Annotated in this window: 51 protein-coding genes, 1 other RNA gene and 1 riboswitch (1 of these 53 cut by a window edge); of the genes, 25 read left to right on the forward strand and 27 right to left on the reverse strand. The window is 34.0% G+C overall.

Going from position 1 to position 51,491, the window contains the following annotated elements:
- An RNA gene (rnpB, locus tag A9G43_RS08015) (RNase P RNA component class A) lies at positions 1 to 268 on the forward strand; it begins 115 nt to the left of the window's first position.
- Position 269: 1 nt separating this feature from the next.
- On the opposite strand, the gene A9G43_RS08020 is transcribed toward rnpB, so the two are convergent.
- The 6 genes from A9G43_RS08020 to A9G43_RS08045 form a co-directional block, all read right to left on the reverse strand.
- Positions 270 to 965, reverse strand: a complete 696-nt coding sequence (locus A9G43_RS08020; RefSeq protein ID WP_065608119.1) for a DedA family protein — start codon at positions 963 to 965, stop codon at positions 270 to 272.
- Between the two features lie 28 nt (positions 966 to 993).
- Positions 994 to 2,451, reverse strand: coding sequence for a metalloprotease TldD (gene tldD, locus A9G43_RS08025; RefSeq protein ID WP_065608121.1), 1,458 nt, complete (start codon positions 2,449 to 2,451; stop codon positions 994 to 996).
- 138 nt (positions 2,452 to 2,589) lie between these two features.
- The gene (gene rng, locus A9G43_RS08030; RefSeq protein ID WP_065608123.1) at positions 2,590 to 4,065 is read right to left on the reverse strand and encodes a ribonuclease G; all 1,476 of its coding nucleotides are present in this window, start codon (positions 4,063 to 4,065) and stop codon (positions 2,590 to 2,592) included.
- An 11-nt stretch (positions 4,066 to 4,076) separates the two neighbouring features.
- Entirely contained in the window at positions 4,077 to 4,562 is a 486-nt protein-coding gene (mreD, locus tag A9G43_RS08035) for a rod shape-determining protein MreD (protein ID WP_065608125.1), read from the reverse strand.
- Positions 4,549 to 5,391 (reverse strand): rod shape-determining protein MreC, encoded by an 843-nt coding sequence (mreC, locus tag A9G43_RS08040; RefSeq protein ID WP_065608127.1) that lies wholly within the window; start codon positions 5,389 to 5,391, stop codon positions 4,549 to 4,551. Before mreC ends, mreD begins: the two co-directional genes overlap by 14 nt.
- 141 nt (positions 5,392 to 5,532) lie before the next feature.
- Complete coding sequence (locus A9G43_RS08045; protein WP_065608129.1) at positions 5,533 to 6,579, reverse strand: rod shape-determining protein; 1,047 nt, start codon at positions 6,577 to 6,579, stop codon at positions 5,533 to 5,535.
- A 369-nt stretch (positions 6,580 to 6,948) separates the two neighbouring features.
- Between A9G43_RS08045 and accB the strand changes: the two genes are divergently transcribed.
- The 3 genes from accB (at position 6,949) to A9G43_RS08060 (ending at position 9,497) form a co-directional block, all read left to right on the forward strand.
- Positions 6,949 to 7,404 (forward strand): acetyl-CoA carboxylase biotin carboxyl carrier protein, encoded by a 456-nt coding sequence (accB, locus tag A9G43_RS08050; RefSeq protein ID WP_065608131.1) that lies wholly within the window; start codon positions 6,949 to 6,951, stop codon positions 7,402 to 7,404.
- 39 nt (positions 7,405 to 7,443) lie between these two features.
- A complete protein-coding gene (gene accC / locus A9G43_RS08055) occupies positions 7,444 to 8,790 on the forward strand; it encodes an acetyl-CoA carboxylase biotin carboxylase subunit (RefSeq protein ID WP_065608133.1) in 1,347 nt (448 codons plus the stop codon).
- Positions 8,791 to 8,858: 68 nt separating this feature from the next.
- Positions 8,859 to 9,497 carry a bifunctional 4-hydroxy-2-oxoglutarate aldolase/2-dehydro-3-deoxy-phosphogluconate aldolase gene (locus A9G43_RS08060; RefSeq protein ID WP_065608135.1) on the forward strand — a complete coding sequence of 213 codons (639 nt, stop codon included), beginning with the start codon at positions 8,859 to 8,861 and terminating at the stop codon, positions 9,495 to 9,497.
- A gap of 57 nt (positions 9,498 to 9,554) precedes the next feature.
- On the opposite strand, the gene A9G43_RS08065 is transcribed toward A9G43_RS08060, so the two are convergent.
- Together A9G43_RS08065 and A9G43_RS08070 are read right to left on the reverse strand one after the other, a co-directional pair.
- Complete coding sequence (locus tag A9G43_RS08065) at positions 9,555 to 10,325, reverse strand: ABC transporter permease (protein ID WP_065608137.1); 771 nt, start codon at positions 10,323 to 10,325, stop codon at positions 9,555 to 9,557.
- Entirely contained in the window at positions 10,318 to 11,262 is a 945-nt protein-coding gene (locus A9G43_RS08070) for an ABC transporter ATP-binding protein (protein ID WP_065608139.1), read from the reverse strand. The genes A9G43_RS08065 and A9G43_RS08070 overlap by 8 nt, the downstream gene beginning before the upstream one ends.
- Before the next feature lie 220 nt (positions 11,263 to 11,482).
- Here A9G43_RS08070 and mog point away from each other — a divergent pair, with 220 nt between their 5' ends.
- The 5 genes from mog to cysS all read left to right on the forward strand — a co-directional run bounded on the left by mog (position 11,483) and on the right by cysS (position 16,605).
- Positions 11,483 to 12,061 (forward strand): molybdopterin adenylyltransferase, encoded by a 579-nt coding sequence (gene mog, locus A9G43_RS08075; protein WP_065608141.1) that lies wholly within the window; start codon positions 11,483 to 11,485, stop codon positions 12,059 to 12,061.
- 163 nt (positions 12,062 to 12,224) lie between these two features.
- Positions 12,225 to 12,683 (forward strand): transcriptional regulator ArgR, encoded by a 459-nt coding sequence (argR, locus tag A9G43_RS08080; protein ID WP_065608143.1) that lies wholly within the window; start codon positions 12,225 to 12,227, stop codon positions 12,681 to 12,683.
- Positions 12,684 to 12,792: 109 nt separating this feature from the next.
- Positions 12,793 to 12,966: riboswitch (Lysine riboswitch) on the forward strand.
- A 75-nt stretch (positions 12,967 to 13,041) separates the two neighbouring features.
- Positions 13,042 to 14,406 carry a lysine-sensitive aspartokinase 3 gene (lysC, locus tag A9G43_RS08085; protein WP_065608144.1) on the forward strand — a complete coding sequence of 455 codons (1,365 nt, stop codon included), beginning with the start codon at positions 13,042 to 13,044 and terminating at the stop codon, positions 14,404 to 14,406.
- 306 nt (positions 14,407 to 14,712) lie between these two features.
- Positions 14,713 to 14,958: a GlsB/YeaQ/YmgE family stress response membrane protein gene (locus tag A9G43_RS08090; RefSeq protein WP_065608145.1), complete on the forward strand. Its 246-nt coding sequence runs from the start codon at positions 14,713 to 14,715 to the stop codon at positions 14,956 to 14,958.
- Between the two features lie 249 nt (positions 14,959 to 15,207).
- Complete coding sequence (gene cysS / locus A9G43_RS08095; RefSeq protein ID WP_065608146.1) at positions 15,208 to 16,605, forward strand: cysteine--tRNA ligase; 1,398 nt, start codon at positions 15,208 to 15,210, stop codon at positions 16,603 to 16,605.
- 102 nt (positions 16,606 to 16,707) lie between these two features.
- Here cysS and trmJ read toward each other — a convergent pair whose 3' ends face one another.
- Entirely contained in the window at positions 16,708 to 17,397 is a 690-nt protein-coding gene (gene trmJ, locus A9G43_RS08100) for a tRNA (cytosine(32)/uridine(32)-2'-O)-methyltransferase TrmJ (RefSeq protein ID WP_065608203.1), read from the reverse strand.
- A gap of 316 nt (positions 17,398 to 17,713) precedes the next feature.
- On the opposite strand from trmJ, the gene raiA reads away from it, so the two are divergent.
- The 3 genes from raiA to mutY all read left to right on the forward strand — a co-directional run bounded on the left by raiA (position 17,714) and on the right by mutY (position 20,344).
- Entirely contained in the window at positions 17,714 to 18,046 is a 333-nt protein-coding gene (gene raiA, locus A9G43_RS08105) for a ribosome-associated translation inhibitor RaiA (protein WP_065608148.1), read from the forward strand.
- A gap of 100 nt (positions 18,047 to 18,146) precedes the next feature.
- Entirely contained in the window at positions 18,147 to 19,298 is a 1,152-nt protein-coding gene (gene pheA / locus A9G43_RS08110; protein ID WP_065608150.1) for a bifunctional chorismate mutase/prephenate dehydratase, read from the forward strand.
- A gap of 5 nt (positions 19,299 to 19,303) precedes the next feature.
- On the forward strand, positions 19,304 to 20,344 hold the full coding sequence (mutY, locus tag A9G43_RS08115) for an A/G-specific adenine glycosylase (protein ID WP_065608204.1): 1,041 nt from the start codon (positions 19,304 to 19,306) through the stop codon (positions 20,342 to 20,344).
- Between the two features lie 242 nt (positions 20,345 to 20,586).
- On the opposite strand, the gene A9G43_RS08120 is transcribed toward mutY, so the two are convergent.
- Positions 20,587 to 21,771, reverse strand: coding sequence for an FAD-dependent monooxygenase (locus A9G43_RS08120; protein ID WP_065608152.1), 1,185 nt, complete (start codon positions 21,769 to 21,771; stop codon positions 20,587 to 20,589).
- Positions 21,772 to 21,786: 15 nt separating this feature from the next.
- Positions 21,787 to 21,966, reverse strand: coding sequence for a Sec-independent protein translocase subunit TatA (locus tag A9G43_RS08125; RefSeq protein ID WP_034909727.1), 180 nt, complete (start codon positions 21,964 to 21,966; stop codon positions 21,787 to 21,789).
- Positions 21,967 to 22,587: 621 nt separating this feature from the next.
- Between A9G43_RS08125 and A9G43_RS08130 the strand changes: the two genes are divergently transcribed.
- Positions 22,588 to 23,277: a LexA family transcriptional regulator gene (locus A9G43_RS08130; protein ID WP_065608154.1), complete on the forward strand. Its 690-nt coding sequence runs from the start codon at positions 22,588 to 22,590 to the stop codon at positions 23,275 to 23,277.
- A gap of 235 nt (positions 23,278 to 23,512) precedes the next feature.
- A complete protein-coding gene (locus A9G43_RS08135; RefSeq protein WP_065608156.1) occupies positions 23,513 to 25,348 on the forward strand; it encodes an ABC transporter ATP-binding protein in 1,836 nt (611 codons plus the stop codon).
- Positions 25,349 to 25,413: 65 nt separating this feature from the next.
- On the opposite strand, the gene dacB is transcribed toward A9G43_RS08135, so the two are convergent.
- Positions 25,414 to 26,850 carry a serine-type D-Ala-D-Ala carboxypeptidase gene (gene dacB, locus A9G43_RS08140; RefSeq protein ID WP_065608158.1) on the reverse strand — a complete coding sequence of 479 codons (1,437 nt, stop codon included), beginning with the start codon at positions 26,848 to 26,850 and terminating at the stop codon, positions 25,414 to 25,416.
- Positions 26,851 to 27,028: 178 nt separating this feature from the next.
- On the opposite strand from dacB, the gene A9G43_RS08145 reads away from it, so the two are divergent.
- The gene (locus A9G43_RS08145; RefSeq protein ID WP_065608160.1) at positions 27,029 to 28,042 is read left to right on the forward strand and encodes a TerC/Alx family metal homeostasis membrane protein; all 1,014 of its coding nucleotides are present in this window, start codon (positions 27,029 to 27,031) and stop codon (positions 28,040 to 28,042) included.
- Between the two features lie 49 nt (positions 28,043 to 28,091).
- Here A9G43_RS08145 and cycA read toward each other — a convergent pair whose 3' ends face one another.
- A complete protein-coding gene (gene cycA / locus A9G43_RS08150; protein ID WP_442903317.1) occupies positions 28,092 to 29,492 on the reverse strand; it encodes a D-serine/D-alanine/glycine transporter in 1,401 nt (466 codons plus the stop codon).
- Between the two features lie 171 nt (positions 29,493 to 29,663).
- Between cycA and mltA the strand changes: the two genes are divergently transcribed.
- The 3 genes from mltA to asmA all read left to right on the forward strand — a co-directional run bounded on the left by mltA (position 29,664) and on the right by asmA (position 33,320).
- Positions 29,664 to 30,755 carry a murein transglycosylase A gene (mltA, locus tag A9G43_RS08155; protein WP_081298082.1) on the forward strand — a complete coding sequence of 364 codons (1,092 nt, stop codon included), beginning with the start codon at positions 29,664 to 29,666 and terminating at the stop codon, positions 30,753 to 30,755.
- A 70-nt stretch (positions 30,756 to 30,825) separates the two neighbouring features.
- On the forward strand, positions 30,826 to 31,407 hold the full coding sequence (gene dcd, locus A9G43_RS08160; protein ID WP_065608164.1) for a dCTP deaminase: 582 nt from the start codon (positions 30,826 to 30,828) through the stop codon (positions 31,405 to 31,407).
- A 32-nt stretch (positions 31,408 to 31,439) separates the two neighbouring features.
- Positions 31,440 to 33,320 (forward strand): outer membrane assembly protein AsmA, encoded by a 1,881-nt coding sequence (gene asmA, locus A9G43_RS08165; protein ID WP_065608166.1) that lies wholly within the window; start codon positions 31,440 to 31,442, stop codon positions 33,318 to 33,320.
- A gap of 57 nt (positions 33,321 to 33,377) precedes the next feature.
- Here asmA and hslU read toward each other — a convergent pair whose 3' ends face one another.
- The 11 genes from hslU to sucC form a co-directional block, all read right to left on the reverse strand.
- Positions 33,378 to 34,703, reverse strand: a complete 1,326-nt coding sequence (gene hslU / locus A9G43_RS08170; RefSeq protein ID WP_065608167.1) for an HslU--HslV peptidase ATPase subunit — start codon at positions 34,701 to 34,703, stop codon at positions 33,378 to 33,380.
- Positions 34,704 to 34,726: 23 nt separating this feature from the next.
- On the reverse strand, positions 34,727 to 35,254 hold the full coding sequence (gene hslV / locus A9G43_RS08175; protein WP_025316169.1) for an ATP-dependent protease subunit HslV: 528 nt from the start codon (positions 35,252 to 35,254) through the stop codon (positions 34,727 to 34,729).
- A gap of 151 nt (positions 35,255 to 35,405) precedes the next feature.
- Positions 35,406 to 36,419 (reverse strand): cell envelope integrity protein TolA, encoded by a 1,014-nt coding sequence (gene tolA, locus A9G43_RS08180; RefSeq protein ID WP_081298083.1) that lies wholly within the window; start codon positions 36,417 to 36,419, stop codon positions 35,406 to 35,408.
- Positions 36,420 to 36,437: 18 nt separating this feature from the next.
- Positions 36,438 to 36,863, reverse strand: a complete 426-nt coding sequence (gene tolR, locus A9G43_RS08185; protein ID WP_065608169.1) for a colicin uptake protein TolR — start codon at positions 36,861 to 36,863, stop codon at positions 36,438 to 36,440.
- A 2-nt stretch (positions 36,864 to 36,865) separates the two neighbouring features.
- Entirely contained in the window at positions 36,866 to 37,546 is a 681-nt protein-coding gene (tolQ, locus tag A9G43_RS08190; protein ID WP_065608171.1) for a protein TolQ, read from the reverse strand.
- On the reverse strand, positions 37,547 to 37,942 hold the full coding sequence (ybgC, locus tag A9G43_RS08195) for a tol-pal system-associated acyl-CoA thioesterase (RefSeq protein WP_065608207.1): 396 nt from the start codon (positions 37,940 to 37,942) through the stop codon (positions 37,547 to 37,549).
- A 174-nt stretch (positions 37,943 to 38,116) separates the two neighbouring features.
- Entirely contained in the window at positions 38,117 to 38,224 is a 108-nt protein-coding gene (locus A9G43_RS10905; protein ID WP_141674050.1) for a cytochrome bd oxidase small subunit, CydX/CbdX family, read from the reverse strand.
- 9 nt (positions 38,225 to 38,233) lie between these two features.
- On the reverse strand, positions 38,234 to 39,370 hold the full coding sequence (gene cydB, locus A9G43_RS08200) for a cytochrome d ubiquinol oxidase subunit II (protein ID WP_065608172.1): 1,137 nt from the start codon (positions 39,368 to 39,370) through the stop codon (positions 38,234 to 38,236).
- Between the two features lie 19 nt (positions 39,371 to 39,389).
- Positions 39,390 to 40,961, reverse strand: coding sequence for a cytochrome ubiquinol oxidase subunit I (locus A9G43_RS08205; RefSeq protein WP_065608173.1), 1,572 nt, complete (start codon positions 40,959 to 40,961; stop codon positions 39,390 to 39,392).
- A gap of 99 nt (positions 40,962 to 41,060) precedes the next feature.
- Positions 41,061 to 41,933, reverse strand: coding sequence for a succinate--CoA ligase subunit alpha (gene sucD, locus A9G43_RS08210; RefSeq protein ID WP_065608174.1), 873 nt, complete (start codon positions 41,931 to 41,933; stop codon positions 41,061 to 41,063).
- 27 nt (positions 41,934 to 41,960) lie between these two features.
- Positions 41,961 to 43,130: an ADP-forming succinate--CoA ligase subunit beta gene (gene sucC / locus A9G43_RS08215; protein ID WP_065608175.1), complete on the reverse strand. Its 1,170-nt coding sequence runs from the start codon at positions 43,128 to 43,130 to the stop codon at positions 41,961 to 41,963.
- 177 nt (positions 43,131 to 43,307) lie between these two features.
- Here sucC and fldA point away from each other — a divergent pair, with 177 nt between their 5' ends.
- From fldA to cls, 5 genes are all read left to right on the forward strand, one after another.
- On the forward strand, positions 43,308 to 43,820 hold the full coding sequence (gene fldA, locus A9G43_RS08220) for a flavodoxin FldA (RefSeq protein ID WP_065608176.1): 513 nt from the start codon (positions 43,308 to 43,310) through the stop codon (positions 43,818 to 43,820).
- Positions 43,821 to 43,899: 79 nt separating this feature from the next.
- Positions 43,900 to 44,358 carry a ferric iron uptake transcriptional regulator gene (fur, locus tag A9G43_RS08225; protein WP_065608177.1) on the forward strand — a complete coding sequence of 153 codons (459 nt, stop codon included), beginning with the start codon at positions 43,900 to 43,902 and terminating at the stop codon, positions 44,356 to 44,358.
- Between the two features lie 71 nt (positions 44,359 to 44,429).
- The gene (locus A9G43_RS08230) at positions 44,430 to 44,972 is read left to right on the forward strand and encodes an inner membrane-spanning protein YciB (protein ID WP_065608178.1); all 543 of its coding nucleotides are present in this window, start codon (positions 44,430 to 44,432) and stop codon (positions 44,970 to 44,972) included.
- A gap of 24 nt (positions 44,973 to 44,996) precedes the next feature.
- Positions 44,997 to 45,452, forward strand: a complete 456-nt coding sequence (gene yciA, locus A9G43_RS08235; RefSeq protein ID WP_065608179.1) for an acyl-CoA thioester hydrolase YciA — start codon at positions 44,997 to 44,999, stop codon at positions 45,450 to 45,452.
- Between the two features lie 6 nt (positions 45,453 to 45,458).
- Positions 45,459 to 46,922 carry a cardiolipin synthase gene (gene cls / locus A9G43_RS08240; protein WP_065608181.1) on the forward strand — a complete coding sequence of 488 codons (1,464 nt, stop codon included), beginning with the start codon at positions 45,459 to 45,461 and terminating at the stop codon, positions 46,920 to 46,922.
- Between the two features lie 38 nt (positions 46,923 to 46,960).
- On the opposite strand, the gene cpdA is transcribed toward cls, so the two are convergent.
- Complete coding sequence (gene cpdA / locus A9G43_RS08245) at positions 46,961 to 47,791, reverse strand: 3',5'-cyclic-AMP phosphodiesterase (RefSeq protein WP_065608182.1); 831 nt, start codon at positions 47,789 to 47,791, stop codon at positions 46,961 to 46,963.
- A 167-nt stretch (positions 47,792 to 47,958) separates the two neighbouring features.
- Complete coding sequence (nudF, locus tag A9G43_RS08250) at positions 47,959 to 48,588, reverse strand: ADP-ribose diphosphatase (protein WP_065608183.1); 630 nt, start codon at positions 48,586 to 48,588, stop codon at positions 47,959 to 47,961.
- 145 nt (positions 48,589 to 48,733) lie between these two features.
- Here nudF and tolC point away from each other — a divergent pair, with 145 nt between their 5' ends.
- Positions 48,734 to 50,080 (forward strand): outer membrane channel protein TolC, encoded by a 1,347-nt coding sequence (gene tolC, locus A9G43_RS08255; protein WP_065608184.1) that lies wholly within the window; start codon positions 48,734 to 48,736, stop codon positions 50,078 to 50,080.
- 74 nt (positions 50,081 to 50,154) lie between these two features.
- On the opposite strand, the gene A9G43_RS08260 is transcribed toward tolC, so the two are convergent.
- A complete protein-coding gene (locus A9G43_RS08260; protein ID WP_065608185.1) occupies positions 50,155 to 51,045 on the reverse strand; it encodes a LysR family transcriptional regulator in 891 nt (296 codons plus the stop codon).
- 226 nt (positions 51,046 to 51,271) lie between these two features.
- On the opposite strand from A9G43_RS08260, the gene A9G43_RS08265 reads away from it, so the two are divergent.
- The coding region (locus A9G43_RS08265) for a transposase (protein WP_065606286.1) at positions 51,272 to 51,491 on the forward strand (220 nt) is incomplete at its 3' end.

Below are 51,491 nucleotides of genomic sequence, written 5' to 3' on the forward strand. Positions count from 1 at the left end.
AGCGAAAATTCACGACTAGTGCAACAGAGAGTAAACCGCCGATGGCTTATTTTATAAGATCAGGTAAGGGTGAAAGGGTGTGGTAAGAGCACACCGCGCAACTGGTAACAGTTGTGGCACGGTAAACTCCACTCGGAGCAAGGTCAAATAGGGATTCATTGGCGTGGCCCGCGTTGAATCCGGGTAGACTGCTTGAGCTAATGCGTGAGTATTAGTCTAGAGGAATGATTGTCCACGACAGAACCCGGCTTATCGGTTAATTTCACTTTCTACTTCTTGTTATTATTTAATCCAATTTTAGATTGTTTTTTATTGCTTAAAGAGCGCTTAACAGCAAGAAAAATTGAAAAAAGTAACCCTAGCACTAACAATAAAACCGGTATTAGCATTAGCAGAGACATAATTTGCTTTTCATATTCCTTGAAAATTGGTGATAACCCAAATAGGTAACCTAATGTCACAATCAAGAAAATCCATAATGTAGCACTGATTATATTATAAATATGGAATTTTTGACTATGTAGCCCTGATAATCCCGCCATCATTGGCAATAATGTCCGTACGAAAGCAATAAATCGCCCAATAAATAGCGCTTGTAAGCCATACTTATGGAACAATACTTCCGATTTATGATGATATTTTTCAGGTATATGCTCCATCCAACCTTGAACGAGCTTAGTATTACCAAGCCATAGTCCTTGAGCATATCCTAACCAAGTACCTAAAGCTGCACCAGCAATTAAAATAAAATTAATTAAACCAAAATGAAATACATTTTGGCTAATTAATACACCTGTTAGGAATAATAGACTGTCTCCAGGTAAAAAAGCCGCCGGTAAAACGCCATTTTCTAAAAGAATAATAACAAACAACATTCCATATAGTGTCCATAGCACATTAGGATTTGAAAGCGTTACTATATCCATGTTAACAAACGCATGATAAAGTGTAATTATTGTTTCCATCTATTTTTTAAATCCCATTAATGTATTATTAGTGGTTAATGGTACCACCAACAGTTAAATTATCTACTTTTAAAGTGGGTTGCCCAACCCCAACAGGTACGCTCTGCCCTGCTTTACCACAAACACCTACACCAGAATCTAATGCTAGATCATTACCTACCATAGATATTTGCTGCATAGTTTCTATACCTGAACCAATTAACGTTGCACCTTTAACCGGAGTTGTTATTTTTCCCTTTTCAATTAAGTAAGCTTCTGAAGTTGAAAACACAAACTTACCAGAGGTGATATCTACTTGTCCACCAGCAAAATTAGGTGCATAAAGACCATAATCGACGCTACTAATGATATCATCAAAAGAAGAATTTCCTGCCAACATATAGGTATTGGTCATTCTTGGCATAGGTAAGTAAGCATATCCTTCACGACGACCATTACCAGTTGAACATGTATTCATCAATTTTGCGTTAAGCTTATCAAACATATAGCCTTTTAAAATACCATTTTCAATAAGCACTGTTTTTTGACTTGGAGTACCTTCGTCATCAATAGATAGTGAGCCACGGCGATTTTCAATCGTACCATCATCAACAATAGTACAAACTTCTGAAGTAACTTGTTCACCAATTTTTCCAGAAAAAACTGAACTGTTTTTACGATTAAAATCGCCTTCTAAGCCATGGCCTACAGCCTCATGTAACAAAACGCCAGGCCAACCAGCACCTAAAACAACAGGCATTGTTCCTGCTGGTGCAGCTTTAGCTGAAAGAGAAACAAGTGCTTGACGCACGGCTTCTCGGGCATAGCTGTCAGCATAACTTTCTAATGTTTTTGGGTTGATTGTTAAAAAATATTCATACCCAAATCGACCACCGCCCCCACTACTTCCTCGCTCACGTCTACCCTCTTTTTCAACCAAAATTGAAACGGATAAACGCACCAAAGGACGAATGTCAGCTTTTAATATACCATCAGTTGCTGCTATTAAAATATCTTCATAACTTCCAGTCAAACTGGCTGAAACTTCAATAACTCTAGGATCGATTGAGCGTGCTAAGTGGTCAATTTGTTGCAACAATTCAATTTTCTGTTCTTTAGAAAAAGAATTGATCGGATTAATTGACGAGTATATAGATGCTGCTTGAGCAGATTTAAATGGCGTCACTTTGATAGGTGTTTGTATTTTAGTAATTGAATTGGCTGCTAATATACTTTGTTCTAACCTCGCTAATGAAAGCTGATCAGTATAAGCAAACCCTGTTTTTTCACCAACAATGGCCCTAACGCCAACACCCTGGTCACGGTGAAATGAGGCATTTTTTATAATACCATCTTCAAGTAACCAGTTTTCATAATAACCAGATAGAAAATACAAGTCACCAAAATCAATTTTCCTTGAGCTCAGCATATCAAGTAAATGCGAAAGATCTTGTTGGCTTAGATTGTTTGGATTGAGTAGTCGTTCACTCACTTGAGTTACTATCATAAATTCCTTAAATTCTAATTGTTAATAGAAGTTTTTTGATAATCAATTATAACTAGTTGATCATAACAATTATTTAACTTTCATTATTTTTATACTGAAACGTATAGTTACCGGAAACTTTTTTACAAGACATTGCTTCTACATTAATACAACATCATATTGTTCTTGAATATAAAGTGGTTCAACTTTTACTTCAACGCGTTTACCCACAAACACCTCAACTTCAGCTAAAGCATGAGATTCATCATTAGTTAAAGCATTAGCTACAGCAGTCGATGCATAAACTAAAAAGTATTCAGAGTGATGAGCTTTATAAACACGAACAATATCACGTAAAATTTCGTTGCAAACTGTTTCTACCGATTTAACCATGCCACGACCTTTACATGCTGGACATTCTTCACACAGTATATGCCCTATACTTTCACGTGTTCGCTTGCGGGTCATTTCGACCAATCCTAAACTCGAAAATAAATTAACAGTTGTTCTAGCCCTATCTTTAGATAAAGAATCATGCAACGATTGTAACACCCGTTCACGGTGCAGATCTTCTTGCATGTCGATAAAATCGATAATAATAATCCCTCCTAAATTACGCAAACGTAATTGACGGGCAATCGCTATTGTTGCTTCAATATTAGTATTAAAAATCGTCTCTTCTAAATCTCGATGCCCTACAAATGCACCAGTATTGATATCAATAGTAGTCATGGCTTCGGTTTGATCAATAATTAAATATCCGCCAGACTTCAATTTGACTTTACGCTCTAATGCTCTTTGAATCTCATTTTCGGTATCATAAAGATCGAAAATAGGAATATTACCACGATAATGAGATAGTTTATTGGTCACTTCGGGCATAAATTCATGTGTGAATTCAATTAACAAATCATAAGTTAATTTTGAATCCACCAAAATTCGGTCAATAGGATCACCAACAAAATCTCGCAATACACGTTGTGATAATGCCAATTCCCCATAAACAAGATTTTTACTTGCTGGACGAGCCATACGTTCTTGAATTTTAGTCCAAAGTCGCTTTAAAAAATTAGCATCTTGCTCTAACTCATGCGCACTTGCACCTTCTGCAGCTGTTCTAACAATAAAACCAGCCTCTGTTGTCACATATTGCCCAACAATATTTTTTAATCTTTCACGTTCTTGTTCACTTTCTATGCGTTGTGAAGTGGCTACATGCGCAGAATTTGATCCAGGCATTAATACCAAATAACGTGATGGCAAAGTAATATCGGTTGTAAGCCTTGCCCCTTTAGTTCCCAATGGATCTTTAACCACTTGTACCATTAAATCCTGCCCTTGGCGGACAAGTTCAGAGATATCTTTTACTTGAAATTGTTCTTGCTCTGTATCTGATACGCACTCAGTATGAGGCATAATATCAGATGCATGCAAAAAGGCAGCTTTATCAAGACCAATGTCTACAAAAGCGGCTTGCATACCAGGCAAAATACGAATTATTTTACCTTTATAAATATTCCCAACAATACCCCGCTTAGACTCGCGATCGACATGGATTTCTTGCAATACACCATTTTCAATATAAGCAACCCGAGTTTCAGATGGTGTTACATTCATTAATAATTCAACAGACATAAGATTCCCTTTTAATTGATAGCAAAGCTTTGCTTTATTAGTCGCAAAAATGGATAGATGACAATCCATAATAGACCATCAATACAGCTTGATATCAAAATCAATGGTGATATAGTTATAGTATGATAAATACTGACTTGAAGTAAAAATACCAGTAAATTATAGCATACTGATACCCCAAAGATGATAAATGACTGTTGCCATAACGCTAAATTGAGTATCAATTGAAATTTAAAAACAAGCAAGTAAGCAATAAAGGAATAAATCAAAGCATGTGTCCCCAAAATCGAACCAGTACACAGGTCCATTATTGCCCCAAATACAAAAGCAGTACCAATCCCAACCCGATGAGGAAGAGCAATCAACCAATAAGCAAAAATGAGAATTAGTATATGTGGTTTAAATATATTATATGATTCAGACCACGGAATGATTTGTAAACATAAGCCAATTAATAACGTCATCCAAATAATTATTATTCGATTACGAGCCCTCATGTTTTACTCCTTGATTTCCCCACAACAATAATAAATAACGTAAGCGTTTCAAATCAGCTGTAGGTGTAGCTGTAATAACAGGAGTAGCATCTGTAATATCAAGTTTTACTGAACTAACTACGGCTACCGGATATCCTTCAGGAAAACGCCCATCAAGTCCCGAGGTAACTAAAACATCACCGACTTTTATATCAACGTTATTAGGCATAAATTCCAATGTTAAATCATTACTACATCCATTACCTACAGCAACCATGCCAATATCGTTTCTTAGCACTTGTACTGGTATTGCATGTTGATAATCACATACTAAAATTGCACGACTGGTTGATTTAGCTACTTCATAAATTTGACCCACAATTCCCTTTTCATCCACGACAGGTTGCCCAACATAAACACCATCTTGTGTACCTTTATTTACAACAAATTGGTAAACATAAGGATCAGTGTCTGTAAGTAATACTTGAGCAGCCATTTTATGTTCATCATGTCTTAAAGGTGAGCCCAATAATTCGCGAAGTCTAGCATTTTCATGTTTTAAATGCTCAAGTAATAATAGATCGTTTTTTTGTTGTAATAAGTCCGCATGTAAATTTGCATTTTCATTTATTAATGTTTCTCTTGTTTTGGACATCTCATAAAGAGAATCAAACGACGACTTTGGTGCATTTGAAACAAAATATAGTGGCGAAATGATGGTATCTAAATAATAACGAATTTCTTTAAATGGTCGATAATTGACATCAAGTACAATTAGAGCCAAGGCTAATGCCAGAGAAGTAAATAATTGTACACTAAGAGGCGAACGTTTAGAAAAAAGTAATTTCATTGTCCTTTACTTACCTTTTTATGCTCAAATTCTAATTATTCTAATATACGACTCCGCCGACACATTGTCGGCGGAGGAAAATATGAGATACATGCTTACTTTGCTTTATCAACATGAAATTAAATAACAATAAATTATTAATTACTCTTCACTAAATAGATCACCGCCATGCATATCGACCATATCTAACGCTTTACCACCACCCCTAGCAACGCATGTTAGTGGATCTTCAGCCACCACAACATGAATGCCAGTTTCAGCTGATAATAACTTATCAATATTACGTAATAAAGCACCACCACCAGTTAATACCATACCATGTTCTGAAATATCAGAAGCGAGCTCAGGAGGACACTGTTCTAATGCAACTTTAACCGCACTAACAATACCACTTAATGGTTCTTGGAGTGCTTCTAAAATTTCATTAGAGTTTAAAGTAAAGCTACGCGGCACACCTTCAGCAAGATTGCGCCCACGAACTTCGATTTCAAGGACTTCATCACCTGGATAAGCGCTACCAATAAAATGTTTGATTTTTTCAGCAGTAGCCTCGCCAATTAAAGCACCATAGTTGCGGCGAACATAGTTTATTATTGCTTCATCAAATCGATCGCCACCAATACGAGCAGATGCGGAATAAACAACGCCATTTAGTGAAATGACAGCAACTTCGGTAGTTCCACCACCAATATCAACAACCATTGAACCAGTAGGCGCAGATACAGGTAAATCAGCACCAATAGCTGCCGCCATTGGCTCTTCAATTAAATATACTTCACGAGCACCTGCGCCTAGTGCTGACTCTCGAATAGCTCGACGTTCAACTTGTGTAGCACCTACAGGAACACAAACAAGCACTCGTGGGCTCGGTCTTAAAAAGCTATGACTATGAACTTGACGAATAAAGTGTTGCAACATCTTTTCAGTAACAGAAAAATCGGCAATGACACCATCTTTCATTGGTCTAATAGCTGCTATATTACCAGGTGTTCGCCCTAACATTTGTTTCGCAGCATGCCCAACAGCAGCAACACTTTTTGGGGTACCGGTGCGGTGATCTTGGCGAATCGCTACAACTGAAGGTTCGTTCAATACAATTCCTTGCCCTTTTACATAAATAAGTGTGTTTGCTGTACCTAAATCGATCGATAAATCATTTGAAAACAAGCCACGAACTTTTTTTAACATAATAAAAACTCTTCCTAGAATTAATCTTGTTTAAGTATAATTTAGTATTTAAAACCACCATGGAATCAAAAAATAAATAATATTCTATTTATTTAGGATAAATAGAATATTATTTAATCCTTTCAAACCATAGTAAACCTTAATAGTAGTTGACAGTTAATATTGTATCGCATTTATAAAATAATACCTAGAAAATAGTATAACAAGTGTTTGTAAAGGAGATATATAATGACAAAAACCATTTTACAGTGTATTCTTCCGCGTTAATATTGAGTTACAACTTTATTACCGACTAAAGAATACCTTTAGCCGATAATAAGGATGCATTTAAATAATTGTTACTTATATCAAATAAACACGGTGTAATTCATGGATATACGCAAAATTAAAAAATTAATTGAATTAGTTGAAGAGTCAGGTATTTCAGAGCTTGAAATTTCTGAAGGTGAGGAATCAGTTCGTATTAGTCGTGCTGCTCCTACTACAAACTATTCGGCGCCAGTACAAAATATTCAAATTCCTCAACCAACTCCTGTTGTTGTTGCTCCAACCGTTCAAACAGAAGTTGTAACTGATAATGTGGTAACTGATGGTACAACAATTAAATCCCCAATGGTTGGAACTTTTTATCGTACACCGAGCCCAGAATCAAAAGCTTTTGTTGAAATTGGCCAAACAGTAAATGTTGGCGATGTGCTTTGCATCGTTGAAGCGATGAAAATGATGAACCAAATTGAATCAGAAAAAGCTGGTACAATAAAAGCCATATTGGTTGAAAATGGTCAACCAGTTGAATTTGATCAGCCACTATTCATTATTGAATAATCTGAATTTATTATTGACAATACGATTAAGAGATTGAATATGCTTGATAAAATTCTTATTGCGAATCGTGGAGAAATAGCTCTACGTATCTTACGAGCATGTAAAGAACTTGGAATAAAAACTGTCGCCGTTCATTCTACGGCAGATAAAGACTTAAAACATGTATTACTTGCAGACGAAACCGTCTGTATTGGTCCAGCAGCATCAGTAAAAAGTTACCTTAACGTTCCTGCATTAATTTCAGCTGCGGAAGTAACCGGAGCAGCTGCAATTCATCCTGGTTATGGTTTCTTATCTGAAAATGCAGATTTTGCTGAACAAGTTGAGCGATCTGGTTTTATTTTTGTTGGCCCTAAACCGGATACTATTCGCCTTATGGGGGATAAAGTATCAGCAATTCACGCCATGAAAAAAGCAGGTGTTCCTTGTGTACCTGGTTCAGATGGTCCTCTAAGTAGCGATATTGAAATTAATAAACAAATTGCCAAGCAAATTGGCTATCCTGTTATCATTAAAGCTTCTGGCGGCGGTGGCGGTCGTGGTATGCGTATTGTTCGTGAAGAAAAAGATCTTGAACAATCAATTAAAATGACTAAGTTAGAAGCCAAAACTGCTTTCAACAATGATATGGTTTACATGGAAAAATTCCTTGAAAATCCGCGTCATATTGAAATCCAAGTACTTTCTGATGGTCAAGGAAATGCAGTTTATTTAGGTGAACGAGACTGCTCAATGCAAAGACGGCATCAGAAAGTTGTTGAAGAAGCTCCTGCTGTTGGTATTACACCTAAAATGCGTAAATTCATCGGTGAGCGTTGCGTTAATGCATGTATCGAGATTGGCTACCGAGGAGCTGGCACATTCGAATTTTTATTTGAAAATGGCGAATTTTATTTCATTGAAATGAATACCCGTATTCAAGTAGAACATCCTGTTACTGAAATGATAACCGGAGTTGATCTAATTAGGGAACAAATTTTAATTGCAGCCGGCAAACCACTTTCAATTAAACAGAGTGATATTGAAATTAAAGGTCATGCGATTGAATGTAGAATTAATGCTGAAGATCCCAAATCTTTTATGCCATCACCAGGAAAAATCACTCGCTTCCATGCACCAGGTGGCTTCGGCATTCGTTGGGAATCGCATATTTATGCTGGTTATAGTGTCCCACCTTACTATGACTCAATGATTGGTAAATTAATTGCTTATGGTGAAACACGTGAAGTCGCTATAGCACGTATGAAAAATGCGTTAGCCGAACTGGTTATTGATGGGATCAAAACCAATATTGATCTTCATATTGATATTATGAACGATAAGGGTTTCCAAAAAGGCGGCACAAATATTCATTATTTAGAAAAGAAATTAGGTATTTATGAATAACAAAATAATCCCTATTTATTAGGGATTATTTCTTTATTTAAGTACCAATAAGGTATAGGTAGAAACAAATGAAAAAATGGAAACGAAGTGCTGAAGAAATTTTAACCACTGGACCTGTGGTTCCAGTTATCGTTATTGAACGAATTGAGGATGCTGTACCACTAGCTAAAGCTCTGATTGCTGGCGGGGTGAAGGTACTGGAAGTAACGTTAAGAACAGCTTGTGCGATTGAAGCAATTAAGAAAATCATCAAAGAAGTTCCTGAAGCAATTGTAGGAGCAGGAACAGTAACTAGTGTTGAACAACTAAAACAGGTTACTGAAGCTGGTGTAGAGTTTGTTATTACACCAGGAATTACCGATGCTATTTTAGAAGCGGCAGTTGCAGGCCCTATCCCTGTTATTCCTGGTATTGCAACTATTTCTGAATTATTAAAAGCCCAAGAATATGGTTTAACGGCATTAAAATTCTTCCCAGCTGAAATCAATGGCGGAGTTGCAGCATTAAAGGCATTTTCTGGACCTTGCGGATACATGAAGTTTTGCCCTACAGGCGGTGTGAATCCTAAAAACTACCGTGATTATTTGGCACTTAATAATGTACTATGTGTTGGTGGAACTTGGTTTATTCCAACGGATGCCATAGCAAAAGGTGATTTTTCTAAAATCACTGAAATGGCTAAGGAAGCTGTTGCTGGTGCACAGTAGCTAATATTATTCCGCCGATACAATAATCGGCGGTTAATTACTATTTCCTAACTTTAATTAACTTCTCAATCCTAGCCCTCTATCAATCAGTCGCCATGCAATTACATAAAGTACAGTCACAAATAAAATTAGCATTGAAAAAGTGATCCATAACGGCACGTCTGACACGCCCAAAAATCCATAACGAAAACCGTTAATCATATAAACGATGGGATTAATTTTCGATACCGATTGCCAAAAAGTTGGTAACATAGTAATTGAGTAAAAAACACCACCAAGATAAGTTAATGGTGTTAACACAAATGTTGGAATAATACTTATATCATCAAACGTTTTGGCAAATACTGCATTAAGTAGACCTGCTAATGAAAATAAAATCGAGGTCAATAGCAATGTAAAAATAACAAACAACCAAGAATGTACATCAAAGCGAACAAAAAATAGCGATACGATAGTAACCAAAATACCCGTTAAAATACCGCGCATCACACCTCCACCGACATATCCTAGAATAAGAATATTCGTTGGTACTGGTGCCACCAATATTTCTTCAATATTACGTTGAAATTTAGCACTAAAAAATGATGAACAAACATTGGTATAGGAATTAGTAATTACTGACATCATTATTAATCCTGGAACAATAAATTCCATATAGCTAAAACCGCCCATGTCGCCAACACGAGAACCAATTAAATTACCAAAGATAATAAAATAAAGCGACATGGTAATAACAGGTGGAATTAAGGTTTGAATCCAAATTCTTAAAAATCGGGTTACTTCTTTACGCCAAATACTTTTTAAGGCAATCCAATATAAATTATTCATTAATGCCACCTTTTTGTTTAGTATCACTATGCAACAGCTCAACAAATAACTCTTCTAATCGATTCGCTTTATTTCGTACGCTGATAACTTTAATATTTTGTTTATTTAATTGTTCAAATAATTGATTTAATCCATTTTGTTTATCTACTTTCACTTCCAACATCCCAGGCTCAACATCGGAATAATTATAGCCATTTAACTCAATCTGCTTAGGCGTCGCCACATAATCAATAACAATTGTTTCAGATTGGTTTTTCGCCAATAGCTCACGCATTGATGAGTTTGCTATCAATTTCCCACTCTGAATAATACCAATATTTCTACAGAGCATTTCTGCCTCTTCTAAATAATGTGTGGTTAAAATAATTGTGATACCTTGACGATTGATTTCACGTAAAAAATCCCACATAGAACGGCGTAATTCAATATCAACGCCTGCAGTCGGCTCATCAAGAATTAATAATTTAGGTTCATGCACGAGAGCTCTGGCTATCATTAATCGCCTTTTCATTCCACCTGATAGCAGGTTAGCTCGACTATGGCGTTTATCCCACAAATCTAAAACTCGCAAATATTTTTCGGCTCGCTCTAATGCGATTTTTCGGGGCAATCCATAATAACCACCTTGATTAGTGACTATTTGTAACACTTCTTCAAATTGGTTAAAATTGAATTCTTGCGGTACAATCCCTAATTGTCTTTTAGCATTTACAATATCGGTATCTAAGTCGTAACCAAAGATTTTTACTTGCCCACAAGTTTTAGTCACTAATGAACTAATAATACCTATAGTTGTTGATTTACCAGCACCATTTGGTCCTAGCAAAGCATAAAAATCGCCAGCTTGTACAATTAAATCGATACCTTTTAATGCTTCTACACCGTTTTTATAGATTTTTTTGAGTGAGATTAACTCAAGTGCAGGAATTGATGGCATGAATATATCCTAAGTGAATCAATTGTTATTTTAATAATATGCTATCATGTTTAATGAATCAACAATATAATCAATCATTGTAAAGAGCTTTTTAGTTTTATTTATATCAATATAAATAAATTATAATTTCTAAAATAAAACACATATTATTAATTAAATACTAATAACGTATCTTTAATTATCAATCTGCGTCTAAGTTATTGCTTAAGGAATAAGTATCATGTTTAAGATTGGATTAGTTTCAGTGTCAGATAGAGCATCAAGTGGCATTTATCAAGATGAAGGCATACCATCATTAATATCATGGTTGCAAACAGCACTGAAAACACCATTTACAACCGAAAACCATATTATTCCAGATGAACAAGTTGTTATTGAACAAACATTATGTGAACTTGTTGATAGTCTACATTGCCATTTAATTTTAACTACTGGTGGAACAGGTCCTGCGACTAGAGACGTAACCCCAGATGCAACATTAGCTATCGCTGATCGTGTAATGCCAGGTTATGGCGAACAGATGCGTCAGATCAGTTTACATTTTGTACCAACTGCTATTTTATCTAGGCAAGTTGGTGTTATTCGCAAAAAATGTCTAATCATCAACCTACCTGGTAGACCAAAATCAATTAAAGAAACACTTGAGGGTGTTAAAGATGATCAAGGTAATGTTATTGTGAGTGGCATATTTGCTAGTATCCCTTATTGTATACAACTACTAGAAGGACCTTATATTGAAACCTATGACCAAATAGTGAAATCTTATAGACCGAAGGATGCTATTAAATCAACACTTTAATTTTATGCATATTTAACGCATAATTATGTATATAATAATTGCTACTGATACATTAAAATTGGTCGTAGTTATTTTGATTTAATTATCAATTAGACTTTATTATGAGTCTTATAACGACATTTATTAGTAGTAAAGAGTAACAAATTAAAAGCCAAGGAACATTATGAAACAAGCTAATCTCACAAAAACATTTAAAGAGATGCTTCGTCAAGAGAAGTTTAGTTCACAAATAGAAATCGTACAAGCGTTACAAGAACAAGGATTTAATAACATTAATCAATCAAAAGTTTCACGTATGCTAACCAAATTTGGTGCGGTAAGAACCAGAAATGCAAAATCCGAAATGGTCTATTGTTTACCTGCAGAAATAAGCGTACCAACAACTAGTAGCCCATTAAAAAATTTAGTGATTGATATTGATTTCAATAGTTCAATGGTGGTGATACATACTAGCCCAGGCGCAGCTCAACTCATTGCTCGATTACTAGACTCAATTGGTAAATCGGAAGGTATTTTAGGTTCAATTGCTGGTGATGATACAATCTTTAGTACACCAACTAAAGAATGTACAGTAAAAAAATTATATCAAACCATTATTGAATTGTTTGAACGAGAGCTATAGATCTTTCCATTTTTTCTATATTACAACTAAATAATTTTTAACTTTTAACCTATTGACACAATTAATAAAATCGTTAATCCTATATAGTGCTGATTTCGTAACAGAAGTTGCAAAACGAAGAGGTGCATTACTCAGGTAAGTCATTTTAAGGACTGGAACCACTAATAAATGATCGAGGGGACGTAATGCCGAGGTTTGATTACCCATCCAGAAGTAATTAAATCGACTGCAAGGGCTGAATCCCTTGGGTTGTCACCTTAACAGGTGGAGCGCTTCATGGTTTGTACTTTTTTAATTGTAAATAGAACATGCCCGCTCTAACTCTGTTAAAAATAAAAATTTTTAATATGAGGAATCCATGGAAACATCATTTGTAATAGCTAAATTTGGTGGTACTAGTGTTGCCGATTATCCAGCAATGGTTAATAGTGCCAATATTGTAATAGCTAACCCTAACGTAAAGGTTGTTGTATTATCAGCCTCCGCTGGCGTAACAAATTTGTTAGTTGCATTAGCAGAAGGACGTGACGCTGAAGTAAGATCTCAACATATTGCGAAAATTCAATCTATCCAATACAACATTCTAGAACAATTACCTGAAAATCCCAAACTACGTGCTGAAATAGACCAAATCATTGCCAATATAGCCTCATTGTCAGAAGCGGCAAGCTTAGCAACTTCACCCGCATTAACCGATGAGCTTGTTAGTCACGGTGAAATTATGTCTTCAAAACTGTTTGTCGAAATACTAAAAGAAAAACAGAAAAAAGCCATGTGGTTTGACGTACGAAAAGTTATGCGCACCAATAATAACTTCGGTAAAGCAATACCTAAAATTGAAGATATTAAACAGCTTTGTTGTGCCCATTTAAAGTCACTAGACAATAGTTGTGTCATTGTAACACAAGGGTTTATTGGCAGTGAAAGTTCTGGAAAAACCACTACTTTAGGACGAGGCGGAAGTGACTATACAGCAGCTTTACTAGGTGAAGCATTGGGTGCAACTCAAATTGATATTTGGACTGATGTTGCTGGAATTTATACTAACGACCCTCGCATTACTCCAGCAGCTAAACGCATTGATGAAATATCTTTTGCGGAGGCGGCCGAAATGGCAACGTTTGGAGCAAAAGTACTACACCCAGCAACGCTAGTCCCAGCTGTACGTAGCAATATTCCTGTCTTTGTTGGTTCAAGTAAAGCACCGCAAGATGGGGGAACTATTGTTTATAGCACTAATAGTATCACATCTAAATTACCTGTCTTCAGAGCATTGGCGTTACGTCGTAAACAAACCTTACTAACACTAACCAGTTTAAATATGCTACATGCACAAGGCTTTCTTGCAAATGTGTTTACGATATTAGCCAAGTATAACATTTCGGTTGATTTAGTAACTACATCAGAAGTAAGTATTGCACTAACCATCGACACTACAGGTACAAACACCAACGGAAACAGTTTATTAACGAAAGAATTATTTGATGAATTATCAACCGTTTGTCATGTTGATATAGAAGAAGATTTAGCACTCATTGCTATTATTGGTAATAACCTAACCTCAACCAGAGGTATTGCAAAAGAAGTGTTTGGGGTATTAGACGAATTTATTATTAGGCTTTGCTGTTATGGGGCAAGTACACACAATCTTTGCTTATTAGCAAAAAGCAATGATGCCGAATCAATTATCAAAATTCTACATAAAACAATTTTCGAACAATAATATATTAAGGGAGATTAAACCTCCCTTTTAATTATGTTTAGTTATCTTCCTATATTCATCAAGTATATATTCTGAGTTAGAAACACCACAAAATACTTTACCTTTAATTAAAATTTAATAATAAATGCATCAATAATATTTATTTACTATTCGTATTTATTATCATTATCTATTAGTACATTTTGAAATCATTTATTGACTATTAATTAATCGATTAAAGCTATTGCATTGAACACTAACATCTGTTAGATTTTTTAATTTATTTGAGTAAACTATGCATAATTTCAATAAAAAAAGGAAATTATCATGGGTATTATAAGTTGGGTTATTCTAGGATTAATTGCCGGCTGGATTGCTAAGTTTTTTATGCCTCTAGGAAGTGTAGGGGTGATCAAAACTATTTTATTAGGCGTAGCAGGAGCCGTGGTGGGTGGGTATATTAGCACCTTCTTTGGCTGGGGTAGTGTAACTGGATTTAATTTCCCTAGTTTGTTAATTTCAGTACTTGGGTCGATTATACTCATTTATATCTATCGCCATTTAAAACAATAAGTTATTTTAATTTAAATTGGCGGGTAAACCGCCAATTTAAATAAGATTAAGGTTTGTATTTATAGTAAATCATATTTCTCATCATCAACCTTAAAAACATCTATACAAACTCAACAAATTTAATTCAGTTATATTGGTATATGCATTTTCTCAATTTTGCTTACAAAGTTCTTAATAAGTAATTTCGTCATATCCAGAATTTTGTTATATTATCTAACAAAATCCATCAATTTTACCCTGTAGATTATAATGTTAAAAATATTCAATACATTAACACGCGAAAAAGAAATATTTCAACCAATTACCCCTAATAAAGTTGGACTCTATGTTTGTGGAGTGACAATTTACGATCTTTGTCATATTGGTCACGGACGTACTTTCGTTGCTTTCGATGTTGTCGCACGTTATTTACGTTTTTTAGGTTACGATTTAACTTATGTTCGTAATATTACTGATGTTGATGACAAAATAATTAGACGTGCGTTCGAAAATGGTGAAACCTGTGATCAACTTACAGATAGAATGCTACAAGAAATGTATACCGATTTTGATGCACTAAATATTCGTCGGCCTGATATAGAGCCTCGTGCAACTCATCATATGCCACAAATTATCAAATTAGTTGAAGAGCTTCTCGAAAAAAACCATGCATATATTGCCAATAATGGTGATGTCATGTTTTCGGTAGACAGTGATCCGAATTACGGTATTTTATCTCGCCAAAATTTAGAACAATTACAAGCTGGTGCTCGAGTTGAAGTTGTTGATGTTAAACAAAATCCAATGGATTTTGTATTATGGAAAATGTCAAAACCTAACGAACCAAGTTGGGATTCACCATGGGGTAAAGGTCGCCCTGGTTGGCACATTGAATGTTCAGCAATGAACAGCTATCAATTAGGCAATCACTTTGATATTCACGGTGGCGGTTCAGATTTAATGTTTCCACATCATGAAAACGAAATTGCCCAATCAACTTGTGCGCATAACGGCCAATATGTAAATTACTGGATGCACTCTGGTATGGTAATGATCAACCAAGAAAAAATGTCAAAATCACTCAATAATTTTTTCACTATTCGCGATGTATTAAAGCATTATGATGCTGAAACAGTACGTTATTTTTTACTATCTGGTCATTATCGTAGTCAGTTAAATTATAGTGAAGATAATTTAAAACAAGCAAGAATGGCACTTGAGCGACTATATACAGCCTTGCGAGATACTGATGCGAATCATCCACATACGACACCTGATAGTAATTATTATCGCCAGTTTTGTAACGCAATGGATGATGACTTTAATACACCAGAAGCTTATTCAACGCTTTTTGATCTGGCTCGTGAAATAAACAAAGCCAAAGCCGATAATAATATGCAACTCGCTAATGAATTAGCAGCTGAGTTACGTTATTTATCAGCAGCTCTTGGATTATTAGAGCAAGATCCTATTAAATTTTTACAAGGTGATAAGCAAGATGATGTTGATGTGGCATTAGTCGAAGCATTAATAAAACAACGTAACGAAGCAAGAGCAAACAAAAATTGGTCTCAGGCCGATGAAGCTCGTGACAAACTAAATGCAATGAATATTGTTCTTGAAGATAGTGCAAACGGCACAACATGGCGCAAAAAAGCTAAAAACTAACATACTTAGAATTGATATTTTGATTAATAGATAAGATACTACATTAAACAGTATCAACCTTAAAATAGCACCCACAAATCTGTGGGTGTTTCTATTTTAACATCAATGTAAAATTTTATTAATCGAAGTTAAAATGCCACGCAAAATATTTAGTTCCTGTTGTTCAATACGAGCACGTGTAAATAATCGACGCAAACGCCCCATAATTTGTCCTGGATGATTGGCATTAATAAAGCCTGTCTGTAATAAAGTTTGTTCTAAATGCTGGTAAAAGCGCTCTATATCAGCATCTATAGGAAACTCAGTTTCAGCCATATTCTCATTTTCCTTTTCAGATTGCTGATCTTCAAGATTGAGCATTGACATGCGAATTTCATAACACAAAACCTGTACCGACATAGCAAGATTTAAAGAACTATAACTAGGGTTAGCTGGAATTCCAACATGATAATGGCACTTTTGCAATTCTTCATTAGTTAAACCAACACGCTCACGCCCAAATACCAAAGCGACTTGAGTATGGAGATTTGAGGCTTCTTGAATAATCTTATCGCCACACTTTTTGGGAGTTAAATATGGCCACTGTAAACTACGAGAACGCGCACTAGTACCAATCACTAAAGTACAATCGGCAATGGCTTGTTCAAGTGAAAAAAAGATTTGTGCATTTTTTATAATATCACTGGCACCTGCAGCTAACGAAATCGATTGAGAATCAGGCTTGATGACCGGATTAACTAAACAAAGGTTAGTTAATCCCATGGTTTTCATTGCTCTCGCAGCAGAGCCCATATTGCCTGTATGAGATGTTTCAACCAAAACAATCTTCACATTATCTAAATAACTCACATTGTCCTCATTATTGAAAATTACCTATAACATAGGATAAACTAAATAATTATTAATACAGTATATATTAAATTCATGGTAAAATCAGTGTCAGCCCCTCCACCATGTTATGCAATATTCAGTCAATGGAATTTATTTCAAAATTAAATTAATAAAAATTAGACAAAAGCAAAGATCTTATTGACGAGACTAAAATAATTTGCCAATGTAATAACAACATTAAAATTAACTTTGTTGATAAAAAATGAGGAGGTCAATTATGACTTTAAGTATTACCAGTAAACAAATGGATGTTACCCCTGCTATTCGTAGCTATCTAGAAGATAAATTTTCGAAGTTAGATAAATGGAGAGCACTGTTAATCAACCCTCATTTTATTTTATCGAAAGAACCAGATGGATTTATTGTTGATGCAACAATTTCCACCAAAGGAACTTCATTAGTTGCCTCTGCCAAACATATTGATATGTATGCTGCAATAAATAACCTTATTGATAAGCTTGAAAAACAACTTAATAAACTACAACACAAGAATGAATCTCGGCGTGCGGTTAACAGCATAAAAGACGCAGTATTAGAAGAAGAAATTTAATTCGTCAATTTTCTTGATTGAATAAAAAGGCACTTTGATGGTGCCTTTATTTTTTTGCTTGTTATAATACAAGCTATCTTTTTTAAATAACTAATAAAAAATGGCTACAAATCCTTTATTATCTTTGCGAAATAAAATTAATAAATTAGATAAAAAATTGTTAGAGCTTATTGCCCAGAGGCGCCAACTTTCAACACAAGTAATTCATACGAAAATTGAAGCAAACATTCCTGTGCGCGACATTGATCGTGAGCGTTCACTTATCAGAACCTTAATCAATGAAGGCAAAGACTATCATCTCGATGATATTTTCATTAAACGCTTATATCAATTAATTATTGAAGATTCTGTACTATTACAACAAAAAATCTTGCAAGAAAAGCTTAATCTCAGCACAATCACCACAGCCAAAGTTGCCTTTTTAGGCCCCAAAGGATCTTATTCGCATTCTGCTGCTCGCCGCTATGCTAGCACTCACTTAGATGAAATGATTGAATTAAGCTGTTCAACCTTTAAAGAGATTTTTGAACAAGTCGAAAGTGGTGCCGTAGATTATGGAATTTTACCAATAGAAAATTCAAGTTCTGGCTCAATTAATGAAGTTTATGATTTATTGCAAAAAACTAATCTACATATTATTGGTGAGCTCTCTTTACCTATTGATCATTGTGTTCTTGCTATACAAAATTCACAGCTAGAGCAAATCGATACTATTTATAGCCATCCACAACCATTCCAGCAATGTAGTAATTTCTTAGAGAACTATCCTCATTGGAAAATCATATACTGCGATAGTACTTCATCAGCAATGGAAACTGTAGCTAAATTGAATCAACGTAATGTTGCAGCTATGGGTAATAAAGATGGTGGTGAATTATATGGGCTACAAGTCCTTGAACATAATTTTGCTAATCAAAAAGAAAACATTACTCGTTTTATTGTGTTAGCTCGTCAGCCAATAGAAGTATCTGCTCAAATCCCAGCTAAAACCACAATTCTCATGAAAACAGGTCAGCAAGCAGGTGCTTTAGTTGATGCGCTATCGGTATTACGTAACCATAACATTGTTATGACTAAACTTGAATCACGACCAATTCATGGTACGCCTTGGGAAGAAATGTTTTATATCGATTTGCAAGGTAACATTCATTCTTATGAAATGCAAACAGCTCTCAAAGAATTGGCATCAATGACTTTATATACTAAGGTACTAGGGTGCTATCCTAGTGATTCTATTGTTGCTGCAATGTAATGGCTATGACAATACAATACTTTTCGCAAGCTGTCCTGACGTGGTATGAACAATATGGCAGAAAATCGCTACCATGGCAGGTCGAAAAAAGCTCTTATCATGTTTGGTTGTCTGAAGTGATGCTACAGCAAACCCAAGTTGCAACGGTTATTCCTTACTTTAACCGTTTTATTGAGCACTTCCCACAAATAACAGATTTAGCAAAAGCGCCAATTGATGATGTATTACATCTTTGGACAGGACTTGGTTATTATGCAAGAGCACGTAATTTACATAAAGCAGCACAATTAATTGTGGATAAATTTAATGGCATGTTCCCTACAAAGTTCGATGATGTCGTCGCACTTCCAGGCATAGGGCGCTCAACAGCTGGTGCAATTTTATCTCTTGCACAAAATCAACATTATCCAATTTTAGATGGCAACGTAAAACGTGTTTTAACCCGATATTTTGCTGTTGAAGGTTGGCCTGGTATTAAAACTGTCGAAAATAAACTTTGGCAATTAAGTGCACAAGTCACACCGAAACATAAGGTAGCAAAATTTAATCAAGCTATGATGGATATTGGGGCTATGGTTTGCACACACACTAAACCTAAATGCTCCTTATGCCCATTGCAAACCCATTGTCTAGCATATAAAACCGAAAGCTGGCAACTCTATCCCACAAAAAAAACTAAAAATGCCATTCCCAAAAAGACAGCCTATTTTTTAATGCTGGAATATGATCATACAATTTGGCTTGAAAAAAGGCCTCCGTCTGGTATTTGGGGAGGATTGTATTGTTTCCCTCAATTTTCAAGTAAACAAGCAATAACTGACTGGTTAAAAAAACAAGGTATCGAAACAACAGCACCAAAGCAACTTGTTGCATTTCGCCACACATTTAGTCATTTTCACTTAGATATCTTTCCTATTTATTGTGTCATTACTAAGTATACAAAATGTTTTAATGAACATAGTGGCTATTGGTATAAACTAAAATCTAACAACGCAAAAATAGGTCTTGCTACCCCTGTTTATAACTTATTAAAACAAACAATTTAATCACGATTTATTATCAATATTGGTGCACTTTTTAGTGCATCATTATTATTCTTGTTTAACTATAATTTGCTAAGCACATTAGATCATGCGGCTTTAGTTCAGTTTACTTACTTTATGGTTGGATTGTTATTTCTGGAATAGATTCTTAATCTATTAAGTATCATAATTTATTTTTTATACTGAAACACATGCTTACCGGAAAGTTTTTGACAGCCACAATAATAACTAGATATAAGTTTAAATTAAATATGCATAGCATATTTAATCAGTTGCTTTTTTAATAGCTGACTATTATCAATAACATTCATACCAATTGTTCTTAACTTCTTTTTCAACAAATTATCACCATTAAACATATCTTGAATAGTTTGCATGGCCGTGAGCATAACTAACGCATCTTTGCGACGATTAAACTCAAATGATTTTAAATTTTTTACAAGCCCAATATCTTTATTAGTTTCAGTTAATTGTTTAATGGTTGAAACTAATAAAGCAGAATCTTGAAAACCTAAATTTACCCCTTGCCCCGCTAAAGGGTGAATAGTATGAGCTGCATCGCCAATAAGCACTAACCGATGCTTAATAAATTGTTTAGCAAACCGCGCTTTTAATGGGAATACCATTCTAGAGTTAATTAACTGACATTTTCCGACTTTATCACCAGTCAACCGAAATAATTCGTTCGAAAATTCTGATTCAGAAAGTGAAGTTAAAGTAGACGCATTATCTGGTTTTGTCGACCAAACTAAACAACTTTTATTTACATTCCAAAGAGGAAGAAAAGCAATAATTCCATTGGGATAAAACACTTGTCTAGCACTGGATTGATGAGGATATTCAGTTTGAACAGTTGTAATCACAGCATGATGAAGATAATCACGCTCAAGAACAGAAATATTTTCACTCCTACGTACCCAAGAATGAGCACCATCAGCCCCTATTATTAATTTAGCTCGTAAAACAGTTTTATTTGCAAGTGTTAAAAAGGCAAAAGCATCATTAAATGTGCAATCAACTGCTTCATGCCTATAAATCTTAATATTCGAACAGTTTAAGGAAAACTGGTAAAGGTAATGAGAAATGACATTATTTTCAATTATGTATCCAAGATTAGAATAACCGTAATCTTTGGCTTGAGCAGACAAATGGGCTTGGCCATTTTTTTCCCATACACCTATCTCAGTAAATTCCTGTACACGGTTGCTATTGCATAAATCATCCCATATACCAATTTTTGAAAAGTAGCGCTGGCTAGCGCCATTAATAGCAGAAGCTCTAATACTCATTTCAGCATGAGGCAAGAATTCATGCTGACAAATTTTAGTATCTATAATCGCAATGTTTAAATCACATTGGCTAAGTGCACAAGCAGTGGCTAAACCAACTAATCCACCACCAACAATTACTACGTCAAATTGTAAATTCATACTAAATAAATGCAACTATTTATTATCATCTAACTTATTATCACTTTTTGATTCAACTTCGTCATCATTCATCGCTTTTTTAAAGCCTTTCAACGCTAAACCAAGATCCGAACCTAAATTACGTAACTTCTTAGTGCCAAATAATAAAATCACTACGGCAAGAAACACTAAAAGATGCGGAATGCTAAAAGACATAATCAAATCCTCTCAATAAATATAACACTCTGTTAAGATAAGCTTTAAAACAGATTTTACGGATACTGATTATACTCTTTTTGTGAAGGAATTTCATGAATAGTTGAAGGATAAAAAAAGACCTGTATAAAACTATACAGGCCAACATGAAATATAAGGAATATAAGGAAAGAAAACAATGAAAAATCCTTACCCTGCTTATTATCCATTTTTTTTCGCTTTCGTCAACGTTTTTATTTGTTTTTAAGCTTGTTTGATTATTATACAAAAAAAATACAAATTAAATAAAAACATAGAACTAGACAAAATCACACACCTAAAAAACATTTGATAAATATCAAATATTATATAGAAAAGTATTTTTTATCATAAAAAAAAAGATTTTCAAAGAAAAACACGAACAACCAAACAGAAAAACAAAAGCAATAATTTATCAAAAAAGCCTATCATTTATTCATAAAAAAAAGAAAAACAAGATAAAAACAAAAATATGCAATCCAAAAAAAAGAATAAACAAGGAAATAAAAATAATTTAATGAATTTCCACGTCATTAACATATACAAAAACATAAAAAAATGCATTATAATTAATAAACTTATGCAAGAAATAATGGATCAAAAATGAATACAATTAAAAATAATAATATTAAGACTTTTAAAGATAGACTATATAGCTCAATGCAAGGTTTATCTGTATCAGCCTTCGCTAAAAAATGTGATATGTCAGAAACAGTAATCCGAGATTATTTATCAGGTAAAACATATCCATCACTTACACGTTTAGAAGTCATTGCTGAAAAATGTAATGTTTCTTTTAACTGGCTTGCTACTGGACATAAATTAGAAGTATTAGACCCTAAAGACAGCGAAGAAGTGTATAACGAAAATATTTATCGTATCCCCGTATATAAAAAACAGTTACCAACAAAAGAAGAAGCGCAAAAAGAGCGTTTTGTTAGGGAAACGCCTCCGGTAATGAATTATCCTATTATTGAAGGTTGGGTTAAGCATCGAGGTTTGGATGCTAAAAAATTAATTATATACTGGGCTAAAGGTGATTTAATGTCGCCAGAAATCAAAAATAATAATGGATTAATTCTTAATACAGAAATAAATGAGATTATTGATGGCGCAATTTACCTAATTGAATATGAAGATATTACCTTTTTGAGAAAGATTCGTTTAACTCTCAATGGATGGTTGTTAATCTGCAATAATAACCAATATCCTACTATTGAAGTACCTAAAGCAGACTTTCATAAATATCATATTGTTGGACGCGTTGTACTTATTATAAAAGATATATTTTAAGACCATTAGTGGCTATATATTGACGTTCAAGATATAATCATAATATGAGGAAATATAAAACATTATATTTCCTCATCAGCTTTTTAATATTTATAATATTATAGATCGCAGATATATCTAAAATTTCATGTAACAATTTAATGCATATATAATTTACATATATTTGCGCTATCCTCGTTTTTTATATCATTGATTGTATTATCAATGGAAAACTCTATTATTTGTCAGGCCTAATATGTATCGATTTTTTGAAAAATTAGTATCTCCTTATCCAAAAGTTGAATATCAATGTATGCCTAAAAATTTTTTTAATTTCATATGGCAATCAACGAAAGGAATTCGCTTATTTCTACTATTATTAATTATTCTTAGTGCATTCGCTGGCGCTTTTGAAGCCTTTTTATATGCAGCTCTTGGTAGGGTTATTGATTGGCTTGCAGCTGTTGAACCTACCAAATTTTGGCAACAAGAAAAAACAACATTATTAATATTAGCCTTAATCATCATAGCAAGTACAATTATTATTGGATTACAAACTATTATAAAACATCAATGCCTGGCTGGTAATTTTCCAATGAGAATGCGCTGGAACCTTCATCGGTTGGTACTCAATCAAAGCATGCGTTTTTTCCAAGATGAATTTGCCGGTAGAATATCAGCCAAAGTCATGCAAACAGCGCTTGCAGTTCGTGATACTTGCTTTTTAGTGACGGAGATTTTTATCTATGTCTTTATTTCTTTTATTGCTATGGCTACAATCATCGGGCAATTAGATCTTTGGTTGTTAATTCCATTTATAGGCTGGTGTCTAATTTATGGTATTGCTATGTATTATTTTATTCCTCGTCTAAGTAAAGTTGCTAGCATGCAAGCTGATGCTCGTTCTACGATGACAGGAAGAGTAACCGATGCCTATACCAATATCATAACCGTAAAACTTTTTTCACATGCTGGCAATGAAGCAAAATATGCTAAAGAATCAATGGATGAATTTTTAGTCACTGTCAATCAACAAATGCGCTTAGTCAGTAGCTTTGAAATTGTTAATCATTTAATGTCTATTTTGTTGATACTAAGCACAACAGGTATTGCCTTATGGCTATGGAGCAATCAATTAATTGGTGTTGGTGCAATTGCAACAACAACCGCTGTAGCACTTCGATTAAACGGTTTTTCACATTGGATTATGTGGGAATTGGCAGCCCTGTTTGAAAATATTGGTATAGTCAAAGATGGAATTAACACTTTTTCAGCCACTAAAACAGTTATTGATCAACCCAATGCAACATCACTTCGTGTTACCCAAGGTAAAATCGAATTTAAACACATCCATTTTGCTTATGATAAAAAACAACACAATTCAATTATTGAAGATTTAAATTTAACAATCAAATCTGGTGAAAAGATTGGTTTGGTTGGTCGTTCTGGAGCTGGAAAATCAACGCTTATTAATTTATTACTTCGTTTTTACGATTTACAAAGTGGAAAAATTATTATTGATGGTCAAGATATTACTGCCGTTAGTCAAGAAAGCTTACGCTCACAAATCGGTATGGTGACACAAGATACTTCGTTATTGCATCGCTCAGTACGAGAAAACTTACTTTACGGTAACAAAAATGCTTCTGAAGAAGATATGATAAAAGCTGCCCAAAGGGCTCATGCTGATAACTTTATTCAAACACTCGTTGATACAAGAGGTAAAAAAGGATACGACGCTTTTGTTGGTGAACGGGGTATAAAATTATCTGGAGGACAAAGGCAACGTATTGCTATTGCTCGCGTCATTCTAAAAAATGCCCCTATTTTATTATTAGATGAAGCAACAAGTGCATTGGACTCTGAAATTGAACAAGCAATTCAAGAAAGCCTATACACTTTAATGGAAGGCAAAACCGTTATTGCTATTGCCCATCGATTATCAACAATCGCAGCAATGGATAGGCTCGTGGTACTTGATCAAGGTAAAATCATCGAACAAGGGACTCATCAAGAATTACTGAACAAGAATGGTTTATATGCACAGCTTTGGAAACATCAGAGTTGTGGCTTTTTAGCCGATAATATTTAATTTGCAAAAAAATGTCGGGACTCATATAACTAAAAATAAAATATATGTGTCCTGACTACACTTTATTAATTAATAAAATTTTTATAGAATTCCGATTCAAATCGCATGACCGCACTATTTTTAGGCTCACCCTTATTATCAGCTTGGTATCCCGATAATAGCTGCACAAATGCAACGTATCCTCCATCAGACTTTTGGATTAATCCAGCTAAGTTATAGCAACCTTGGATATAACCTGTTTTGGCTCTTATCGTCTCTTTAAAAGGTGCTTGATTAAAACTTTTTCGATTCTGCAAAGTACCGTCAACACCTGCAATTGGTAACATTTCAATCATTTTTAATTTTGTATTATTGGCTGCAATATATTGTAGAATTTCCATTAACTTATCAGCACTAACCAAGTTTAATCTAGATAATCCAGAACCATCAGCAATAACTAAATTTTCTAGATTTATACCTGCTTTTTTGCGTAAAATTTGCTTAACAGCATCACCACCATTACGCCATGTACCTTGAACATTATAATAATGAGCGCCTAAAGTTCTAAATATAGCATCTGCATATAAATTATTTGATTTTTTAAGCATAATTGTTAACAGTTCAGAAAGTGGAGCGGATTGACTAGAGGATAATAATGACAACTGAGCATTAGTCCTTTGGTTACGTTCAATAAATGATCCGGTATACGTTATTTCTTTTTGTTTAAGCTCATTTTTCAAAATTTTTGAAAAATATTCAACACTATCTATTACTGCAAATTTTAATGGCGTTTTATCCGCACTTACAGCAATGCATCCTGATAGATGGTAATGGTTTTTATCTGAATAGCTTACATCTAATTCACAATATTTATCATTTAAATCTTTACTATTAGCTGCAATCGTTCTGACATCACCTGTAAACATAATAGGAATGTTAGAAGAGACCGAAACAGAGGCTTTGGAACCGACCTTACCTGGAGTTATTATTGCATTAAAACAGTTATCTTCAATAATAGCAGCAGATGGCGGAGCACTATAACATGCAGTTAAGTTATTCCAAGACCAGCCAGATGCTTTATCATGACTTGTAAAGATTGAAGTATCTAAAATTATATTCCCTGAAATTTTTTCAATACCTTTTTGCTGCAAGGCTGCAATCATACTTTTTAATCGTTCACGAGTTAAAGTTGGGTCTCCACTTAATTGAATAATAAGATCACCATTTAACTGTTTATTACTTATTGAACCATTAGTTTGTATACGAGTTATAAATCGAAAATCGCTCCCTAGTTCAAGCTGAGCAGCTAACGCAGTTATCACTTTTTGAATACTTGCAGGCTGTTTGAACTGATCACTTTTATATTTTGCTAATGTTTTAGGATTACTCCCAACAGATTGAACCAAAACGGATAAATCACTTCCTTTAGATAAAGAAGATATATAGGGCTCGACTGGTTGTGCATTTAATAATCCTGAAATAAAAGGAAGAAAAAAGAAAATAATTATCCTAAATTTTGTCATAAATATTGGCTCAAAATATTATTAAACTAAAACAGCTAAATAAGATTTGCAAATATAACTTTTTTTGATTTTGCTAGCAATATATACTCTATTACTTTTATAAGTATTAATTACGGTTAAATTTGATAGACCCACTATTCAATTTATCTAATATCAATTAAAACTAGAAGAAATAAATATGATTAAAAGTTCATTAGGGTTTCCAATAGAAACCATGTTGGTATTTGTTGTGCTAGCCATAGCTGCAATTATTATTGATTTATATGCCCATCATAACAATAAGCTTATTAGTTTAAAAAATGCCATTATTTGGTCACTTTTTTGGATAATTATTGCATTGGGGTTTGCACTATTTTTATACATTCATCATGGCGCAGCCATAGCCAGCTTATTTATTGCTGGCTATGTCCTTGAAAAAGCATTATCTGTAGATAATTTGTTTGTTATTATGGCTATTTTTTCGTGGTTTTCAGTACCCAATAATTATCGTCATGGCTTACTTTATTGGGGAGTTATTGGTGCTATTATATTCCGCGCCATATTTGTTGTAATTGGAACAAATTTGTTATATTTAGGTCCTTGGATGGAGTTAATTTTTTCAATATTGATTGCTTGTACTGGAATAATAATGCTAAAAAATCAAGATAATGACCAAGACATAAAGGATTATTCAAATCACTTAACTTTTCGCATCGCCAAACGTATTTTTCCATCTTACCCTAAAATTGTCGGTCATCACATTTTATTGACCAAAAAACAACTTGATATAGAACTAGCAAAACCTGAGAACGGCAATTTAGTTGGTAAAATACCTAAAAGTATTTTTTATGCTACACCGCTGTTTTCATGTATTGTTGTAATTGAACTAAGTGACGTTATGTTTGCTTTTGATTCGGTTCCTGCTGTGATCGCTGTAAGCCAAGAACCGTTAATCGTTTATAGCTCGATGATTTTTGCTATTTTAGGCCTTAGGACTATGTATTTTATTTTACAAGCCATGAAACAGTATTTAGTTCACCTTGATAAAGCGATTATTTGTTTACTCTTTTTTATTGCTGGGAAATTAGCTTTAAATGCAAGTAATCACTTATTTGGATATGGTGTTGATATAAATCCAATCACCAACCTTTATATCGTTTTAGGCATACTGGCTTTGGGCATTCTTACTAGTATCATCTTCCGGAAAAAATAAAGTCTATAGAATAATATTGGCAGGTTTTCCTGCCATTTTTAGCATAAATTTATTGGCGTTTTAAAGATCGAATAAAATAGCTTACACCTAAAATAGCAAACCAAATAGGTGTTGCCACTAATGCCTGACGGGTATCCACCTCAAAAGTAAGTAATACAATCACGAAAGCAAAAAAAGCCAAACAAACGCAGCACATAAAAATACCACCTGGCATTTTAAATTGAGATTGTTCATGTAAGTTTATTTCTTTGCGACGATAAGCAATATAAGAAATAAGAATCATCGACCAAATAAACATAAATAAAATAGCCGAAATTGTAGTTACTATAGTAAAAGCTTCCATGACATTAGGCACTAAATAAATCAAAACAACTCCACCAAATAAACATGTGCACGAAAATAATAATCCATTAGCTGGTACTGAGCGACTTGATAATTTACCAAACGGTTCTGGAGCATCTTGTTTTTTGGCAAGTCCAAATAGCATCCTACTTGTTGAGTAAATACCACTATTAGCTGATGATGCTGCTGAGGTTAATACTACAAAATTAATAATACTTGCAGCAGCGGGTAAGCCAATTAAAGTAAATAATTCTACAAAGGGACTTTTGTTTGGAGAAATAAACATCCATGGCGTTACACTCATAATGATGATTAAAGCAAAAACATAGAAAAAGATGATACGCGCAGGCACTGAATTAATTGCACGAGGCAAATTTTTGCACGGATCAACGGTTTCTGCTGCAGTTGTGCCAACTAACTCAATCCCAACAAAAGCAAAAATAGCAATTTGAAATCCAGCAAAAAAACCCATACTACCATGAGGGAAAACCCCCCCGTATTCCCACAAATTCGAAAATGCAGCTGTGGTACCCGTTTGTTCGGAATGAAAAGCAGTCAAAATGAGTACGAGCCCAATTCCTATCAATGCTAAAATTGCAATAATCTTAATCATTGAAAACCAAAATTCTGTTTCACCAAACATTTTTACCGTTAATAAGTTTAGTGTTAAAAGTAAGGCAACTGTTAATAACATTGGTATCCATGACTGCAGTTGAGGAAACCAATGTTGCGCATATCCAGCAATTGCAATAACGTCAGCAATCCCTGTAATAACCCAACAAAACCAATATGTCCAACCAGTGAAAAATCCAGCCCAAGGGCCTAAAAGATCGTTAGCAAAATCACTAAAAGATTTGTACTTCAAATTAGAAAGAAGTATTTCCCCCATCGCACGCATAACAAAAAAAAGGATAAAACCAATAATCATATAAACAAAAATAATAGAAGGACCAGCAAGACTAATTGTCTTTCCTGAACCCATAAATAAACCAGTCCCAATTGCCCCACTGATTGCAATTAATTGAATATGGCGATTAGAAAGATTCCGCTTTAGATCATTTTTTGAGGATGTAATGCTCATCGCTATTATTTCCTTTTCATTTTCTATATTTCTCGATTTTTTAATACACTAGGACTATAAAGTCTATAAAATAAAATCGCAAGTTGAATCGTTATGAAAACTTTTTATGGATTCATAATAATTATCTGTAGTTTCTTATAATAGAATTGTGTAGCATAACTAGCTATATTACTTAACTTATTATAATTATTTTCCAAGATGAAAGAAAAAGATCGTTATTACCGTTTTTATTTTTTAAGTATTTTACTTGTTTTATCTATTTTCGCTGATAGCCAATACAATTCAAATAAACCAATTAATCAAGGCCAACAATATAAAGATGGAAAATTATCTTTACCGCTTAACATAAATCATCCTCAATTAAGTATCCCTGTCAATGTATCAGACTACATTATCCAAATAGCTAAAATTAAATCGTCATCCCCTTCTTTATATAAAAAAAATGAACATATTTATAAAGCAATAAATGAGTGGATTAGTCGTTCTTTAATGGTTAATGAATTTTACAAGGTTGGACTGAACAGTTACGAAATGGTTGGTCAAGATGGATATGGCAATGTACATCTGACAGGCTACTACACTCCGATAATCAAAGCAAGGCATCAACCAACAGCAGAATTTAAATACCCTATTTATAAAATGCCAGTTATTAGTGACGAAGAACAACTGCCAAATCGTGAACAAATTTACAATGGAGCTCTTTCTGATAGAGGACTTGAAATTGCATACAGTAATTCCTTAATGGATAATTTTATTATGGAAGTACAAGGTAGTGCCTATATTGATTTTGAAGATGGTTCACCTTTAGTTTTCTTCAGCTATGGAGGTAAAAATAATTATGGCTATTCCAGTATAGGAAGATTATTAGTAGAACAAGGCGAAATAGAAAAAGAAAAAATTTCTATACAATCAATCAAAGATTGGGCGAAAAATAAACATGAAAATCAAGTTAAAGCTTTACTAATTCAAAATCGCTCATTTGTTTTTTTCAATCCACAATATGATGCAGAGGTTACAGGTGCTGCTGAAATACCTCTGGTTGCAAATGCATCAGTCGCATCAGATACATCAGTCATTCCTTTAGGATCTGTAGTATTAGTTGATGTACCACTTCTTGAAGACGATGGACAATATCGAGGCAGACGAGAAACTCGACTTATGGTTGCTCTTGATGTTGGTGGTGCTATAAAAGGTCAACATTTTGACCTTTATCTAGGAATTGGAGATAAAGCAGGAAAATTAGCCGGATACTATAACCATTATGGGCGTGCATGGGTACTACAACCTTAAACTACTAACATCGACGGGATTTAAAGAACCTGTTAGAATAAACCATTACAAGCTGAATTAAGGATAACTCATGAGATTATGTGACAGAGATATCGAAGCATATTTAAAAAATGGTAAATTAAAAATAACACCACAACCTGCAACAAGCTGTATTAATGGTGCGACTGTTGATGTTAGATTAGGTAATCAATTTCGTACTTTTCGAGAACATACCACACCTTATATAGATTTAAGTGGTCCAAAAGAAGAAGTATCTGCAGTATTGGAACGAGTGATGAGTGAAGAAATGGTATTACCTGAAGGTGACGCATTTTACCTTCATCCTGGAGAATTAGCATTAGCTGTAACCTTAGAATCAGTCACTATTCCTGATGATTTAGTTGGCTGGTTAGATGGTCGTTCATCACTTGCTAGATTAGGCCTAATGGTTCACGTTACAGCTCATCGTATCGACCCCGGCTGGCAAGGACAAATTGTATTAGAATTTTATAATTCAGGGAAAATTCCATTAGCACTTAGGCCTGGAATGACAATTGGTGCGCTCAGTTTTGAAACGCTAACTGGTCCTGCGGCAAGACCATACAATCGAAGACTAGATGCAAAATATAAAGATCAATATGGTGCCGTTGCTAGTCGTATTGATAAAGACTGAATAATTGATAACCATAACGAAGGAAAATTAATATGATCAAAAAAATATTGGTTATTCTATTTACCTTAATTTTAGTCATAACAATTAGTATTGTTTCACTGATTGTTTTTGTTGATCCCAACAACTTTCGTGGGTTTATTTCCGATACTGTTAAAGATAAAACAGGATATGAATTAACTATTGATGGAAATTTACGTTGGCATGTATGGCCGCAAGTGAGTATTTTAACTGATTCAATTAAGCTAACCGATACAGGCGCTTCAACCCCCCTTTTAACTGCAGATAATATGAGATTAGATGTTGAGTTACTACCTCTTTTCGCAAAAAAATTATCAATTAAAAATGTTTTTATAAAATCAGCAATCATCAGTATTACCAATGAAAGTAAAGGTGATATTGCAAAAAATGGTGCAAAAACACCATATAATACGACTACAAATAAACCGACTGATTCTAAAGATCAAAAAATATCATCTAATTGGAAATTTAGCTTAAATAAATTTGAAGTTACTGATAGTACTATAGTATTACAAAATAAGGATGATTTAATTAATTTTAGAAATATTAATCTAGTGGTAGAACAAAATAGTGATAAAAATATTTCCATCGATTTAAAAGGTAATATAGACAAAAATCAACAAGATCTATCTTATTTTGTACATGCATATGTCGATTTAAATCAATTTCCAGAACAAGCATTAATCGATTTAAAAAAATTAGATTTCATTTATAAAGGTGTCGACAATTCAACAAAAGAGCTAAAAGGTAATATTAGCGGTATATTTAACTACCAACACCCACAAATGTTACTTAAAAGTCAAAATTTATCTTTTTCAATTAATGAAAATTATTTTACTGCCGTAATAAATGCTGATTTAGCAAATAAACCATATATAAATTTGCAGTTAAATTCAGATAAAATCGATCTTACTTCGTTCTTGAAAACAGGTGAAAATTTAAATAAAGAAGCCAGTCCTCAACAAACTTCACCAGTAGTGTCGAATGTCACAAAGACCAATAATGAATTAAACTTTCTAAATAGTTTTAATGCCAAAGCTAAATTAAATATTAAACAGATTAATGCTAACGAAATAACATTAAATAATATTAATATTGATATGACTAATGAGGAAGGTATTACAATATTTAAAAATATTAACTTTGATTTTGCTAACGGACATATAGCTGCAACTGGTATAGCCAATGGTAAACAAAAAAATACACTAATGAAGCTTAATACCAAAATATCCAATGTTGATTTAAAAACATTTTTTAATCAATTAAATATAGCACATGATCTAGAAGGTTTATTTAACGCTACTGGAGATTTAGAAAGCAACAGCTTATCTGGTTCAAAAATCTTAGCCAACTTGCAAGGAAATTTGAATATGGTAGTGACTAATGCAAGGCTAAATAATTTAAATATTCAAAAAATCATTCAAAATGCAGCAACTCAATATTCAAAGGATGTCATGACTCCTGAGAATCAAAAAAAATATACTGAATTTCATAAAATTTTAGCTGTTGCTAACTTGAAGCAAGGTAATTTGCAATTGTCGACATTAAATGCTAATTCTGAAACTCTTGATATCTTTGATGGCTCAGGGCGAATTGGTTTTTTAAAACAAGACTTGGATGTTAATTTAAACTTAAAAATATTAGGTGGCTGGAACGGTAAAAGTGAAACAATTAGTAAACTACAAAAGCTAACAATACCACTACGTATTTATGGTCAATTTGCTAATCTTCATTATCAAATTGATATGAGTAAATTAATTACCGATGCACTAACCGATAAATTACAAGAACGTTTAGACAAACTCCGCGAAAAATTAAAAACTCATGACTCTAAAGATAATTCAAAGTCTAAATCAAAAGCTACAGATATCTTAGGAGATCTACTAAGAAAGTAACAATAAAAAAGGTGAAGTTGAGTAAATTCACCTTTTCATGTTTATACGCTAAACTTTTTATAGAATAAACTTGCTTAGATCTTCATCTGCAACAAGCTTATCTAAATGATCGCTTACATATTTAGCATCAATTGTTACAGTTTCTCCACCGAGTTCACTAGCTTCGAATGAAACATCTTCCATCAAGCGTTCCAAAACAGTATGCAACCTGCGGGCACCAATATTTTCATTTTGCTCATTTACTTGCCATGCTGATTCCGCAATTTTACGAATACCATCCGAGGTAAAATCGATGTTAACTCCTTCAGTTGCCATTAGAGCTTTATACTGAACAGCTAATGAAGCGTTTGGTTCAGTTAAAATACGTTCAAAATCCTCACTTGTTAGAGCTTGTAATTCAACCCTAATTGGTAATCTACCCTGCAATTCAGGAATTAAATCAGATGGATTTGCTGTTTGGAAAGCACCAGACGCAATGAACAAGATATGATCCGTTTTAACAGAACCATGTTTAGTCGACACAGTGCAACCTTCAACTAATGGTAAAAGATCTCGTTGTACTCCCTCACGTGAAACATCTGGTCCCGACGAATTACCACGTTTACAAACTTTATCTATTTCATCAATAAAAACAATACCATTTTGTTCTACAGCTTCAATCGCTTCATGTTTAAGATCATCATGATTAACCAATTTAGCCGCTTCTTCTTCAATGAGTTGTTTTAACGCATCTTTGATCTTCATTTTACGTGGCTTTGTTTTTTGTCCACCTAAATTTTGAAACATTGACTGTAATTGATTTGTCATCTCCTCCATACCTGGAGGAGCCATAATTTCAACACCAATATTAACACCAGCTAATTCGATTTCTATTTCTTTATCATCAAGTGAACCTTCACGTAATTTTTTGCGAAAAGCTTGTCTTGCTGTTGAATTATTATCTTCAACTTGACCCCACCCATCTTTCGCTGGCGGTACAAGTACATCCAAAATACGCTCTTCAGCTAATTCTTCAGCTCGATTACGATTGCGTTCAATCGCTTCTTGACGAATCATTTTTACTGCAGAGTCAGTTAAATCTCGAATAATTGAATCAACTTCTTTACCCACATAACCAACTTCGGTAAACTTAGTTGCTTCTACTTTAATAAACGGTGCATGTGCTAATTTTGCTAAACGCCTTGCAATTTCAGTTTTACCGACACCAGTTGGTCCAATCATAAGTATATTTTTTGGCGTAACTTCATGACGCAATGTTTCATCTAGTTGCATACGGCGCCAGCGATTACGTAGTGCAATTGCAACAGAACGTTTCGCTTTTTCTTGCCCAATAATATGTTGATTCAGTTCGCTTACAATTTCACGAGGAGTCATTTCAGACATAATTAAATTTCTCTTAAATCAGATTAATAATTAAGTTCTTCGATTGTTTGGAAATTATTAGTGTAAACACAAATATCACCAGCAATCGATAATGATTTTTGCACAATATCATGTGCAGAAAGTGAGGTATTATCTAGTAGAGCTCTTGCTGCTGCTTGCGCATAAGGACCTCCAGAACCAATAGCAATTAAATCATCCTCTGGTTGGATAACATCACCAGTACCAGTAATAATCAGTGATGCACTTTCGTCAGCAACAGCAAGTAAAGCTTCTAATTTACGAAGCATTCTATCTGTTCGCCAATCTTTAGCAAGTTCAACAGCGGCTTTGGTTAAATGACCTTGGTGCATCTCTAATTTTCGCTCAAACAGTTCAAATAGTGTAAAAGCATCTGCAGTACCGCCAGCAAAACCTGCAATCACTTTGTTATTATATAAACGACGTACTTTACGGGCATTACCCTTCATAATAATACGTTCGCCTAACGTAACCTGTCCATCACCACCAATAACGACTTGCCCCTCACGACGGACACTGACAATTGTTGTCATATTCTGCTCCTTCTTTCACTTAAATAACTTAATTCGGAATGAATAGGCTATATATTGGGATGTTTAATGTAATTTCAACATTTTAATTTAGAGATATTGACAATTTATTTTGATTAATATTTTTCAGGAAATAAAGTTTTCCTGTATAAAACTATTTTGGTTGAAAATCAATTATCATTGTTTTTACTTGGTTATAAAATGAACTATTCGGCTTTGGAATTACAGCTTGTTTAGTTGCAGAAAGCGCTTCTCGGCATAATGAGCCATCACCACCTTTCGCACTAACATTAAGTAACAAGCCATCGGGTGCAATTTGAATTTCTAATACACAATTTCGACCACTATATAATTTATTAGGATTAATAAATTTATTGCTAATGGCATTTTGAACTAAGGATTTATATTTATCTATTTCCCCATCTGAAACACCTTTACGGCTAACTGTACCTCCTGATGGGCTAGGCGTGCCTGATGTAAGCCCGCCTAGTAACTTATCAATTTCTTTATCTTTTTTTGCCTGCGCTGCTCTTTTTGCTTTTTCAGCTGCTTGTTTTTTTGCTTGCTCTTCTTTTTGTTTAGCTAATTCTGCTTGTTTTTTTTCATTTTCAATTCTTTGCTTTTCTAATAACTCTCGCTCAGCTTTTAATTTAGCTTCTTGCTCGGCCTTTTGTTTAGCTAATTCCGCTTGCTGTTGCTCTAAACGCTTTTTTTCGGCTTGTCTTTGTTGCTCTTCTAACTGTTCTTTAGCTTTACGCTCATCATCTTCTTTCTGTCTTGCAATCCGTGCAGCCTGTGCAGCTTCTGCTTCTTTCTTTTGTAGTTCTTCTACTTTTAAGCGCTCTTTTTCTAACTCTTTGAGTCGTTGCTGTTGAGCTAGTTGTTGTTCCTGTAGCGCCTGAGTCTGCTCATCTATTTGTTGCTGCCTTTGCTGTTCAGCTCGTTTTTGGCTAATCTGTGTTTTAAGTTGTCTTTGATATTGTTCGGCCATTACAGAAGGATCAACCATAATGGCATCAATAGAGTTACCATTAACGCGACCATAATTAATATCATTATTATACATAACTCGGTAACCCAAAATGATAATTAAAATTATATGCAATATAATGGATATCACAATAGCTATACTTAATTTAGAATTTGGCTTATAAGACATTGCTGACATATTGTTATATAATATTGTTTAAATTGGTTGAGTCATTAACCCTACAGACTTAACACCTGCAGATTGTAGTAAATTCAACGCTTTTATAATTTCTTCATATGGAACATCTTTAGCTCCACCAACTAAAAAAATAGCCTTTTCATTAAGCGACATCTGTTGCTTGACTTCTGCAACAATTTTTTCTTGTGGTAAATTGTCTTGACGATCCTGCTCAATGATCAGTGCATATACACCAACTCCAGATACTTCAATAATAATTGGTTTAGTTTCTGAAGACGAAACAGTTTTAGATTCCGATGCTTCAGGTAAATCAACTTCAACACTTTGGCTAATAATTGGTGCTGTTGCCATAAAAATAAGCACTAATACTAATAGTACATCAAGTAAAGGTACTATATTGATCTCAGATTTAGTCGAATAACGAGAACGTCTGCTTCTACTCATAATTATTTCCTAACAGCAACTGCTTGGCGTTGTAAAATTGCAGAAAATTCATCAATAAAGTTAAGATAGCTTTGTTCAATTCGACTCACACTCAATGATAAACGATTATAAGCAAGTACGGCAGGAATAGCAGCAAATAGACCAATTGCGGTTGCAATTAATGCTTCAGCAATCCCTGGCGCAACCATCTGTAACGTTGCCTGTTTAACTGCACCTAAAGAAATGAATGCATGCATAATCCCCCAAACAGTACCAAATAAGCCGATATATGGGCTAATAGAACCCACTGTACCCAAAAAAGGTATATGTAATTCTAGAACATCAAGCTCGCGATTCATAGCTAAACGCATAGAACGTGAAGCTCCATCTAAGGCTGACTCGGCCATATTTGGATTAATTTTGTACAGCCGTGAAAACTCTTTAAAACCTGAATAAAAAATATGTTCTGTACCGCTAATATCTTCTTTATAAAATTTCGCTTTATCAAATAAAACATTCAAATCATCAGCGGCCCAAAAGCTATTATCAAATTGCTCAACTTGCTTTTTAGCCTTACTTAAAATCTTAGTCCGTTGAAATATAATAGCCCATGATATAACAGAAAAAGCAAGTAACAATAACATAACACATTGCACTAACAAGCCCGCTTGCAAAAAAAGATTAATAATATTCAGATTTTCCACTTATATAAACTCCAAAACTAATAACTTAGGAAGCCCACAAGGCTTCATCTTAGTGATATCTACACAGGCAATAAGAACATCTGCCGTGCTAATAACTTGTTCATTTTGATTAAAAATAGTCTGTTTAAAAATAATAGACGCCTTGCGAACTTGAACAATCCTAGAACTAATAGTCAACATATCATCTAAACGAGCCGGAAAATGGTAGTTAATCTCAATCTTTTTGACCACAAAAGCAATATTTTCTTGTAATAACGTTTGTTGGCTAATGCCAACTTGTCTTAGTACTTCAGTCCTAGCTCTTTCAAAAAAGGCTAGATATCTAGCATGATAAACTACTCCGCCAGCATCTGTATCTTCATAATAAACTCTTGCACACCAATTGAATTGTTTCATATCCATATCGCACTAAATAAATTTGGTACTATTATATCTGAATATAAATTTCGCTGCACTATGATATAAAAAAGAAAAAATGAAAACAATTATCATTTTCATTTTTTCTTAACAATTTACTTACTAACATAAAAGACAACTCTTGCCACCTTTCATATTAATTTTTAATTAATATTATTTGTTATAAGATTCTTTTTCGCTGTTTCTTTCAACTAACAAGCCGGTAACAACCGATAACATACATGCAGCAATAATTCCTATAAACCATAAAACGTAATACATAATATTTCCTTAGTAAAGAGAATGTTTATTATTTTCGATATGATTTTTATCCAATCTCCCAAACATTTTTATATAGGACCAAATGGTGTATAAAAGAATAATAGGTAAAAAAATAAGAACCACAATAAACATAATATTAAGTGTTAATTGACTTGAAGATGCATCCCATATAGTTAAACTAGCATCTGGCATAATGCTAGAAGGCATAATAAATGGGAATGTTGCAATACCATATGTAAATAAAACGCAGATAATTGTCAATGCTGATGAAATAAATACTAATGCATTTTTATTTAGACTAGAAAAAAGAATAGTCAATAATGGTAACACTATACCTAAAGTAGGAACTATCCATAAAATAGGATAATCCATGTAGTTGGCTAACCATGAAGAATCTGTAGAAACTTTTTTAGTCAATGGGTTAGATACAGCATTATAATCAATTACACTGGTAATTTCATAACCATGAATACCAAATGCAACCCAAACTCCAGCTAAAATAAATGCAATTAACATAACTAAACTGGCAATTTGTGTAGCCTTTCTGGCTCTTAAATAAAGTTCACCCGATGTTTTCATTTGTAACCATGCGCCACCATGAGCAACAAACAACATTAAGCTCACAACACCTGTTAATAGCGCAAAAGGATTAAGCAAACCAAAGAAGTTACCATCATAAAAAACACGATAAGAGTTATCAAATCTAAAAGGAATACCTTCTAATAAATTACCAAATGCTACACCGAAGACCAATGCAGGTACAAAGCTACCTGCAAAAATGCCGCCATCCCATAAATTACGCCATTTAGAATTTTCCAGTTTACTACGATAATCAAAACCAATTGGTCTAAAAAATAGTGCGCAAAGAACTAAAATCATTGCAATATAAAAACCTGAAAATGACGCAGCGTATACCATTGGCCAAGCTGCAAATATTCCTGCACCAGCAGTGATTAACCAAACTTGGTTACCATCCCAGTGAGGAGCAATTGCATTAATCATAATACGACGTTCTGTATCAGTTTTACCAATAAACGGCAATAAGATACCGACTCCCATATCAAAACCATCTGTTACAACAAAACCAATTAAAACAATACTAATTAGTACCCACCAGATGACGCGTACAATTTCGTAATCAATCATTGTGTATACTCCCTATGTCCTATTCTGTTACCTGTTGCGTTTTTTCATAATGATAGTTGCCTGTACCCAAAGAACTCGGTCCTAAGCGAGCAAACTTAAACATTAAGAATAATTCAGCAATTAAGAACAGTGTATAAAGTCCACAAATAAGTACCATAGTGAATAACACTTCACCTGCTGTTAATGATGAATTTGCTACTCCAGTTGGTAAAATATCTTGAATTGCCCAAGGTTGACGACCATACTCCGCAACAAACCAACCTGATTCACATGCTAACCAAGGGAACGGTAAAAAAAGAATTAATAAGCGGTGCAACCAAAGTTTTTCACCAATTTTATTTTTATAAGTTGTCCATAAAGCCAATCCAGTACCAAGAATCATTAACACGCCAAGACCGACCATAACTCTGAAAGCCCAAAACAGAGGCCACACGGTAGGGATAGAGTCTTCTGTCGCAGCTTTAATATGTTCTTCAGTCGCTTGAGGTATAGTCAAATTATCACGATCAGTAAAACGTTTAACTAAATAACCATAACCTAAATCAGATTTATTATCTTCAAAAGCTTTCAGTACTGTAGGATCTTGATTACCCTGATGGATTTTCTCCAAATTACTATAGGCTAATATTCCATTGCGAATCCTTGTTTCATTATTTGCTAAAATATCTTTTAATCCTGTTACTTGAGTATCAAGTGAACGAGTGGTCATTATTCCCATAGCATACGGGATCTCTATTGCAAACAAGTTTTCTTTATTACTTTGAGATGGGAATGCAATAACATTGAATGATGCTGGAGCAGGTTGAGTTTCCCATTCAGCTTCAATTGCAGCAAGTTTAGCTGGCTGAACATTTGTCATCTCATGACCTGCTTCATCTCCCATAATCGCCACAACAATCGATGTGATAAATCCAAATGTAGCCGCAATAGCGAAAGAGCGTTTAGCGAAAGCAACATCACGTTTTTTTAACAAATAGTAGGAACTAATGCTTAAAATAAATATAGCTCCTGTCAGATAACCAGCTGCAACGGTATGAACAAATTTATATTGAGCAACTGTGTTAGTAATCAATTCATAAAAGTTAGCCATTTCCATGCGTGAATTGATAGGATTAAATTCAGATCCTACTGGAAATTGCATCCAACCATTAGCAACTAAAATCCAAAGAGCTGAAAGGTTAGAACCAAATGCAACACACCAAGTCACCATTAAATGTTTAACCCGACTTAATCTATCCCAACCAAAAAAGAATAAACCCACCATGGTTGATTCTAAGAAGAATGCCATTAAACCTTCCATTGCCAACGGTGCACCAAAAATATCTCCCACATAATGTGAATAATAAGACCAGTTAGTGCCAAATTGAAATTCCATGGTTAAACCTGTTGCGACACCTACTGCAAAGTTGATACCAAACAATTTACCCCAGAATTTTGTCATATCTTTCCAGATTTGCTTACCACTAATAACGTATACAGTTTCCATAATTGCTAACATAAACGCCAATCCTAGCGTTAATGGAACAAAAATGAAATGATACATTGCAGTAAGAGCAAACTGGAGGCGTGAAAGTTCTACTATATCTAGCATAAACGCTCCCTAATTCTTAAATGCTCATAAATTTCTACGTTAATGACGGGTATTATACACCGATAACTACAGAATGAAATTGATATATGTCAAAAAAAATTACATTTTAATATGCTTTTTTACTTCATTGCCGATATTGGTAAGACTTGTTACAACTGTAATACCTGCAGATTGCAAGGCTTTAGATTTTTCTGCGGCTGAACCTTTCTTTCCAGAAACAATTGCACCTGCGTGCCCCATGCGTTTTCCTGATGGTGCTGAAACACCAGCAATATAAGCTATTACAGGTTTGGTTACTTGTTTTTTTATATATTCAGCTGCTTCTTCTTCGGCACTACCGCCAATTTCGCCGATCATAACAATAATTTCAGTTTTAGGATCTTGTTCTAGTAACGCTAAAATAGAAATAAAATCACTACCAGGAATAGGGTCACCACCAATACCAACACACACTGATTGCCCTAAACCAATATCAGTTGTTTGTTTGACTGCTTCATAAGTTAATGTTCCTGAGCGAGAAACGATCCCAACCTTTCCTGCCCGATGAATATATCCTGGCATAATACCTATTTTACACTCATCAGGAACAATAATGCCAGGGCAATTTGGTCCAATCATTACGACATTGTTTTGTTGTAATTTTGCTTTAACAACAAGCATATCTAAAGTTGGAATACCTTCAGTAATACAGACTATTAGTTTAATACCTGCATCAATTGCTTCCAAAATAGAATCCTTTCCAAATGCTGCTGGCACATAAATAACACTTGCAGTTGCGCCAGTCGCAACAACCGCTTCTTTAACAGTGTTAAAAACGGGCAAGCCTAAATGGGTTGTTCCACCTTTACCTGGCGTCACGCCACCAACTAATTTAGTACCATATGCAAGCGCCTGTTGAGAATGAAAAGTTCCTTGACTACCAGTAAATCCTTGGCAAATAACTTTGGTTTCTTTATTAACTAAAATTGACATAATAACTATTCTCCATGCGACCTATTCTCAGGCAACAGCAATAATTTTTTGGGCAGCATCTATTAAACTTTCTGCAGTAATAACATTTAATTTGCTTTCAGCTAAAATTTCTCGAGCAAGTTGTGCATTGTTACCTTCAAGGCGAACAACGACAGGAACAGTAAGACCTATTTCTTTAATTGCACTGATAATTCCATCGGCAATTAAATCGCAACGAACAATACCTCCAAAAATATTAACTAAAATCGCTTTCACGTTTTTGTCAGATAATATTAACTTAAATGCTTCGGCAACCCGCTCTTTCGTTGTGCCACCTCCAACGTCCAAAAAGTTAGCCGGCGAACCACCATGTAGTTTAATAATATCCATAGTTGCCATCGCAAGACCTGCACCATTAACCATACAACCAATATTGCCATTTAAAGATACATAGCTAATACCTTGTTTTGCGGCAATTGACTCACGTTCATCTTCTTGAGTTGTGTCCCTTAAAATATTTAAATTAGGATGTCTAAAAATGGCATTATCATCTAACACAACTTTTGCGTCCAAACAAATTAGTTCATCGGAATCAGTAATCACTAATGGATTAACTTCAGCTAATGAAACATCATTTTCTAAAAATAATTTTGCAAAATTAATAAATAACTTTGTAAATTGATTAATTAATTTACCTGTTAATCCCAATTTGAACGCAAGTTCACGCCCTTGGTAAGCACAAGGGCCAGTTAAAGGATCTAGCGAGGTTTTATGAATTAAATATGGGGATTTTTCGGCAACACTTTCAATATCAACGCCACCTTCTGTCGAGGCCATAATTACAACTCGCTTAGAGCTACGATCGACCACCGCTCCTAAATAAAGCTCTTTCTGAATATTAGATGCTTTTTCAATTAAAATCTTATTAACTGGCTGCCCCTTATCATTGGTTTGATAAGTAACCAGATATTGCCCTAACCATTTTTCAGCAAATTGCATTATTTCGCTATAGTTTTGAGTACAAATAACACCACCTGCTTTACCTCTTCCCCCTGCATGAACTTGACATTTAGCAACCAAAGCATCTGAAGTCTTCCCAGAAGATAATTCAGCTAATGTATCTTGTATTTCACTAATTGAATTACAAACGTACCCTTCTGGTACGGGTAAATTATATTGTTTAAAAAGATATTTAGATTGATACTCATGCAAGTTCATAATGAAATCCTACAACCTAAGTTAATATAAAAAATAGACAATAATTTTAATGCAAGATGAATAAATTGTATAGTACATAATAAGTTATGTTCTGTGTAATTTAGAATTATTGCTGATAGTAAGTGACAATGATATACTCCTAAAATATTTTAATATCGTAAATAACAAGGTACAAATATGAAACAAGTTGGTATTTTTTTTGGGAGTGACACAGGCAATACAGAAAATGTAGCAAAGCAAATTCAACTTATTTTAGGTAGTGACAAAGCTGAGCTTTTCGACATTGCAAAAACCACTAAAGAAGACATTGAACAATACAATTATCTATTTTTCGGTATCCCAACTTGGTACTATGGTGAATCTCAAGCAGACTGGGATGACTTTTTTCCTAATTTAGAAAAAATTGATTTTAGCGGTAAAACAGTGGCTATCTTTGGTTGTGGCGATCAAGAAGATTATGCTGAGTATTTCTGTGATGCCATGGGAACACTTCGCGATATTATTGAGCCCAAAGGCGCGAAAATTGTTGGTCACTGGTCAACCGAAAGTTATAGCTTCGAATCATCTAAAAGTTTAGTTGATGACACCCATTTCGTTGGCTTAGCCATCGACGAGGATCGTCAACCAGAATTAACTGAAGAACGTATTAACAATTGGGTAAATCAAGTCAAAATCGAAATGAAAATTTAATCTATTGGAATGATTTCTTTTATTTACCCTACATAATTCCTATAATGGGTAATTATCAATAAATTAATTGGAAAGTAATATGACAAATCATGATAATGATAATAATGAAGCACTTAAAAGCGCTGGTTTAAAAGTTACATTACCAAGATTAAAGATTTTAGAATTATTGCGAGATCCTTCATGCCAACATATTACCGTAGAAGATCTTTATAAAAAACTACTTAATATGGGGGAAGAAATTGGACTTGCAACCGTTTATCGTGTTTTGAATCAATTTGATGATGCTGGAATTGTTACTCGCCATAACTTCGAGGGTGGCAAAGCAGTTTTCGAACTAGCAACACAACAACATCATAACCATTTAATTTGTTTAGATTGTGGCGAAGTATTCGAGTTTCGCGATGATATTATCAATGCTAGACAAAAAGAGATCGCTGAACAGCATGGTGTTAATTTAACTTTCCACAGTTTGTATTTGTATGGACATTGTCAATCGGGCGATTGCAAAGCTCATCCTGAACTTCATCACAAAAAATAAGCCTATTCAAATAGGCTTTCTACTTATTTAGTAATGTATCAATTCATCTATTGTGCTAGGATAACAATTAAATGAAACAACTTTTAAATTTTATTCCTCTTATATTCTTTTTTGTATTTCTAACCATGTATGATGTCTTTGTTGGCGTTCAAGCATTAATGATTGCTGCTACAGCATGTTTTCTTCTGATTCTTATTTTATATAGAAAACTAGATAAAGTAGAGCTAATTTCTTATCTGATGGTTATGGTTTTTGGTGGATTCACACTCTATATGCGTGATCCCAATATTATTAAATGGAAAGTGACTATTGTTAATTTCTTATTTGCTTTAGCCTTATTAATTAGCCAATTTATTTTCAAAAAAAACCTACTTCAAACAATGCTAGGAAAAGAAATACGATTAGAGATAACCATCTGGAATAAATTAAATTTATTATGGATTTTCTTTTTTATATTATGTGGTGCTTGTAGCTTAGGTGCTACCTATTACACCTCAGATGATTTCTTTTGGATATTTAAAGTATTTATTTTACCTGGTGCATCCTTACTATTATCATTAATATCAGGCATCTATATCTATAAAAATATGAATAAAAATACAAACAATAAATAAATTGTACATACGGAGTATTTTAGTATGACACAAAATATAGCCCCTAAAGGTCAATTAGTACTTAGAACGCTAGCAATGCCTGCTGACACTAATCCGCATGGTCACATTTTTGGTGGATGGATAATGTCTCAAATGGATCTTGCCGGTGGCATTTTATCAAAAGAAATAGCAAGAAATCGAGTTGTAACAGTAAATGCTAGTAGTATTACATTTTATAAACCTGCAATGGTGGGAGATGTTGTTTGTTGTTATGCACATTGCATCAAAACTGGAAAGACTTCTATTACAATTGGTATTGAAGTTTGGGTTAAAAAAGTAATTGATACATCTGATTCAACACAACGCTTTTGCATAACAGATGCCGTATTCACATATGTTTCAGTAGATAAACATAACAACCCAAAGCCATTACCTGAAGTATTTCAAAATTATGATTGTACTAAAGATTCAATAAATAAATTAAACTTAACTGATAGCTAATGAAATATGCAATTTACCTCATTCCATGCATTAATTAGTACCTTAATTTTCCTTGTTTATTGGTTGATCGTCGTATCAACAACATTACGGATTGTCTTTAAGCGAAGACCTACAACTTATGTTATTGCATGGATGCTGGTTATTTATATTTTACCACTTGTCGGTGTGTTTCTTTATTTCTTATTGGGTGAAGTTCACTTAGGTCAGCAACGAGTTAAACGCGCACAAAAAATGCGCCCAGCTATTTCCAAGTTTATTAACCAACTAAGTAACTTTCCCGACATATTCACCAATAAAGTTAGCCAAGTCAGTAGACCGATTTTTCAGCTATGTAAACATCAAACTGGTCTTGATGGAATTTATGGCAATAATATTGAGTTGCTGAGTGAAACAAACATAATTTTTGACCGTTTACTTGATGATATAAATCATGCGACATCAAATATCGAAATGGTATTTTATATATGGAATGAAGGCGGTCGTGCTGATGATGTCGAGCAAGCACTTGTTCAAGCAACTAAACGAGGTGTAACTTGCCGATTAATGGTTGATTCTGCCGGTAGCAGGCATTTTATTAAAAGTAATGCTAGTAAAAGAATGCGTGATGCTGGCATCATCATTGTCGAAGCATTACAAGTAAATTTACTTCGTTTTATGTTTAGGCGGTTAGATTTACGTCAACACCGCAAAGTAGCTATTATCGATAACTATATATCTTATACTGGTAGTATGAATATTGTCGATCCGCGTTTCTTCAAACAAAATAAACATGTTGGCAAATGGGTTGATATCATGGTCAGAATGAAAGGCCCAGTTACAACCCTTATGGGTGCTCTCTATGCCAGTGATTGGGAGCTAGAAACAGGCAAATATTTATCACTACCGAAAATTACTGATTTCGCTGAACCACCTGAAGATAAAAAACATATTATGCAATTAATTGCATCGGGTCCTGGTTACATGGAAAACATGATCCACCAAGTGTTATTAACGGCAATTTATTCAGCACAAGAACAAATAATTTTCACTACACCTTATTTAGTACCAAGTGATGATATTTTGCATGCAGTATGCACAGCCGCACAGCGAGGTGTTGAAGTCATCATCATCATTCCTAAAAATAATGACTCATTAATGGTAAAATGGGCAAGTCGAGCATTCTTTTCTGAATTATTAAACGGCGGAGTAAAACTCTATCAATTCAATGATAATTTACTACATACCAAAAGTGTTTTAATTGACAATCAATTAAGTCTTGTCGGAACTGTTAATTTAGATATGCGCAGTTTGTGGCTTAATTTTGAAATTACAACTGTGATTGACGATGCAGAATTTGCTAAATCGCTATCAGTTCTCTTACAAAAATATTTATCTAATTCAGATAAAATAAACCCCAAGGAGTGGAATCAGCGCCCTATTTGGCAACGCATCGTTGAGCGGCTTTTTTACTTTTTCGCACCTTTGTTGTGATTATTAACCAATTTTAAGCTTATTATGATTACTACTTACTAATAACCGTTTTGAGAAACATCTGGTAAAAAATGATTATTCTTTAATCTATAAACATCACTCTCAATAGAACCATCAATATTAAGTGTGATTTCTCGCCAACCCGGTGCATCATCACTTGACAATTGAAAATCATAACATTCAGGTTTAAATTGAAAACAAGTCGAAGGAGTTGAAAATGCCTTACAATTATGCCAAACATAATCTTGTTTTTGATGAATGTGTCCCCACCCAATCCCTTTTACATTGGAATGTTTTTGAATAATTTCCTCTAATTGGTCACTATTTTTTAAAATATGATGATCTAGCCAATGACAACCAGAATCAACTGGATGATGGTGTAAAAATATTAACGCGCCTCTATAAGGATGTTCAGTTAAAATATTGTGTAGGAACTCAAGTTCGAATTCAGGTAAAAAACCATAAGCCTGACCAACAACTTGGCTATTCAATAAAATAATCAGCCAATTATCTCCCAATAAAGCTACTTTATTATCAGCAAAATGATAATTTGCAAACACATCTTGCATATACTCATAATTATCATGATTGCCAGCCAACCACACACAAGGAGTATCAAGCTTAATTATTTGTTCGGCAAAACGAGCATAAGCTTTTTTAGAGCCATCTTGTACAAAATCACCTGTTGCTACAATTAAATCAAACTTCTTATTACTACGTTCAACTTCATTTATAACAGCTAGAAAGCTTGCATTAGAATTCACACCAAGCAATGTTCCAACGTCATCAGCAAAAAGATGAGTATCAGTTATATGTAATATTTTACCGTAATTTTTATTACGGATTGGAAGTTTTAAAAATGACTCCAAAATTCACCCCAATTATTTATTAATCTATAATTATGGTTAATAATGTCAGTAATAAAATAGACATTGAAACTGGAAACATGATTTTTATTATAAATTCTACTTTTCATAAAATTGTAAAATATAATTCACTTTTATGAAAGAAATAATTAAAATTGCTTACAGAAAAGTTATATCCACTCTTCTTTCAATAATTGATAGTTAAGTTCTAACCATTGAAGAGCAATAATTGATGCAGCATTGTTAATCACTCCATCTTTAACCCATTGATAAGCTTGAGTTCGACTTACTACATGAACTTTAATATCTTCACTTTCTTCGTCAAGACCATGAATGCCTTCAGCGGTTGATGAGTCAACTTCACCCACCAAAATGTGCAATTGTTCAGTTAAACCTCCAGGAGATGCTAAATAACTGATGATGGGTTTACATCGACCAATAACAACTCCCGCCTCCTCCATTGCTTCACGTCTTGCTACTTCTTCAAATGATTCATTTTCATGATCCATCATACCAGCAATAAGTTCTAGTATCCAAGGGCTATCTTGGGTTTCAATAGCAGCAATCCTGATTTGCTCAATTAGCACAACTTCATCACGTTTTGCATCATATGCTAAAAGTACAACCGCATGCCCACGTTCTAAAATTTCACGAGTAACAATCTCACTCATTGAACCATCAAATTTTCGATATTGAAAACGATATTCAAACAAAGAAAAAAAACCTTTATACAAGATTCGTTTCGTTAAATTAAACACATCATTTTTGTCAAAATTTACCAGACTGTTTTTAATTTTCATATAAAATCTCAAATTTAAGCTGAATTTGAATAAAAAGTGCGGATGGCAAACAAACAATGCTTACTATATGCAAATTATCTGTTAAAATTGTACCATTAAAAATACTACAATATTTTAATTTTAATGATTTTTAAAGAGAAGATTGATGAAAAAAACCTTAACCTTTTTAATTGGCTTAGCGTTAAGCCAATCTGTTTTTGCTGAAAATTTGATACAAGTTTATGAACAAGCAAAAGAAACTAACCCAGATCTACGTAGTTCATTAGCTGAAAAAAATAAAGCATACGCAGCAATTTCAGGTTCTCGAGCAAGTTTATTACCACAAGTTGGTTTAAATGCTTCATATGGTGTTACTCATGGTCGACGTGATACAAGTGGTGTAAAATCTAAAAGTGGCAACTTATACCAAGTCGCAGTATCTCAAAGCATTTTTAATTTCTCAAATTGGAAAGCCTTGGATATTACTAAAAAACAAGCAAGTATTGCTGATATTGCCTATCAATACCAAGGTCAAACATTAATCTTAAATACTTCTGTCGCTTATTTTAATGTATTAAAAACACTTGATGCATTAAGCTTTATTGATGCACAGAAAAAAGCAATTGGCCGTCAGTTAGAACAAACTCGTCAACAACATCAAGTTGGTTTAGTAGCAATCACTGATGTACAAAACGCTCAGGCCAATTATGACTTAACTGTTGCACAACAAGTTAATGCATTAAATGATCTAAATAACGCCATTGAAGCATTGCGCCAAGTGAGTGGTCGTTTTTATTCAAGTTTAGCTAGTGTTAACACCAATACATTTAAAACAGAATCCCCAGCACAAATCAGCACATTGTTAAAACAATCTAAAACAGCTAATCTTAATTTATTAACAATGAGGTTAAATCAAGACATAGCGCGTGAACAAATCAAACTCTCACAGGCAGGACATTTACCTACAGCAAGTTTAGATGCATCAACTAATTTGAATAAAACTGACAGATATGGTAACAACATCACACCTGGAGCACATAGAGGCAAATCTTATTCAGGAAACAACTATGTTGGCGTCAGTGTAAACCTACCTATCTTTTCAGGTGGAGCAACAATGTCTAAAGTTGAGCAAGCACAACAAGAGTACGTGAGCTTTAGCGAAAAATTAGAAAGCACCAATCGTGGTGTAATTAATCAAGTACGTTCATCGTACAACAATATTTCATCATCGATTAGCGCAATCAAAGCTTATCAACAAGCAGTTGTTTCGGCACAAAGTTCATTAGAAGCAACCAATTCTGGTTATCAAGTAGGAACAAGAACAATTGTTGACGTATTAAATGCAACAACTCAACTATACAGTTCTAAACGAAATTTATCAGATGCAAAATATAACTATTTAACCAGTTTACTACAATTAAAATATGCAGTAGGAACTTTAACTGCTAATGATTTAGTTTATCTAAACAATATGTTAGATAAAGAAGTAAGCACTTTAGCTACAATAAAATAATTGTAGAATCAATTATGGTAATTATAAAGAAGGCGAGCAAATCGCCTTTTTTATTATGCATAAAAACAAACCTATTACGATATTGCATTCAACACAAATTCAATAAATGCTTTTAGTTTTGGTGGTTGCTGACGATCAGCAGTATAAAGCATATTAAGCGGCTTGGCAGGTGGTAAAAATTTTTGTAATATGGGAAATAATTTTTTCTGCTTAATTGGTTCTTGTAACATAGATTCTGGCAACATGGTGATACCTAGTCCTTCAATCGCAGCTATCGCTAACGCTGAAGTCTGATTACTTTTAAATGTCCCTGATATAGGAATATTGACTATTTCACCATTAATCATAAACGACCAAACATGATCTTTTTTATTCTGATTCACATATTGGTAAATCAAGCATTGATGCTTTTTCAAATCATCAGGTATTAATGGAACACCATATTGCGCTAAATAATCTGGTGAGGCAGCAAAAATAAGTTGATGAGGATTAAGTTTACGAGCAATAAGGCCTGAATCACTCAAATCACCAATCCGAAAAGCGATATCAAAACCGTCCTTAATTAAATCGACATAACGATCACTTAATTGTATATCGACACTAATTTGGGGATAACACTTCATAAAACTACTAATTAATGGCACTAAAGTAAAATTACCAAAAGTAAATGGTGCACTAATTCTAAGCACACCACTAGGTTTATCTAAAAACTGTTGCGCAAGCATAGAGGTGGCTTTAACTTCACCTAAAATACTCACACAGCGCTCATAATACTGCTTACCAAATTCAGTAAGATTTTGTGAACGTGTTGTTCGATTAAGTAACTTTAACCCTAATTGCGTTTCTAAAAAAAGAATATATTTCGCAACCATTTGCGGAGAGGTATTTAATGAAATAGAAGCTGATGCAAATGAACCTGTCTTCACAGTCAATACAAATGCCTTCATACTTCTAAAAAGATCCATATTACCAATCTCCAGTTGTTAATAAAACAATTTTAAAGCCATTTACCATCTTTTATTTTATAAATATTATAACGCAAATCAGGTAAACAAATAAAAACAGAGTAACTATATGGAAAAAATCGGCATTATAGGGGTAGGATTTGTAAGTCAAGCTGTAACTCTCCCCTAAAATAATACAGCAAAAAAGTAGAAAATTCTCTATGATAAAAGTAAAGAGGATTTAAACATGAAAAAAATGACTGAACATCAAATCGTCGCTATTTTAAAAGAAGCTGAAGCGGGTATTCCGGTTAAAGAACTCTGTCGTAAATATGGCATGGGTAATTCAACTTTCTATAAATGGCGGGAAAAATACGGCGGAATGGAAACTTCGGATATCAAACGCTTAAAGGAGCTGGAGGCTGAAAACCGTAAGCTTAAACAGATGTTTGCCGAACTGAGCTTAA

The sequence above is a fragment of the Gilliamella sp. Occ3-1 genome, from assembly GCF_001690655.1.
Lineage (GTDB): Bacteria > Pseudomonadota > Gammaproteobacteria > Enterobacterales > Orbaceae > Gilliamella > Gilliamella apicola_P.

What these genes read in the sequence shown, in the direction of transcription:
- mutY (WP_065608204.1), top strand. Translation starts at nt 19,304, where the DNA reads ATGACAATACAATACTTTTCGCAAGCTGTCCTGACGTGGTATGAACAA.
- A9G43_RS08020 (WP_065608119.1), bottom strand. Translation starts at nt 965, where the DNA reads ATGGAAACAATAATTACACTTTATCATGCGTTTGTTAACATGGATATA.
- trmJ (WP_065608203.1), bottom strand. Translation starts at nt 17,397, where the DNA reads ATGGGCTCTGCTGCGAGAGCAATGAAAACCATGGGATTAACTAACCTT.
- cydB (WP_065608172.1), bottom strand. Translation starts at nt 39,370, where the DNA reads ATGATTGATTACGAAATTGTACGCGTCATCTGGTGGGTACTAATTAGT.
- tolA (WP_081298083.1), bottom strand. Translation starts at nt 36,419, where the DNA reads ATGTCAGCAATGTCTTATAAGCCAAATTCTAAATTAAGTATAGCTATT.
- A9G43_RS08230 (WP_065608178.1), top strand. Translation starts at nt 44,430, where the DNA reads ATGAAACAACTTTTAAATTTTATTCCTCTTATATTCTTTTTTGTATTT.
- yciA (WP_065608179.1), top strand. Translation starts at nt 44,997, where the DNA reads ATGACACAAAATATAGCCCCTAAAGGTCAATTAGTACTTAGAACGCTA.
- nudF (WP_065608183.1), bottom strand. Translation starts at nt 48,588, where the DNA reads ATGAAAATTAAAAACAGTCTGGTAAATTTTGACAAAAATGATGTGTTT.
- argR (WP_065608143.1), top strand. Translation starts at nt 12,225, where the DNA reads ATGAAACAAGCTAATCTCACAAAAACATTTAAAGAGATGCTTCGTCAA.
- A9G43_RS08145 (WP_065608160.1), top strand. Translation starts at nt 27,029, where the DNA reads ATGATTAAAAGTTCATTAGGGTTTCCAATAGAAACCATGTTGGTATTT.
- rng (WP_065608123.1), bottom strand. Translation starts at nt 4,065, where the DNA reads ATGTCTGTTGAATTATTAATGAATGTAACACCATCTGAAACTCGGGTT.
- tldD (WP_065608121.1), bottom strand. Translation starts at nt 2,451, where the DNA reads ATGATAGTAACTCAAGTGAGTGAACGACTACTCAATCCAAACAATCTA.
- A9G43_RS08125 (WP_034909727.1), bottom strand. Translation starts at nt 21,966, where the DNA reads ATGTCTTTTAGCATTCCGCATCTTTTAGTGTTTCTTGCCGTAGTGATT.
- fur (WP_065608177.1), top strand. Translation starts at nt 43,900, where the DNA reads ATGACAAATCATGATAATGATAATAATGAAGCACTTAAAAGCGCTGGT.
- A9G43_RS08090 (WP_065608145.1), top strand. Translation starts at nt 14,713, where the DNA reads ATGGGTATTATAAGTTGGGTTATTCTAGGATTAATTGCCGGCTGGATT.
- sucD (WP_065608174.1), bottom strand. Translation starts at nt 41,933, where the DNA reads ATGTCAATTTTAGTTAATAAAGAAACCAAAGTTATTTGCCAAGGATTT.
- dacB (WP_065608158.1), bottom strand. Translation starts at nt 26,850, where the DNA reads ATGACAAAATTTAGGATAATTATTTTCTTTTTTCTTCCTTTTATTTCA.
- sucC (WP_065608175.1), bottom strand. Translation starts at nt 43,130, where the DNA reads ATGAACTTGCATGAGTATCAATCTAAATATCTTTTTAAACAATATAAT.
- pheA (WP_065608150.1), top strand. Translation starts at nt 18,147, where the DNA reads ATGGCTACAAATCCTTTATTATCTTTGCGAAATAAAATTAATAAATTA.
- ybgC (WP_065608207.1), bottom strand. Translation starts at nt 37,942, where the DNA reads ATGAAACAATTCAATTGGTGTGCAAGAGTTTATTATGAAGATACAGAT.
- A9G43_RS08120 (WP_065608152.1), bottom strand. Translation starts at nt 21,771, where the DNA reads ATGAATTTACAATTTGACGTAGTAATTGTTGGTGGTGGATTAGTTGGT.
- A9G43_RS08205 (WP_065608173.1), bottom strand. Translation starts at nt 40,961, where the DNA reads ATGCTAGATATAGTAGAACTTTCACGCCTCCAGTTTGCTCTTACTGCA.
- cls (WP_065608181.1), top strand. Translation starts at nt 45,459, where the DNA reads ATGCAATTTACCTCATTCCATGCATTAATTAGTACCTTAATTTTCCTT.
- accC (WP_065608133.1), top strand. Translation starts at nt 7,444, where the DNA reads ATGCTTGATAAAATTCTTATTGCGAATCGTGGAGAAATAGCTCTACGT.
- cysS (WP_065608146.1), top strand. Translation starts at nt 15,208, where the DNA reads ATGTTAAAAATATTCAATACATTAACACGCGAAAAAGAAATATTTCAA.
- lysC (WP_065608144.1), top strand. Translation starts at nt 13,042, where the DNA reads ATGGAAACATCATTTGTAATAGCTAAATTTGGTGGTACTAGTGTTGCC.
- tolC (WP_065608184.1), top strand. Translation starts at nt 48,734, where the DNA reads ATGAAAAAAACCTTAACCTTTTTAATTGGCTTAGCGTTAAGCCAATCT.
- mreD (WP_065608125.1), bottom strand. Translation starts at nt 4,562, where the DNA reads ATGAGGGCTCGTAATCGAATAATAATTATTTGGATGACGTTATTAATT.
- A9G43_RS08045 (WP_065608129.1), bottom strand. Translation starts at nt 6,579, where the DNA reads ATGTTAAAAAAAGTTCGTGGCTTGTTTTCAAATGATTTATCGATCGAT.
- mreC (WP_065608127.1), bottom strand. Translation starts at nt 5,391, where the DNA reads ATGAAATTACTTTTTTCTAAACGTTCGCCTCTTAGTGTACAATTATTT.
- A9G43_RS08070 (WP_065608139.1), bottom strand. Translation starts at nt 11,262, where the DNA reads ATGCCATCAATTCCTGCACTTGAGTTAATCTCACTCAAAAAAATCTAT.
- hslV (WP_025316169.1), bottom strand. Translation starts at nt 35,254, where the DNA reads ATGACAACAATTGTCAGTGTCCGTCGTGAGGGGCAAGTCGTTATTGGT.
- raiA (WP_065608148.1), top strand. Translation starts at nt 17,714, where the DNA reads ATGACTTTAAGTATTACCAGTAAACAAATGGATGTTACCCCTGCTATT.
- A9G43_RS10905 (WP_141674050.1), bottom strand. Translation starts at nt 38,224, where the DNA reads ATGTATTACGTTTTATGGTTTATAGGAATTATTGCTGCATGTATGTTA.
- A9G43_RS08260 (WP_065608185.1), bottom strand. Translation starts at nt 51,045, where the DNA reads ATGGATCTTTTTAGAAGTATGAAGGCATTTGTATTGACTGTGAAGACA.
- A9G43_RS08065 (WP_065608137.1), bottom strand. Translation starts at nt 10,325, where the DNA reads ATGAATAATTTATATTGGATTGCCTTAAAAAGTATTTGGCGTAAAGAA.
- A9G43_RS08135 (WP_065608156.1), top strand. Translation starts at nt 23,513, where the DNA reads ATGTATCGATTTTTTGAAAAATTAGTATCTCCTTATCCAAAAGTTGAA.
- asmA (WP_065608166.1), top strand. Translation starts at nt 31,440, where the DNA reads ATGATCAAAAAAATATTGGTTATTCTATTTACCTTAATTTTAGTCATA.
- tolR (WP_065608169.1), bottom strand. Translation starts at nt 36,863, where the DNA reads ATGAGTAGAAGCAGACGTTCTCGTTATTCGACTAAATCTGAGATCAAT.
- mog (WP_065608141.1), top strand. Translation starts at nt 11,483, where the DNA reads ATGTTTAAGATTGGATTAGTTTCAGTGTCAGATAGAGCATCAAGTGGC.
- hslU (WP_065608167.1), bottom strand. Translation starts at nt 34,703, where the DNA reads ATGTCTGAAATGACTCCTCGTGAAATTGTAAGCGAACTGAATCAACAT.
- dcd (WP_065608164.1), top strand. Translation starts at nt 30,826, where the DNA reads ATGAGATTATGTGACAGAGATATCGAAGCATATTTAAAAAATGGTAAA.
- A9G43_RS08060 (WP_065608135.1), top strand. Translation starts at nt 8,859, where the DNA reads ATGAAAAAATGGAAACGAAGTGCTGAAGAAATTTTAACCACTGGACCT.
- mltA (WP_081298082.1), top strand. Translation starts at nt 29,664, where the DNA reads ATGAAAGAAAAAGATCGTTATTACCGTTTTTATTTTTTAAGTATTTTA.
- accB (WP_065608131.1), top strand. Translation starts at nt 6,949, where the DNA reads ATGGATATACGCAAAATTAAAAAATTAATTGAATTAGTTGAAGAGTCA.
- fldA (WP_065608176.1), top strand. Translation starts at nt 43,308, where the DNA reads ATGAAACAAGTTGGTATTTTTTTTGGGAGTGACACAGGCAATACAGAA.
- A9G43_RS08130 (WP_065608154.1), top strand. Translation starts at nt 22,588, where the DNA reads ATGAATACAATTAAAAATAATAATATTAAGACTTTTAAAGATAGACTA.